Origin of the sequence: Actinocatenispora rupis, from assembly GCF_016861975.1 — a bacterium.
GTDB lineage: Bacteria > Actinomycetota > Actinomycetes > Mycobacteriales > Micromonosporaceae > Actinocatenispora > Actinocatenispora rupis.
The window spans coordinates 1-55,451 of record NZ_BOMB01000051.1; the positions used below are offsets into that span (position 1 = coordinate 1).

The window sequence follows — 55,451 nt, forward strand, 5'->3', positions numbered from 1 at the left end:
AACAAGCCTTGGACAAGGTCATCATCACCGTCACCGTCGACAGCTCCATGTCGTACCCGGGGTTCGCGGGGATGCCGCCGATCGACCAGGTCGACGCCGTCGCCGACGAGTACGTGCGGGCCATCGACTCGGGCGCGAGCCTTGTCCACCACCACGGTGTGCACTACCTGGAGGACACGATCCAGGAGGACGGGCGGCAGCTGTCCCGTACCGACTTCCAGGGGTGGGCGGACCTGACGAACCTGATCCGGTCGCAGCGCGACGCGATCATCCAGTTCGGGATCGCCAGCGCCCGGCTGGAGGAGAAGGTCGAGCTGATGAAGCTCGACCCGGAGATGATGTCGTTCGCGTTCAACGTGCACGACGAGTACTTCCGGCCCGACCCGGCGTACCCGGCGAACGAGCAGTACGCGATCCACCCGCGGTCGGAGCTGGAGGCGTTCTCCGCCGCCGCGCTGGAGCACGGCGTCAAGCCGGAGATCGAGTGCTTACAGCGGCGCGTTCTGGAACCTGGAGTACATCCGGGACAAGGGGCTGCTGGAGAACCCGGTGTGGGCGACGCTGTTCCTCGGCTGGCCGGGCGGGGCGTGGACCCCGCCGACCCCGGATTCGTTGCTGCACCTGACGAAGCACGTACCGGAGAACGTGAACTGGAACGTCAGCGTGATGAACTCCCGGCAGCAGTGGCGGCTGCTCGCGCTCGCCCTGGCCACCGGCGGGCACGTCCGCGTCGGCTGGGAGGACAACCCGTACCTGCCGGACGGCCGGCCGTCGCGGTCCAACGCCGAACTCGTCGACGAGGTCGTGAAGCTGGCGCACCTGATGGGGCGCGAGCCGGCGACCGCCGCCGAGGCCCGGGAGATCATCGGCCTGCCGGCGCGGCAGCCGAAGTGACGACGAGGAACGGGCCCGGGCGGACCACGGCCCCGAACTGACGGAGTGATCGCGTGACTGTCGCAGCGGCCGAGACGAGGCCGGCACCGGCCGGGACGGCGACCCGGCGGACGGGCCGGAAGCGGTACGACGGCGCCATGCCGTACCTGCTGGTCCTGCCCGGGCTGGCGTGCTACGCGCTGTTCGTGCTGAGCCCGATCGTGCAGACGGTCGAGCTGTCGTTCCAGCGGACCGACGGCCTGACGACGCCGGTGTGGGTGGGGCTGCGCAACTTCACCGACATCCTGACCGACCCTCAGCAGCTGGCGTCCTTCGCGGTGTCGCTGGCGATGGTGTTCTTCACCTGCCTGCTGCCGGTGGCGGTCGCGCTGGCGCTCGTCGGCCTCATCGCCCGCACCCGGGTCCGCGGCCTGAGCGTCCTGCGCTTCCTGTACTTCCTGCCGTACACGGTGGCGTTGGCGGTCGTAGCGATCGCCTGGCGCTGGCTGTACGCGACGGACGGGTCGATCAACGAGATCGTCGGCGCCGTGTTCGGGCACGGCGCGGTGACCGACTACCTCGGCAACTTCGACCTCGCGCTGCCGGCGCTCGGCGTCGTCGGCTTCTGGGCCACCTTCGGGTACGTCACGGTGCTGCTGCTGTCCGGCACGCAGCACGTGTCCCGCGAACTGTACGAGGCGGCCCGGATGGACGGCGCCGGGCCGCTGCGGGAGTTCTTCGTGGTGACGCTGCCCGGCGTACGGCAGGAACTGCGGGTCGCGCTGGTGATGACGTTCATCATGGCGATGCGGACGTTCGACCTGCCGCTGATGACGACCTCCGGCGGCCCCGGGTACACGACGACCACGCCGTCGCTGCTGATGTACCAGGACGTGTTCGAGAACGGGAAGGTCGGCTCCGGTGCCGCGATCGCGGTGCTGCTCACGCTGGTGATGGTCGTCGGCGTCGTGCTGATCAACCGCACCATGTCAGCGAAGGACTGAACCGATGGTCTCCCGGCACGAGAAGCTGCTCACGTACGTGGTGCTCTACCTGTTCGCGCTGTTCGCCGCGTACCCGTTCATCTCGACGATCCTGGTGGCGTTCAACGCGCCGGACTCGTCGGCGAGCGGGCTGGGCATCCCGTCCCCGTGGTCGGTGCGCAGCTTCGTCGAGACGTGGACGAACGCGAACGCCGGCATCGGCCGGTCGCTGCTCAACAGCCTGATCCTGGCCGGCGTGGTCGTCCCCGTCTCGGTGCTGCTGTCGATCTTCACCGGGTACGCGTTCGGCTCGATGCGGTTCCGCTTCTCGAAGGCGCTGTACGGGCTGATCATCTTCGGCCTGATGGTGCCGTACGAGGCGACGATCATCCCGCTGTACTACGAGTTCCGGCAGTACGGGCTGCTCGACACGTACTGGGCGATGATCCTGCCGGACATCGCCGGGTCGTTGCCGTTCGGCACGTTCTGGATGACGGCGTTCTTCCGGTCGTTCCCGCGGCCGCTGCTGGAGTCGGCGCGGATGGACGGGGCGTCGCGCTGGACGGTGCTGTGGCGCGTCGTGGTGCCCACCGCGGGCGCGCCGATCTTCACGCTGGCCACGATCCTGTTCATCTGGACCTGGAACAACCTGCTGCTGGCGATCGTGATGATCTCCAACCCGAAGCTGCAGATGGCCCCGGCCGCGCTGAACTTCTTCGTCGGCCTCCAGTACGGCAGCAACTACCAGTTCACCTGCGCCGCGGCGATCATCGTCGCCCTGCCGGTGATGATCATCTACTACCTGCTCCAGCGCCGGTACGGCTCCGACGTACTCGCCGGCGCCGTCAAGGGCTGACCCGCACCAGCGCCGAACTCCGACCAACCACGAGGTACCCATGGACAACCGCAAGCCCCGGATCGGCATCGCCGGCCTCGGCCTCATCGCCCGCACACACGCCACCGCGTACCGGAACCTGGCGGGCTCGGTGGAACTCGCGACGGTCTGCGACACGAACGCGGAGACCGCGGCGGCGTTCGCGGCGGAGTTCGGCGGGCGGCCGACGACCGACCTCGACGCGATGCTCGCCGACCCCGACATCGACGTCGTCGACCTGATCCTGCCGCACTTCCTGCACCACGACGCCGCGACGAAGGCCCTGCGCGCCGGCAAGCACCTGCTGCTGGAGAAGCCCGTCGCCCCCACGTACGAGGCGGCGGTGGACATCTACCGCACCGCGCAGGACGCCGGCACGCACTTCATGGTCGCGGAGAACACCCGTTACATCGCCGCGTACCAGGCGGTGCACGAGCTGCTGCGCGACGGCGCCATCGGCGAGGTGCTGCACGTACGCACCGAACTGCGGTCCAACGAGAAGCAGCACCTGTCCGAGCCCGGCAACTGGCGCACGAAGTACGAGCTGGGTGGCGGCCTGGTGCTCGACACGGGCGCGCACTCGTTCTACCTGATCTCGTGGCTGCTCGGGGAGTTCGCCGAGCTGCGCGGCGTCGGCCGGAAGCTGTTCGGGCTGCCCAACGAGATCGAGGACACCGCCGACGTGTACGGCAGCCTGAAGAGCGGCGCGCACTTCGCCTGCACGTTCACGTCGATCTCGGAGATCCCGCACAGCGAACGGCTCGAACTGTTCGGTACCAAGGGCGGCATCGTCCTCGACCAGATGTCCGACCCGGTCGTCAAGCTCTACCAGGGCGACCACGACTTCTCCGGTACCGTCGTCGACTCCGTACCGTTCGGGCCGGACGCCTGGCGGCCCGGCGGGTGGCACTTCGAGTCCGTCCTGACCGAGGTCACCGACTACGTGACCGCGCTGCTCGCAGGCCACCCGCCGCTCATCGACTCCCGCGACACCGTGTACGCGCTGCGCATCGTGGACGCCGCGTACGAGTCGATCCGGAGCGGTGCGCAGGTGTCGCTGGCCGACGTGACGCGCGCGGACATCGCGCCGGCCGGGCGGTGACGGCGTGCGGCTGATGCGGATCGGCGCGGCCGGCCGGGAACGCCCGGTCGTGCGCGTCGACGCCGACCACTACGTCGACGTGTCCGACCGGTTCGGCGACTACGACGCAGCGTTCTTCGCGTCCGGCGGGATCGCCGAAGCCCGCGCACTGGCCGCCGAACGCGTCGCGGCCGGTGCCGTGTCGGCGTTCGGCGGCGTACGGATCGGGGCGCCGATCGCGCGGCCGCACCAGATCCTGTGCGTCGGACTCAACTACGCCGACCACGCCGCCGAGACCGGCCAGGCCGTACCGGCCGAGCCGATCCTGTTCACCAAGGCGCCCAACACCCTCATCGGCCCGTACGACGACGTCCGGATCCCGCGCGGCAGCAGCCGTACCGACTGGGAGGTCGAACTCGGCATCGTCGTCGGCACCCGCGCCTCCTACCTCGACAGCGACGAGCAGGCGCGCGCCGCGATCGCCGGGTACGTGCTCGTCAACGACGTCAGCGAACGCGAGTTCCAGAACGACCGCGGCGGCCAGTGGGTCAAGGGGAAGTCGGCCGAGACGTTCAACCCGGCCGGCCCGTGGCTCGCCACCCCGGACGAGATCGGCGACGTGCGCGCGCTGTCGCTGTGGCTCGACGTCGACGGCGTACGCCGGCAGGACGGCACCACCGCCACCATGATCTTCGACCCGGTGTACCTGGTGCGCTACATCAGCCAGTTCATGGTGCTCGAACCGGGCGACCTCATCAACACCGGCACCCCACCCGGCGTGGGGCTCGGCATGACCCCACCGACGTACCTGGTGCCGGGCAACGTGCTGCGGCTCGGCATCAGCGGGCTGGGGGAGCAGCGCCAGACCGTCGTCGGCCCCCGCTGAGCCGTGCCGGTCTCGTTGCGGCGCAACCGATCCGACCCTGGGTCAGGGGAACCGGAGGTCGGCGATCGCGTGCAGGTCGATGCCGTACCGGTGGTAGACCTTCGTGGTGTTGACCGACGTGAGGCGGGCCCGGTCGTACCCGAGCGCCTCAGCGGCGGCCCACACCTGCGGCTCGTCGTCCGCCTCGATCTCCAGGTACGGCGGGATCAGCGGCCACTCGTCCACCTCCAGGCGCACCCCGCCGAGCACGTACGAGGTGCGCCGGTTCTCCTGGTAGCCGCGCGGCGTCAACCCGACGAGGCCGAGCAGGGCGTGCGTCTCCGCGAAGTCGTCGACCACCACCTCCGTCTCGTACGTGCCGTCGACCGCGTCGGTGGAGATCTGCTTGACGCACAGCGTCGTCACGGTGCCGGTGTCCCGCAGGCGTACCCACCGGCCGGGGACCACCGGGACGGTGTCGTAGACGTACCGGCGCATCAGCCGCGGTCCGGACCGGCGCACCCCGCCCGCCGCGAGGATGCGCCGCTCCGTCTCCGCCGGGTCGACGTCCAGGACCTTCGCCTCGAACTCGATGCCTGCCATACGTCTCCGTCCGGGTGGGTGCCGCTCGCCGCGACATGATCGCGCATCACCCGGACCGCCGTCCGGGCCGGTGCCCGGTCGTCCGCGCGGAGGTCTTGCGTGCCACGCGCGTCCGCGCCGCGGTCGTCGGTGCCCCGGTCGTCCGCGCGGCGGTGAGCCCGCTCGTCCGCGCCGCGGTCGTCGGTACCACGGTCGTCCGCGCCGCGGTGGGCCCGATCGGCGCCGCCACCGTCGGCCCGGTGGTACGAGGTGGCTCGACGCCGTCGGCCCGGCCGCGCGTGCTGCGGACGGCCTTTGACCGGCGCGTTCGACCCGCGCACCCGTGACGTGCGGGGGACCGGGAGTCCACCGAAGCGACGGCTCACCGGCCCCGGCGACCGGGCTGGCCTGGCCTGGTGCGGACAGGTGGGCATCGATGTCGGTAGCCTCCTTCCGGAACGCGCCGCCGACGGTGTCGTGGGGACGAATGCCCCGTCCCGCGGCGGCGCGGGGTCGGATGTCCGGAGCCCGTCGCCCGGGAAACGTTGGAGGAGCACCGTGTCGTTGCTGCACAAGGTGAACAGGCGCGTCGCGGCGATCGCCACCGTGGTCGCCGTGGCCACCGCCGTACTGCTGGTCGTGGCGCTGACCGTACCGAGGACGGCGGACGCGAAGCCACGGCGCGACGACACCGGCGGTCACGGCGCCGGCAACCCGGGCTGGGTGGCGACGTGGGCGGCGAGCCCGCTGAGCGGTGCAACCACGTCGTTCGCCGACCAGACGGTCCGCAACGTCATCTACACCAGCGTCGGTGGCAGCCAGGCCCGCATCCGGCTGAGCAACCGGTACGGCACCCAGCCGGTGACCATCGACGCCACCACCGTCGGCGAGGTACTCAACGGGGCGCACCTGCTTCCCGGTTCGACGCGCGCCGCGACGTTCGCCGGCCGTACGTCGGTCACCATCCCGGTCGGCGGCGAGGTCGTCAGCGACCCGGTACGCATGCAGGTGTCGGCACTCACCGAACTCGCCGTCGACGTCTACCTGCCGGCCCCGACCGGACCCGCCAACTACCACGCGCTCGCCTGGCAGACCAACTACGTCGCGGCCGGCGACCACGCGGGCGACGTTGCCGGCGATCCCTTCACCACCAAGGTCTCCTCCTGGTACTACGTCGACGGCGTCGACGTGCGCAACCCGCCGACGCCCGGTACGGTCGTGGCGTTCGGCGACTCGATCACCGACGTCGGGCACACCCAGGTCGACGCGGAGGCCCGGTGGCCCAACTACCTCGCGCGTCGCCTGACCGCCGCGTACGGGAAGAAGGCGCCTGCGGTGGTGGACGCGGGCATCAGCGCCAACCGGGTCCTGCACGACACGGCGGGCGGCGGAGCGAGTGCCCTGACGCGGTTCCAGCGCGACGCGCTGGACCAGCCGGGTGTCCGGGCCGTGATCCTGCTCGAAGGCATCAACGACATCGGCCGGACGGACCCGACCGCGACCGCGGCCGAGATCGAGGCCGGATACCTCCGGCTGGTACGGGCCGCGCACGCCGCCGGGGTCAAGATCTACGTCGGTACCCTGACGCCGTTCTCCGGCGCCAACTGCGTCTACCACAACAACTACGGCACCGCCGCGGGCGAGGCGGAGCGGGTGCGCGTCAACCGCTGGATCCGGTCCAGCCACGCGTTCGACGGTGTCGTGGACTTCGACACGGTCACCGCGAACCCGAAGGCACCCGAGTACTTCCGCCCGTCGTACAACGCGACGGGCGGTGCCACGTGCTCCGTCGGCGACAGCCTGCACCCGAACGACCTCGGCTCGGAGGCGATGGCCGACGCGATCCCCCTCGCCTGGTTCACCCGCTGACGCTTTCCCTTGGTACCAAAGGAAAGCGTCACGGTCGGTCCGGGGTGCGGCGGAACCCGCGCCAGGAGGCCGGACCGCCGATCGCGAGGGCGGTCGCCACGAGCGCCAGGCCGGCCACCGCCGCCGCCCACGTCCCGGCACCCAGCGACACCCGCGTGTACTCGGCCCGGCACCACAGCGCGACGAAGCCGGTGCCCAGCAGGCCGAGTACGGCACCGGCGCCTCGTACGATGCGCTGCGCGCGGGGCGGCAGCACCACGGCCGGCGCGAGCACGAGTACGGAGAGGAGCGCCGTGGCCAGGTAGGCGGTGACGACGTGGCTTCCCCGGTCCACGCCCGGCCACGTGACCCACTGCCAGCCTGGCAGCCCGATCCACCCGCCGAACACCGAGACGAGGTACGCGACGAGCGCCGTCGTACCGAGGATCGCGGCGGCCACTGGGCGGGCGGCCGACGTGATCGGAGAAGGCTGGGGCAGTGGAGGAAGCGGCGCGGGGCCGGGATCCGGCTCGGTGGGGCCGGACACGACCACCGTGGTCGGGGCCGGCGGCGCGGCGAGGGCGCCGTCGGCGACGACGAGTTCGGGCTGCTCGGTGAGGATCGGCGCCACGCCGAGGTGCCGGTGCAGCATCGTGGCGACCAGCGGCATCCGGCTCGCGCCGCCCACCAGGTAGAGCGGGCCGGGCGGCGGGACCGGCAGGCCGGCCGCGGCGATCGTGGCGCGGGTGAGCCGGACCGTGCGGGCGATCAGCGGTTCGGCCACGGCGTCGAGCTGTTCCCGGCTGATCGGCGCGTCCACGTCGAGCCACGGCAGGTGCACGAACGTCTGCGCGGTGCGCGACAGCATCTCCTTCGCACCGCGGACGTCCTCGGTGAACCTGCGCCGCTCGCGCCGTCCCGCGGCGTCGGTGGGATGCCGAAACCGTTGCCACGCACCAGGATCCCGCTGGCCGTACTGCGCCGCCAGGTACGCCACGATCGCCGCGTCGACGTCCAGCCCGCCGGCGTCGACCAGGCCGTCGGTGGCGAGGACCCGCCCGTCCTGCACCACGGACACGTCGGCGGTACCGGCGCCCAGGTCGTACACGACGGCCGGGCCGGCCGCCACCGCACCGTCCGTACCGAAGAAGCGCGCCGCGGCGACCGGCTCGGGGACCAGCTCGACCGTCGGGAACCCGGCGGCCGCCGCGGCCCGCGTCACCAGCCCGCGCCGGTGCGCGCCCCACCCCGCCGGGTACGTGAGGACCACCCGGTCCGGCTCGCCGGCGACGACGCGCCGTACCTCCTGCGCCACCCGGCCGAGTACGGCGGCGAACAGGTCGGCCACCGGCACCTCGGCGCCGAGCAGTACGGTGCCGTCGTCGACCCGCAGCTTCGGGTTGGGCTCGAACCGCTCCGGCGCCAGCTGCGCCGCATGCAGCGCGTCGCGGCCGGTCAGCAGCGCGCCGCCGGCGTCCGCGCACACCGCGGACGGCAGCAGCGGCGACCCGTCGAACAGCACCGCGGTGACCCGCCCGTCGGGCCGGCGCAACGCCGCCACCGTGCTCGACGTACCGAAGTCGACCGCCAGCGTCCAACCCGTCATGGCCCCACCCTATGGACCACCGCCAAGCCGGCACCGGCGCCGCGGCAGCGGGTCAACGCTCGGCGGTACGCCGGGCCTGTTCGGTCATCTCCAGGTCGACGAACGCCCCGATCATCGCGCGCCAGACCGCCTCGGCGACGGTGGGGTCCAGGCCGGCGGCCGCGGCCCGTTCCCGGGCCAGCGCGACGACCCGGGCGACCCGGTCCGGGGCACGCACCGCCTGCGCATCCGCCTTGAACGCCGCCGCGGCCCGGACCAGGGACTGGCGGTCCGCCAGCAGCCGGATCAGGTCGGCGTCGATCGCGTCGATCCGCGTACGGACCTCGGTCAGCGTCGTCGGGTCGGCCATCCGCCGATGATCGCAAGCAACCGTGCCGTCCCGCCAGCGACGATGATCACAGGTGGTCGCGCCGGGCGGGGTCAGGACGCGGGGACCGGCCACAGGCGACCTCCGCGAGTTGGTCGCCCCGTAGCCACGCCGACCGGGTACCCCGGCGGGTTTCGACGCGCGGAGGTCGGGGGTCGGCTCCAGCCGTACGACGGTCTGGCCGCGGACCCGGCTGCTGTCGCGGAACCCGGGCGGTGCCGGTGCCTGGCGTCGGCGACGGGGCCCGCCCGGTGCGCCACCGCCGAACGGGTGGGCGGCGACTTTCGGCGCCACAGCAGGGAAACAGCCGCGTGGACCGACCCGCCCGTACCACCGGCCGAGGGCGGGACGCTACTGGCGCGGGAACGTGATCTCGTAGTAGCGGACCTTCTCGTCGGAGCGGACGTGGCGCATCCCGGCGCCGTGCATGACCCGCTGGGAGGCCACGTTGTCGTGGTCGGCGTCGCCGCGGACCGTACGGGCGCCCGCCGACCTGGCGACGGCGAGCAGCGCGTGCAACGCCTCCGTCGCGTACCCGTGGCCGCGCGCGGACCCGACCACCCCGTACCCGATGGTGACGGCGCCGTGTTCGTCCGGCGGTCGGTGGAAGCAGAGGCCGCCGATCGCCGTACCGTCGTCACGGAGCCGGATCTCGTAGCCGCCGAACGGGGTGGGATCGCCGGCCGTGGCGCAGAGTTCGAGGAGGTCGCGGGCGTCCTTGCGGTCACCGTCGGTCGGGTAGTCGGCGGCCCACCGGTCCGCGGTGGTGGGCTCGGCGGCGGCCACACGTTCGGCCTCGGCGACCGTGAGCGGGTGCAGGACCAGCCGCTCGGTGCGTACGTCGGTCACGACCGTGTGCCTACCACCGCCCAGGCCGGGCGGCATCCGTTTTCCGCCGCGCGGAGGCGTTTCCCGGTGGCGGCGGCCGGCGCCGGACGGCAGGCTCGACACCATGACGGTCGTCGTACCCGGTGGGCTCGGTCGTGCGGTCCGGCTGCGGGAGGGGGAGCGCGGGCGGCGCTGGCTGGACGGCCTGCCGGCGCTGGTCGAGCGCGTCCTGCGGGCCTGGCGGTGCCGGCCCGACGGCGCGGTCGGCCACGGTCAGGTCGCGATCGTCGTTCCGGTACGGTCCGTCCGGCACGGCCCCGCGGTACTGAAGATCTCGTACCCGTCCGCGCGGACTCGGCACGAGGTCCGCGCCCTGCGCAGCCTCGACGGTCGCGGCGCCGTCCGGGTGTACGCCGTGGACGAGGCGTCGCACGCGGTGCTGCTCGAACGGGCCGGCCCGGCGACGCTGGCCTCGGTGCCGTCGGCCGACCACGCGATCGAACTCGCCGGCGCGCTCGCGCGTACGCTCGCCGTGCCCGCGCCGCCGGGCGTACCCACGCTGGCCGGTACTACGGACGGGTGGGCGGACCAGCTCGACCGGCAGGTGGCGGCCGCGCCGGGGCTGGTACCGCCGGCGGTGGTCGACCGGGCGCGCGCCACGATTCGCCTGCTGCGCAACGACAGTACGGCCACGCTGATGCACGGCGACCTGCACTTCGGCAACGTACTGCGGGCCCGGCGCGAACCGTGGCTTGCCATCGATCCGTTGGGGTGGCGGGGAACCGCCGCGTACGACGCCTTCACCGTCGCCGCCGAACGCCCGGGGCAGCGGGACCTACGGGCCCGGATCCACCGGTACGCGGCGGCCGCCGGTGTCGACGCCGACCTCGCCCTTGCGTGCTGCCAGGCCCGCGCCACCAGCTCGTACCTGCACCAGCGCCGGACCGGTGGGCGCTGGTTCGACGACGACCTGCTGTACCGGCTGATGACCCTCGACCACCCGGCCTGACCGGCCACTTCCGCGCGCCGGCACCCGGCACCGCGTACCGGCGGCACGGCGCGTCCGGCCCGGACCGCGCCGCGCACAGCCTTGCCGACGGCTGGATCCGTCAGCCGAGCTGCTCGGCCAGCGCGACGATGATGCCCGCCGGACCGCGGACGTAGCAGAGCCGGTAGGCGTCGCCGTAGCGTACGACCTCGCCGATGAGTTCCGCGCCGTGTGCGCGCAGGCTGGCGACGGTCGCGTCGATGTCGTCGACGGTGAACATGACGCTGCGCAGGCCCAGTACGTTGCCCAGGGCGTTCGCCGGCTCGGGGCGGATCACCTCGGGGGCGTGGAACCTCGTCAGTTCGAGCCGGCCGGTACCGTCCGGGGTCCGCATCATCGCGATGGTGATGCGGACGCCGTCGAGCGCGTTGATCCGGTCCACCTCCGGCCCCTCGACCGGCGCCTCGCCCTCCAGTTCCATCCCGAGTACGACGAAGAACGCCTTGGCGGCGTCGAGGTCCTCGACGACGACGCTCACGTGGTCCATCCGCTGGATCGGCACGGTGCTGCTCCCTCCGGTGCGCGGCCTGTCGTGGCCACTGGTACACCCGGGACGACGCCGGCGCCGCGTTCTCGACACGTGGCCGGGTGGATTCGGCGAACGTCGCCGGGTCGGGCATCGCGGCCGTACCGGGCCGGAACGGCGCAGACGGCCGCCACGAGCGGGGCCCGCCGTTCGGGCGAGCGGCCGCGTTTCCGATCTCCTCGGCGGTACCGGTCTGGTGCAGTTGCTGACGGGCGGTGCCGTGCCGGTGGCGTCCGACGGGTGTGGGGAGAGTGCGATGAGCGACATCGGGTCGGCCGGCGGTCTCGTCCTGTCGACGGGGGCGCGGATCCCGCGGCTGGGGCTGGGCGTCTGGCAGGTACCGGACGGCGCGCGGTGCGAGCGGGCGGTGCGGTGGGCGCTGGAGGCGGGGTACCGACTGATCGACACCGCGCAGGCGTACGGGAACGAGACGAGTGTGGGGCGGGCGATCCGGGACAGCGGGGTGCCGCGCGAGGAGATCTTCCTGACCACGAAGTTCTACCCCGGGCGCCGGAACCCGTTGCGGGAGGCCGAAGCGAGCCTCCGCCGGCTCGGTACCGACCACGTCGACCTGTACCTGGTGCACTGGCCGCAGGGCGGGCCGACCCGGGCCTGGCCGGGCATGGAGGCCGCCCAGCGCGAGGGGCTGGCCCGCGCGATCGGGGTGTCCAACTTCGACCCGGCCGACCTCGCCGCGCTGAAGGCGGTGGCGCAGGTGCCGCCCGCGGTGAACCAGGTGCAGCTCAGCCCGTTCGAGTACCGGCGGGAGTTGATCGACGCGTGCGCGGCGGACGGGATCGTGGTGCAGTCGTACAGCCCGCTGGGGACCGGCCGGCACCTGTCCGACCGTACCGTCGGCGCCGTCGCGGCCCGGTGCGGCCGCAGCCCCGCGCAGGTGCTGATCCGCTGGGCCATCCAGAAGGGCCTGTCGGTACTGCCCAAGTCGGTGCACCGGGAGCGGATCGTCGACAACGCGGCGGTGTTCGACTTCGCCCTCGACGACGCCTCGATGGCCGAACTCGACGCCCTCGACCGGACCGGTACGACGTCGGAGGCACTGGCCGCGGAGCGGAAGTGGTGGCACTGAGCCAGCTCCGGCACCGGCTCGGCGCGGTCACGGCCGGGCGGACTGCCGCCACCGCGCGGGCGGCACGCCGTACCGGTTCTTGAACGCGCGGCTGAACGCCGCCTCCGACGTGTACCCGACGTTGCGCGCGATGAGCGCGACGGGCAGCGACGTGGTGCGGAGCAGGTCCGCGGCGGTGTCCAGCCGTACCAGCGCCAGGTACGTCGCCGGCGGCGTCCCGACCTGCGCGGCGAACCGTTCGGCGAACGCCGATCGGGACAGGTTGCACGCCCGGGCGAGGTCCTCGACCGCCCAGTCGCGGCCGGGGTGCCGGTGGATGGCGCTCAGGGCCGGGCCGGTCTGCGGGTCGAGCGCGCCGGCCAGCCAGTTCGGTTCGGCGTCCGGGCCGGCCGCCCACAGCCGCAGGATCTGGATGAACACCAGGTCGAGGATGCGGGCCACCATCACGGCCGAGCCCTGCGAGGGCGACCGCATCTCGACGACGAGCATCTTCCGGGCCACCTCCAGCCCTTCGAGCGCCGGGCCGCTGACGTCGCGCAGGACGATCACGGCCGGGAGGCTGCGGAGCAGGTGACTGGCCTGCGGGTCGCCGATCGCGAACGTTCCGCACAGCCAGCGCGCCGGAGCGCCGGCGGTACGGCCGGTGTCGCAGAGACGGTGCCCGTCGCCGCGCGGCAGCAGTACGACATCGCCGCGGGTCAGGTGCCTGGGATCCGGGTCGTTGTCGACGCGGAGCACCAGCTCACCCTCCTCGACGATGTGCAGGCTGCCCACCCCGGCGAACCCGATCGAGAACGCCGCCGGCGGCGCGTACGCGACGATCCGTTCCCCGCTCAGCCGTGCGCTGCGGAGCAGTTCCGAGAGCAGGTCGTCGGTCCGGCCACCGAGGTCGAGACCGAGCGCGGCCGGATCCGCGCTCTCGTCCCGGGTGCCGGCCGGTGACCCCGGACGATCGGCAAAGTCTCCCGGCGGTGCTGTCATGGTCACTGCCCACTCCTCTGCGTACGGTCGACAGGCAGTGAGCGGAGCCGCCGGCCGGACGGGTTTCCGTTGGTACGCGCCAGGTTTGCCGCGTGTCCACCGGTGGGCGGCGCGCCGCGCGGACGTTCGTGGAGATCGTCCGGCGGGATCCGCTCGCTCAAGTCGGACAAGGCTAGCAACCAGGAGAACCCAGCGTGACCGAGCACAACCCGACCAAGATCAGCTTCGTGTACTCCAACCCCACCGACCCCGACGCCTTCGAGGCCGCGTACCCCGACCAGCTCGCGCTGGCGCGTACGCTTCCCGGCCTGACCCGCCTGCAGGCGTCGAAGGTCTGGCCGAAGGAGGACGGCAGCCCGACCCCGGCGTACCGGCTGCTCGACCTGTACTTCGCCGACTACGCCGCGGCCAGCGCCGCCGCCGCGGAGGCCGGCCCCCTCGTCGCCGCGACCACGGAGCACGCGACCGGCGGCGTGGCGATCGCGTTCGCGGAGGTCGTCGAGGACGCGTGACCTCCGCGCGGGTCCGGGGGGCGCCCGGACCCGCGCCGGGTTCCCCGTCGTACCAACCGATCCCGGTTCGGTGGGCGGGGCGTCGGTGGAGCGACGCGCGTTGACGGTGGTCGTGGTGGCTGCGACCATCCGGAAGTCCCGACCGCGTACGACATCGCGAGGGGTTGCCTGGTGGACGCGCCCGATCTGCCGATCCACCGGTGGCTCGGCCGTACCGACGCGGAACGCCGCTGGCTGGCCGGTCTCCCGCGTCTGGTGGCCGAACTGGCAGACCGCTGGCAGGTGCGCACCGGTCCGCCGTTCACCACCGGTACGTCGTCGTGGGCGGCGCCCGGGGTGACGCCCGACGGCCAGCGGGTCGTACTCAAGGTCGCGTGGCCGCACCGCGAGGCCCGGTACGAGTCGGCGGCGCTGCGCGTGTGGGACGGTGCCGGGGCCGTCCGCGTCCTGCGCGCAGACGAGCCCCGGTACGCGATGCTCGTCGAACGGTGCCTGCCCGGGACGCCGCTGTCGCGTGCGGATCTGGGCTGGCAGCAGCGGCTGGCGGCGGCCGCGACGGTGCTCCGCCGGCTGTGGTCGGTTCCGGTACCGGCGGACGCGCCGTTCGAACACGTCGGTACGGTGACCGCCGAGTGGGCGGGGCTGGTACGGCAGCGGATGCGCCGGCACCGGCCGCCCTTCGACCCGGGGCTGGTGGAGCTGGGCGCCGAACTGCTGGAGTCGTTGCCGCGTACGGCGACGCGCACGGTGCTCGTGCACGGCGACGCCAACCCCGACAACCTGCTTGCCGCGCACCGCAGTCCGTGGCTGGCCATCGACGCCAAGCCGATGCTCGGCGACCCCGCCTACGACGCCCATCCGCTGCTCGCCCAACTGGCGCCGGCCCCGGCCGACTCGCCGGCCACGCTCGCCGGCCGGTACCGGATGTTCGCGGAGCTGGTGGGTGAGCCCGCCGAGCGGCTGCTGTGCTGGGCGCTGGCCCGTACGGTGGAGGGCGCCCTGTGGTCGGTGTCCCGCGACGACCGCCCCGCCGCCCGGGACGCGATGGCCCGGGCCGCGGCGCTCGCCCGCGCGACATCCTGAGTACTCCACCGCCCACTGTCCACAGTGGAGTCAGCCGTACACCTCGGCGCGGTCGATCTCGACGAGCGTGCCGGTGGACGACGCGTTGCGCTGGCCGGTGTTGCGTACCCGCAGGGTGTGGGTGCCGGGGGAGAGCGCCGGGCTGAGGTAGTTGAGCTGTTCGCCGGTGCGGTTGGCGGAGTACAGGTCGATGGTGGTCTCGGCGCCGCCGTCGACGGAGACCGCGGCGAGGCCGTAGTTGGTGTCGCGTACCGACAGCAGCGCGATCCGGGTGCCGGTGAACGTGAACGTGGCGGTGTCGCCGGCGTTCCCGGTCCAGTGGTCGTCGCCCCAGAAGCACTGGGTGCCGCACCCGGACCCGCTGGACCACGCCCCGGCGTACGTCACGGATCCGGTGCCGCTGCTGCGGTTGTCGTCGTTGATCCAGTACTGGGTGCTGCCGGGGTCGCCGGACGGCAGCGCCTGGGTGGCACCGGCCGCGAGCGGTACGCCGAAGTCGGGGCTGCCGTCGGCGCGGAACGTGATCCGCTGCGCCCGCGTCGTGCGGCCCTCGTACGTGTAGTTGGCGGTGTTCTTGGCGCCGTACACGATCCAGGTCTGGCTGCCGTCGGGCGAGGTGAAGAATCCGTTGTGGCCCGGGCCGTACACGCCGGTGGAGTCGTTGCGGCCGAACACCGGGCCGTCGTGCTGCACCCAGTTCGACGCGACCATCGGGTCCTTGCCGTCCGACAACGACTTCATCCACAGCTGGTAGTCGGGTTTGCCGGTGTCGCAGGAGGAGTACACCAGGTAGGTCGTCGAGCCGTGGTGCAGGAACTCGGGCGCCTCGCGTACCGTGTCGCTCGCACAGCCGGCCGCCGGCAGGTACACGGCGGGGCCGCTGACCGTCCACGGGTCGGACATCGGCGCGAGGTAGAGCGAGTTGTGCCCGGCCGCCGCGATGCTGGAGAAGCCGAGGTACAGCCGGCCGCCGAGCCGGAGCAGCGACGGGTCGATGGCCCACTGGTCCAGTCCGGGCGGCACCAGCTTCGCCTTCAGGTGGTACGGGCCGAGCGGGTCGGTGCCGGACGACTCCAGCACGTACAGCCGGTGGTGGTCGTCCACGCCGTCGTCGGCCGTGTAGTACACGTACCAGTGGCCGTCGACCAGGGAGAACTCGGGCGCCCAGAGCTGCTTGTTCCGGGACGGGTCGGTGTCGGTCCAGACCGTGGTGGCCGGCGCGGCGAGCAACTGGTTGAGCGAGCGCGCCTTCCAGATCCGGATCGCGTCGCCCTGCGTCGTCGACAGGTAGTAGTAGCCCTGGTACCAGGTCATGAACGGGTCGGGGCCGGGGTTGAGCGGGTTCCGGAACGTGGTCGACACCGCGGCGTGCCGGTGGACCGGCCGGGTCGTCATGGTGTGCCGCCTTTCCGGGCCGGTGGGCGTGGCGGTCGCGATGCCGGTGCTCGCGGCGGCCACCGCCACCGTCGCGGCCACCACCAGCGCCACCCGAAGCCGAAGCGACACGGCGCCTCCCCAGATCGGTTCGATGAGCCCGTTTACAACGTTGTACTAGAACCGCGACGGACTTGTACAGACCTTCGTCGGTTCGCCGGTGCGCGGGGTCAGTCGCGTACCGCGTCGCGCAGGGCGGCGAGCGCGGCGCGGATGGTGGGATGGCGTGCGGCGCCGGAACGCCAGACGGCGAACACCCGGCGGACCGGCGCCGGATGCACCGCCGCGAACCGTACGCCGTCGGGCACCGGGTCGCGGCCGAGCCGGGGTGTCAGCGCGATGCCGAGCCCGGCCGCGACCAGGGCCAGCTGGGTGCCGTGTTCGCCAGCGGTGTGCGCGATCGGCGCCCCCGGTACGGTCCGGCGCAACCAGTCGTGGCAGCGTTGCCCGTCGGCCCAGCTGATCCAGTCCTCCCCGGCGAGGTCGTCGAGTTCCACGGTGGCGTTGCCGGCGAACCGGTGCGTGGCCGGCAACGCCACGTCGAACACGTCGTCCAACAACCCGGTACGCCGCAACCCGGTCGGTACGGCCAGCGGAGCCTCCGGCCAGTCCTGTACGACGGCGAGGTCGACGTCGCCGCTGGCCACGCCCGGCACCGCGACGTCCGGCTCCTGCTCGGCGGTCCGTACGACGAGGCCGGGGTGCCGGGTGCGCAGGGCGCTCAGCGCGGTCGGCAGCAGGCCGCGGGCCGCGGTGGCGAACGCGGCGACCCGCAGCTCCCCGGCGACCGTGTACCGGTGGCGGGCCAGGTCGGCCTCGATCTCCTCCATGCGGGCGAGCAGGTCGCCGGCGTGCTCGGCCAGCAGTACCGCCGTGTCGGTGAGCCGTACGCCGCGGCCGTTGCGTTCCAGCAGGCGCTGCCCTACCTCCCGTTCGAGCCGGGCCATCTGCTGGGACACCGCCGAGGTGGTCACGTGCAGGTGGGCGGCGGCGCCGCGGACGGAGCCGGCGGTGGCGAGGGCGCGCAGGACGCGCAGCCGTTCGAGGCTGATCACGTAGCGATGCTACACGGTCAGGGGAAGAAGGTCTCGCTTGTCTTAACGATTCGCGGGCCGCAGGCTGGGGGCACGACGAAGGGAAGCACGATGACAGACACGTTCCTGCTCGGCGGCGACCTGCCCGTACGGCGGCTCGGGTTCGGCGCGCTGCGGCTGACCGGTCGGCCGGACGCCCGGCGTACCGCCTCGATCGCGGTGGCCCGGCGCGCCGTCGAGCTCGGCGTCACGCTGATCGACACCGCCGACTCGTACGACCTCGGCGACAACGAGACGCTGCTCGCCGAGGCGCTGCACCCGTACCCGGACGGTCTGGTGGTGGCGACCAAGGCCGGCCGCATCAACCTGGGCAGCGAGTGGTTCGACTGCGGGCGCCCCGAGTACCTGCGGCAGCAGGCGGAGCTGAGCCTGCGCCGGCTGCGGCTGCCGCGCATCGACCTGTTCCAGCTGCACCGGATCGACCCGGTGGTACCGCTGGCGGACCAGGCCGGCGCGCTGCGGCTGCTGCGCGACGAGGGCACGGTCCGGCACGTCGGGCTGTCGGAGGTGACGGTGGGACAGATCGAGGCGGTACGCCGGATCGTTCCGGTCGTCGCCGTGCAGAACCGGTACAACCTCGCCGACCGGCGCCACGACGACGTCCTCGCGTACTGCGAACGGCACGGCATCGCGTTCCTGCCGTGGCTGCCCGTCGCGCCCCGCACGCTCACGCCCGCCGCGTACGAGGTGGCCAAGCGGCACGGCGCCACGCCCGCGCAGGTGGCGCTCGCCTGGCTGCTGCACCGATCGCCGGTCGTGCTGCCGATCCCCGGTACGGGCAGCCTCGACCACCTGGCGGAGAACGTGGCCGCCGCCGGGTTGCGGCTGTCCGCCGACGACCTCGCGCTGCTCGACACCGGCCTCGGCTGAGCCGCAGCCGGCCGTCCGACTGTGTGCAATGCCGTGCAACGCCTGGAACTCCGCCCAGCGGCATTGCCACACATGCACCTCTCGGGCAGTTCCGACATGGCCGAGTGCGCCGCGCAACTCGTCCGGTGGCCGCGGGCGCCGCACGACACTCCGGTCGATGCGCCCGGCGACGCGGACGGACCGGACCCGAACCGGCCGGACCCGGTGGTCGCGATGCGCCTCGACCTGACCAGGATCCGGGACTGGACCGAGGCGGTCATGTCGTGGGACGACATGGAACCGAGGGTGCGCCGGATGCTGACCGTACCCGGGGCGGGTTCGGTTGCCGCGCAACGGATCGCCGCGGTCGCCCGGCGCGCCGGTGACGGCGGGTCACGTCGGCGGCGGCACGCTTCCCAACGACTGCCCGCTGTTCTAGTGTGGCGACGTCGAGTGGCGTGCACGTCGTCTCGGAGGTGTCCGGATGAAGATCGGTCTCCTGGTGTGGGACTACTCGGGTGACGACACCGACGGCCCCGGCCTGCTGGAGTTCGGGCGGCGGCGCGGCCACGACATGTCGGCGTTCGCGCTGGAGGACGTGCGATACCGGCGGACGGCCGGCGCCGCGACGGTACTGCTGGGCGGCGTCGACGCCAACCGGTACGACGCGGTCATCTCGCGCGCGAACCTGCTCGGCGCCGGCTGGAAGGAGGCGCTGCCGCGGACCGCCGGCGCCTGGCGTTCGCGGGCGGAGCGGCTGAGCATGGTGAGCGCCGCGCTCGGGCCGAGGATGTTCGATCCGGCCGAGGTCTGGTTCCGCGGGTGCAGCAAGTTCCTGATGGCGCAGAGCCTTGCCGCGGGCGGGTTCCCGGTGCCGCCGTTCCGGTCGGCGTCCACAGTGGACGACGTGTCCGCGGCGCTGACCGAGTGGGGCGACGTCGTCGTCAAGCCCTCGTACGGTCTGCAGGGCATCGACGTCGAGCGCGTCACCGACCTGCCCGCGCAGCGCGACCTGGTACACGACCTGCTGGTCCGGTACGGAACGCTGATCTGCCAACCGTTCCACCCCACGCAGTACGGCGAGTACCGGATCACGGTCGCCGGCGAGACGACGCCGATCAACATGCTGAAACTCCCGCCCGCCGACACGTGGCGCTGCAAGACCACCCAGGGCGCCAGCTTCGAACGGTTCGACGCGCCGGACGACCTGATCGACCTGGCGGTCCGCGCCGCGCGGCACATGGGCGCCACGTACGCCGGCCTCGACATTCTGCCGACCTCCGACGGATACACGATCCTGGAGGTCAACCCGGTGCCCGGGTTCCTGGGCATGTTCGGCGAGCCCAGCCGCTCGGAGGGATACGCCGGCATCTTCGACTGGATCGACACCCAGCTCGCCACCTTGAACTGACCGACGGACGCGGCCCGGCCCACGCCGTACGAGCGGTGCCCCGGCGCCAGGCAGGGCGGCCGGCGTCGGATGTGTGGCCGGGATGCTGGCCTGGATCGGCGCTGGGGCAAGGCAACCAGGCCGCGGATCGTCCGCACTCGACCGGGCGCCGGCGTGACCAATTTCTCCTTTTCGTTAGGTATCGGACGGTTTATTGTCGGTGGCATCCCGACGCCGCACGGGGAGGGGCGCACACCATGCCGCACGACGAGGAACGCATCGACCGTACGACCCTGCGTCGGCTCGCGGCGGCGTGGCCGACGCGCGCGGTCGTACGAGGAGATCTGGCGGTCCTCGACCACGACGCGGAGTTCGACGCGACCGTCCCGGACTACCCGTTGTCCGTCGTGCCGTTCGCCGACCACCCGGGCTTCGCCGCCGCGACCCCCCGCCCAACGCGACCAGGTACTGACCGGGCTGTGGCTCGGGTACAACGAGCGGGTGATCGCCGCCGAGCAACTGCTCGTCGAGCCGGCGTTCGACCTGATCGCCCGCGGTGTCTTCCCCGGCAGCGACGACCCGCTGGTACGGCAGGCCATCCAGCAGTCGCTGGTCGACGAGTCGTTCCACACGTACATGCACATGATGGCGATCTCGCGGACGCGCGAGCTGCGCGGCGTCACCACCCGCCCGGCGATGCCCACGATGGTCACCCGCCGCCGACTCGACCGCCTGCTGGCCGAGCTGCCCGAGGCGTGGCAGCGCGACCTCGCCGTACTCGTCTGGGGCGCGGTGTCGGAGACGGCGATCAGTACGCTGCTGGCGCTGATCGCCCGGGACCGCACCATCCAACCGATGCACTCGCTGATCGCCACGCTGCACCTGCGGGACGAGTCCGCGCACGGCGCCATCGTCGTCGAAGTCGTGAAGCTGTTGTACCGCAGGATGAACCCGGCGCAGCAGCGGATGCTTGCGAAACTGTTGCCGCTGGCCCTGCACGCCTTCACCGAGCAGGACATGTCCGCGCTCCGGGTGGAACTCGCGCACGCGAACGTCCGCGGCGCCGAGCGGATCCTCGACGACCTGCGGGCATCGACGCCGTCCGGCCGGCCCAAGCTCGTCCGCGACTACTCGGGCACCCGGCGCATCGTCCGCGAGCTGGGCCTGACCGACCAGATCGACTTCACGTTCCCGGAACCGCCCGCGGAACTCACCGGCCGCGCCGACGAGTTCGCGTGACGGCCGTGCGCGGGAGCCGTCAGTCCGTTGCGGCGCCGGCGTTTCCGCGCCGCGCGATGCGCGCCCGGTCCGCCGCCGAACCGTACCGCCGGTCCAGCTGGCGGGTCGCCCGAGCCCACTCGGACAGGCTGGTGACCGAGCCCGTCTGCGCCAGTACGAACGGGTCCTGGCGCCACGCCAGCGCACGCTGCCACAGCTCGGCGATCGGCTCCTCCAGTACGTTGCCGACCTTGGCTTCGTAGATGGCGAACGCCCGCAGCGCGCCGTCCGGCTCGATCTGCGCGATGGTCGCCGTCTCACCGCTCATCTCCGACGACGGCAGGAAGCACCGTACGTCCTCGACCGTCACCTCGACCTCGTTGCGCGCCCGCCGTTGCAGGCCCGGCCCCGACGCGAGCAGCCGGTCCAGTTCCCGGTCGTCGAGCAGCTCGTCGCGGACGAACCGCTCCTCCTGCGCGAGCCCGACCGGCATCGCCGCGCCGATCCGGATGTAGTCGAGCGAACCGAAGCGCGACGACACACGCTCCACGAAGTCGCCGAGGTCGCGCTGACCGGTACGCGTCATCGTGTAGTCCATCCCGAGCTCGAAGCAGGGGCCGTCGGCGCGCCCGCGTTCCCGCTTGACCCGGTCGAGCTGGTCGAGCGCCCGCATCGCCCGCGCGAACGAACCACGACGACCGCGTACCGCGTCGTGCGTCGCCGCGTCCGGGCCGTCGACACTGACCGTCACGGCGGTCACCGAGTCCGCCAGCTTCCCGGCCAGCGTCTCGTTCATCAACCAGCCGCTGACGAAGACCGTCACCGGGATGCCGTGCGAGGTCAGGATCCGCGCCGCCTCGTCCCACCAGCGCACCAGCAACGGTTCGCCGCCCGCGAAGGAGATCCGCTCCGGGTGGCAGCCGACGATCGTGTCGACCACCCGGAGCATGTCCGCGCGGTCGAGCGTGCGGGCCGGTCGCCGGCCCGACTCGGAGTAGCAGTGGACGCAGCGCAGCGGGCACGCGTACGTCAGGTCCCAGATGATCCGGGAGATCGGGGTCGTGGCGGCGTCGGACTGCATTGTTCTCCTCTCGGGCCGGCAGACGTCAGCCGGCCGTACGGTCGAAGAAGGTGCCGAGTCGATGCGCGTGCTGATCTCGTGCCGACAACGCAATGCGGTCGATCCCTGAGCCCCACCAATGTACGAGTCGCCCCGCCCGCGCTCAAGCGGCCGTGGTCGCCGCGACCACCATGCGGCACAACAGCTCCGGCGAGGCGAGTACGCCGGGGCGCCGGCGCGCGCGCGTCGCCGCACGATGCCGGGGCGGGTACCCGGAATCGTTGTGGGGCAACGGGTTGCGGGGGCCTGCGAGGATCGTCGTCATGCGGATGCTGCGGCGGGTGCGGTGGTTTCTGTTCGTCGTCGGGATGTGCGTCGGCGCGGTGCTCACGGTGCTCTGCCTGGTGGAGCGGCTGCGCGGAGGGGACACCCTCGGTCTCGGCCGGGCGCTGGGGATCCTGCTGGGCGTGCTGGTGCTGCTGTCGTGGCCGACGACCCGCGCACCGGTCCAACCGCCGCCCCGCGGTGCGGTCGTCGCGCTGGGCCGGCTCGTGATCGGCCTGGGGTGGCTGGCGCGTTCGGTACTGTGCGGCTTCCTGGCGTACCGCGTCGCCGGGCGGGTCGATCCGGCGACGTTCCAGCCGGTACTGGCGGTGGGAGCCGCGGCGTTCTGGGCGCTGGACCTGACGTACCGGGCGGGTCTGGTGCTGGCGGGCTTCCCCCGTGGCCGGCGCGGATCGCGGCCGGCGGCGGTGCTGCGGTCACTGGCGACGCTCGCTGCCGACGTCCTCGTCACCGGCTTCGCCAACCCGCTGACCACGGTCGCGGCGGTGGTCTCGCTGTGGATCCCGGAGCGCGCGTACCACGTGGTCCTGGGGTGGACCGGCACCGCCTGGGTGGCGCTGCCGGCGGCGATCCTGGTCGGCGGCCTGTGGTGGCTGCTGCTGGCGGTGGTCGGGTTCGCGCTGCGCTGGGTGCTCAACCGGCTGCTCGGCGAGGGGAACGCGGTCGGTGACTGGCTCGACGAGAGCCTGCCGTTCCGGATCCGGTACGACAGGGGATCGGCGGACCCCGTGCCGCTGCCGGATCCGCCGACGCCACCGGGACCGGTCGGCTACCACTGAGAGCGGCACGGCCGGGTCGCGGATCAGGACGGGAACAGTTCGGCCACGACCGGGTGGGCGAGGTCGAGGTACCGGCCGGCCCAGTCCGTGAAGGTCCACGTCTCCGGCCAGTACCGGAGGTGGTGGCGTTGCAGGAACGACCAGACCAGGGCGCGGTCGGCGAGCAGGTACGCGGGGAACCGTGCCAGCGCGCCGGGACGTGCCGGCCGGGCGGCGACGTACGAGCCGAGGTAGACCCGGGCGAGCGCGGGATCGGCGTCGAGGTAGCTGCACAGCATCCGGGGCAGGTCGGCCTCGGCGTCGCCGAAGTACGCGTCGGTGAGGTCGAACAGCCCGCTGACCGACCAGCGCCCCGCAGTACCGGTGATGTGCACGTTTCCCGGCTTGAAGTCCTCCAGTACGACGGTGGGGGTGAACGGGGCGTCGAGCGCCGGCCCGGCGGCGTCGAGGATCCGGCCGGCCCAGGCGAGATCGCCCGGCGTGGTCGCGGGGCCGAACCGGGTGGCGCCGTGCAGCGTGCCGAGGCAGCGCCGGATCACCCGCTCCCGCCACGTGATCGCCGGCCCGGCGCCTGGTTGCCGGGACGGCCAGTCGAGTTCCCCGGCGAGCGTGAACGGCAGGACGTCGTCGGCCTCGGGGCGCCAGCGGCCGGGCCGCGGACCGGTGACCGTGTGGGCGCGGGCGAGCACCCGGCCGAGCTCGCCGGCGACCTCGCGCTGTCCGCTGTCGTTCAGCCCGCCGCGTACGTCCGAGTCCGGCAGCGGCTCGCCGGGCAGGCGCGGCAGGATCGCGTAGCTCCAGCCGAAGACGTCGGTGCCCGGATCGATCCGGTACGGCACCGGCGCGGGCAGCGCGGCGCGCCGCGCGAGCAGGTCGGCGAAGTACCGCTCGGTCGGCAGTTGCCACGGGTACGCCGGGTTGCCGCGGAGCAGGTGGTCGCCGGTGTCGGTGGAGAGCACCAGGTTCTGGCCGGAGTGGCCGCCGCTGGCCGGGGTGGCCGACCGCAGCGCACCGAGCCCGAACCGGTCGAGTGCCCGGCGCAGCTGGTCCTCGGTCAACCTGCCCAGTCGTGGTCCGGCGTCGATCGTCATGGGTTCCTCACGTCGGCGGGTCGGCCCCGGGTGGTCAGTCCGTACCAGGACCGGCGGACGAATCCGAGCAGTACCAGGCTGTAGAACAGGACCCAGAACATCGACCCGTAGTCCACTGTGGACAGTGTCGGGCGGCGGGCGAGATGGTACGCCAGCGAGCAGAGCAGCAGCGCCAGCGCCGCGAGGTGCGGCGCCACCCGACCCAGGTACAGCCCCGGTTGCCGGTTCTTGCGGGTGATCCGGTACGCGGGCTTGCGGTGCGGCCCGCCGACCAGCGCCCGCACCACGGCCAGCGCGTACGTGAAGGTCATGCCGACCCAGATCTGCTTGGCGCGGGTCATCTCCCGCCACGGCGTGCCGTTGCCGAGTACGAACGTGAACGCGGTGACCAGCGTCGTGTAGCAGACCGACACGACGGCGTGCCGGACCGGATCGACCCGCAGCGCGTGCGTGCCGGTGAGCAGGCACAGTGCCGGCACCATGATGAGCGCGAGCGTGGGCACCGCGGACAGGTAGAACAGGCCCATCTCGGCGAAGTGCAGTCGCTGCCGCAGCCGCAGTCCGGGCACCCGCCACGGCGGTCGCCAGAGGAAGATGCGCATGGTGTCCAGCGCCCACGTGCCGAGCTGCTGGGACATGTTGGGCAGGTCCTCGGGCGCGCTCTGCGCGAGCGCACCCAGCACCGGCAGGTAGCGACCGCGGTAGCCGCGTTGCAGTGCAAGGTAACCGGAGTAGAGGTCCTCGACGATGTTCCAGCTGGGGAAGCCGCCGATGTCGAGCAGGGCGGACATCCGCCACACCAGCCCGCTGCCGCACGGGAACGCCGCACCGGCCGCGTCCCGGGACAGCATGATGCCGCGGTAGAAGAACGTCCGCCGGTTGCCGAACGGATCGCCGCGGCTGACCGTCGCGTCCTTGATCGTCTGGACGTACGCCACGTCGGGCTCCGCGCGCAGCAGCCCCACCGTGTGCCGCAGGAACCCCGGGTTCCCCACCAGGTCGTCGGCGTCGCGCGTCTCCACGAACTCGACCCCCGGGTACCGGTCGCGCACCAGCGCCAGCATCGCGTTCAGGTTGCCGTCCTTGGCGCGCCCCCGGCGGCGCGGATCGGTCTGGTCCGGCGGCCGCACGTAGCTCAGCGCCACCTCCCGGTACTCCCGGCCCAGCTCGCCGACCATCGCGGCGATCGCCGGCCGGTGCCCGTCGTCGCCCACCACGACGACCAGCGACTCGTGCGGCCACCGCTGCTCCAGCACGCTGCGGAGCGTACGTTCGACCATCGCCGGTGGTTCGTTGGCCGTCGGTATCAGGACCGCCACCAGCGGGGCCGGGCCCGTCGGCGGTGGGGGAGCGGCCGGCCGGAGCGGCGAGCGCGACCAGTTGTTGACCAGCGACACGAGCAGCAGCACCACCAGGTACCCGTTCGCCGCCACGAACGGCACCGACAGCCACCAGGCCGCCAGGTTCAGCCCGGCCACCAGCCAGCCGACGTACCCGATCGAGGCGACAACCAGCACGGCACCGAGCAACCGCCGCACCGGGGCACCCGACAGCGCCAGTGCCCACGACGCCCGCGTACCCCCGGCTCCGTCGACCAGCTCCAGCTCCGCGGACGCGTCCTTCTCGTCAACCTCAACCGTGGCCATCGCGCACCAAACTAGCCAACGGCCACAAAGTACCGATCGCGCCCCGAGTCCCGCGTCACGCGCCCAACGGCGAGGCGCCGACGGAGTTTCACATCCGTACGGGCGCGCCCGTGCGCGGTCGATGCGTCCGTCCTCCGGCGACGTCGGCGGCAGGGTTCGAGTCGCCGAGAAGGCGGCGACCCCGGTCATCGCGCGGGCACAGGCCGAGGTGATGCCGGACCTTGGTCCCGGCCGGCTCCGTCGACGCGATCGTCCCCCGCGACGCCACGGGCAGACGCGGTCGGCGTCCACGACGCGGCACCACCCGGTTCGGCGGCCCGGTGGATCGGCTACCCGGATTCCCTTGCCTCCGAACGGATCCGGCGCATCGGGTACGACCGCGGCGAATACTCGGTTCGCCGGGGTCGCCGCTCGCGCGGACGCCGACGCCATCGCACGGCTGACCCGAACCGCGGTCGCGCCGGTCAGACCGAGGCGAGGAAGGCACGTACCCGCTTCAGCAGCAGCGCTGCCGCCTCCGGGTCGTACGCGTCGAGCGAGGAGTCGGCGAAGAGGTGCTGGCCGCCGGGGTACACGAACAGCTCGGCGTCCTTGGTGGACTCGACGAGTTCGCGCGCGGCCGGCAGGTCCTCGGCGAAGTACTCGTCGTCCACCTTGCCGTGGATCTGCACCGGCACCCCGTCCGGCCAGGACTTCCCGTACTCGGAGACCGGGATGCAGGCGTCCATCAGGAGCGCGCCGCGGGCGCCGGGCCGGGTCTGCGCGAGTCGTTGGGCGGTCCGCACGCCGAAGGAGAAGCCCGCGTAGACGAGCCCGGGTCCGAGCTGGTCGGCCACGGCCGCGCCCCGCTCCCGGATCGCGTCGACCCCGGCGCCGCGCGCGTATCCGAAGCCCTCCTCGATGCTGCCGAACGTGCGGCCGTCGAACAGGTCGGGCGTGTGCACCGTGTGCCCGGCCCGCCGAAGCTCGTCGGCGAACGCCCGTACTCCGTCGGTCAGGCCCTGGATGTGGTGGTACAGCAGCACGTCGGCCATGTCGGCGGTGCCCCCCGTTTATTGATCGAATAATGTGGAACGTTCGATGATGCTAATCTGTTCTACCGTGACCGACAACCCCCCGGGCTACGAGCTGGCCGACCGGATGGCGCTGACCAGGCCGGCCCAGGTGAAGGCCATCGGGCACCCGCTCCGGACGACGATCCTGCAGCTCCTCCACGAGCGGGCCGCGACCGTCACCGAGCTCGCGGCCGCGGTCGACCGGCCCAAGAGCACCGTCGCGCACCACGTCGACGTACTCGCCCGCAACGGCCTGCTCCAGGTCGTCGGGACGCGCAAGGTACGCGCGATCGAGGAGCGCTTCTACGGGCGCACCGCGCGCATGTTCTACGTGGCGGCCGAGTCGTCGTCCGCCGGCGAGGAGATGCCGCGCGACTTCAACGACTTCGAGGTGGCCGCCCGCGAGTCCGCGCCGGCGTACGAGCAGGGGAAGCTGTGGGGGTTCCTCCGCCACGCGCGCGTCTCGGAGGACCAGGTCTCCCGGTTCTGGGAACGGATGGCCGAGCTGGTCGACGAGTTCGACCGGATGCCGCGGTCCGGCGACACCATGTACGGCTTCGCGATCGGTGTCTATCCCACCGACCACCCCGTCCTGCCGACCGCGGAGTGACCCGCGTCGGACCACGGCGGCCCCGCTTCGTCGCCGGATCTGGCTGGTGCCGGGCCCTCGTCGGGTAGCGCCGTCGGCACGGTGGCCGTTCCGGCGGCCACCACACCTCCGTCGGTCCGGATGCCGTCGCGGGTGTCGGTTGGCCGGCCGTACCGAAGAAGGCGCTGTGCCGGTCGAGCACGTCGGTCGGCGGTGACGGCGCGGTCGGCCACAGGTCGTTCCAGCCCCGCCGGCGCGGCGCCGATCTCCGTGACATGGCTCCACGCGGCCGAATCCGCCGCCGCGCGGTCGGTTGTCGCTGCCGCCGATTCCACCTGTGCCGCTTGACGTATTCGTCTAGGGGAATGTATTGTTCGGGCATGGCTGAGATCATCGAACGAGTCGTCGCCGCAACGCCCGCACGCGTCTGGGAGCTCTGGACCACCGCCGAGGGCATCTCCCGCTGGTGGGCACCCGAAGGGTTCCGCACCGACGTCACCCGGCTGGACCTGCGGCCCGGCGGCGAGCTGGTGTACACCATGACCGCCGTGGCCCCGGAACAGGTCGCGTTCATGGAGCAGCACGGCATGCCGCTCGCGACCGAGTCCCGCAAGTACTTCACCGAGCTCGCCCGGCCGGAGCGGCTCGGCTACCGGTCGGTGATCGACTTCGTACCGGACCACGAGCCGTACGAGCAGCTCACCGAGGTCGAGCTGACGCCGGTCAAGGGCGGCACCCGGATCGTGATGCGGGTCGAGCCGCTGCACGACGAGGTCTGGACCGGGCGCCTGCTGGCCGGCCGTGCGAACGAGCTGGACAACCTCGCCGCCCTCGTCGACGCCGAGTGACCGACGAGGTCCGCCGCGACGACGTGCAGCGCGCCCTCGCGGCGATCGGCGAGCCGACCCGGTTCCGCATCCTCGAACTGCTGGCTGCCCGGCCGTACACCGTGGGCGAGGTCGCCGAGGCCATCGGCGCGCTGCAGCCGCAGACCACCAAACACCTCCAGGTACTCGCGGCCGCCGGTGTCGTCCGGGTGCACAAGCTCGGCCGCCGCCGGGTCGCCCGACTCGACCGGACCGCGCTCGCGCGGCTGGGCACGTACTTCGCCCGTCTCGCCGAGAGCGACCCCGACGACGCGGTACTGGACGCGTACGAGAACGCGATCGGTGCGGAGGTGGCCGGTGCCGGCCGCCGCGTCCTGCGGTTCAGCCGTACGGTGCCGGCGTCGGCCGAGGCGGTCTGGGCGGCGTGGACCGACCCGGCGCGGGCCGTACGGTGGTGGGCGCCCCGGCACTTCACCGTCGGCGCGTTCGAGATCGCGCCGACGGCACTGGCCCCGATCCGGGTCGTACTGCGGGAAGGCGACGCGGCCGAGTACGAGTCCCGCGGGCGGGTCGAGGAGGCCGAGCCTGGTCGCCGGCTGGTGTTCACGCTGGCGCCGGTCGACCCGGCCGGTACGCCGCTGTTCTCGGCCAGGCACACGCTCACCATCCACGGCGGGCGGCAGACGACCGTCGACCTGGTCATCGAGGTGTCGGACGTACGCCCCGAGACCGCCCCCGCCGTCGCCGGACTCGAACCGGGCTGGGTCCAGCTGCTCGACGCGCTGGACGCGTTCCTGCGCTCCTGACGTACGACACGTGCCGCGCCGGCGTCGACCGTTCCGTCCACACTGGAGTGTCTACTGTGGACGGAACGGCGGTCGGCCGATCGGATGGTCGTGGTCGCGTCCCGGGCCGGACTGGCGGACGTCCGGCTGTCGGTCAGGGCGCCGGACCGCTAGACGGAGGTGCTGTGGTTTCGACTGCGGCGTCGGGTCGCCATGACTGCGTGTGGCAAACCACGGGCGACCGTTCGCTGCCTTTCGGGCTGTTCGTGACCTGTCATTACGATGACCGCGAACCACCTCGGCGGCAGGTGTCGCCGCCCCACGCGAGGAGTGCGGATGCAGCCGAACCCACCACGGCCCGGGCCCGCCCAGCACGACCAACCGCCGATGGCGGGCGGGCCTGCGCGACGTGGCGGGCCGAGCCGGTCGCAGGCGCCGCGCAGGCCGAGGGCGCACGCCGCCGCGGCCGTGGCCGCGAGCATCCTGGCGCTGCTCACCGTCGCCATGTACGCCCTGTTCGCGCTGTGGAACGTCGTCTACGCGACCACCGGCTCGGTCAGCCTGCTGCTGGAGAACGTACTCGGCGGCGCGGTCGGCGCCGGTGCGCTGTTGGTCGCGGCGGGCTTCACGTTCGCCCGCAGGATCGCCGGCGCGTGGACGCTGTGCGGGCTGTGCGTCCTGTACGTCGTGACAGGCGTCTTCCTGGCGCCGGTACTGCGGGGCACGCCCCTCACCGACCAGTTCGGCTGGATCTTCGGCTTCCACAAGGTGAACGGCGTGGCCATCGGGCTGGCCGTCATCTTCGGCGTACTGACGGCGGTCACGGCGGCGATCGCCGGCATCGTCCGGTCGTACGGGCCGACCGCCGCGACGCCACGCCGTCCGTGATGCCCCGGCGGTACGGCGATGGCCACCACTCCCGGTCGCGTGCCCTGACGTTCCGGCAGCTCGGGGCTGGTCTGCGCAACGACATGACCCCGGATGGGCTGCCTTGCCTGCCGTGGCGGCGGCCAGTTCGGGACCACCGCACTCGACGCCTGGGAACGCGGACCGTACCGCGGAACTGGTCTCGATCGGGATGCCTTGATTCGCAACGGATTCGCTGCCGGCCGGGCCCGCTCGGCGCGCCGGCTCGGCCGCGGTCGTCGCGGAGTACGGCCTGGAGCACCCTGACCGGTAGGTGAACGGTGTGCTGGTCACGATGCCGTTCGTGGCGCAACGCGACGGCTGGCCGGCGTCGACGGGCAGCCGCAGCGTGCCCTGGCCGAGCCGGGCGCGGAATCCCTTCCGGCTGCTCCACCGCGGCGACACGATGGTCGTACTTGATCCGGCGACGCTGCCGGATCGCTTGCTGTGGGCCGGTTTCGACTCCTGGTCGGTCGATCACCGGCCCCGCCGGAAGATCTCCGCCCGCCCGCTCTCGAACCACTGACCCCCACGCACCGCCCGGCCGTACGGGCGGCCGGCCGACCCCGCCGGGTACGCGTAGCCGAACGGATGTGGCGCACCCGCGGTCGAGAGCGAGCGGCGGCGTCAACGGGTGGACACCTCGTTCGGGGTGGTGACGGCGTCGGGATCGGCGGAACGGTGCGGCACGGCCGATTCCACGGCGGACTTCGACCGCGACAGCCACAGTCCGGTGAACGCGGCGGCGGCCACGGTGACGGTTCCGGCGGCGAGGAAGGCGGTGTCGAGGCCGGTCTCGAAGCTGGCGCCGCCGGCCTGCCGGGTACGGACGATGGCGCCGAGTACCGCCACGCCGAGTACTGCGCCGATCTGGCGGGTGGTACTGCTGATGCCCGAGGCGAGGCCGCCTTCCTGCGGGCGTACCGCGTGGATGGCGGCGCCGGTGAGCGGGGACAGGGTCAGGGCGAAGCCGGTGCCGACGACGGTCAGCCGCCACCACACGTTGCCGTATCCGGTGTCGGCGTGCACCGTGCCGAGGGCCAGCAGCCCCAGTCCGGCGACGGCGAGACCGACGGTGACCACGATCCGGAAGCCGTACCGGGCGGCGAGCCGTCCCGCGTACGGGCTGACGACGACCATGGCCAACGAGACGGGCAGGGTCTGAAGGGCGGCGCGGAGGATGGAGCTGCCCTGGACGTACACGAAGAACTGGGAGAAGAAGAACGACGAACCCATGAGCGCGAAGCCCACGACGACCATGGCGGTGTTGGACACGGTGAACAGCCGCTGCCGGAACAGCCGCAGCGGCAGCATCGGAGCGGCGCGCCGCGCCTCGACGGCGAGGAACGCGGCGAGGAGGACCACCGCTGCGGCGAAGCTGCCCAGGATCGTCGGCGCGGTCCAGCCGCGGGCGCCGCCCTCGATCAGCCCGTACGTCAGCGCCCCGACCGCGAGTACGGACAGCACGGTTCCCGGTACGTCGATCGCGGGGGAGTCGGGGTTGCGGGACTCGCGCAGGTGGCGCAGCCCGACGGCCAGCAGGACCACGCCGACGGGCAGGTTCACGAGGAAGATGGCGGGCCAGCCGAAGGCGTCCGCCAGTACGCCGCCGGCAACGGGTCCGGCGGCCAGCCCGATCCCGCTGAGGCCGGCCCACAGCCCGATCGCCCGCACCCGCTCCTGCGGCACCGGGTAGGCGGCCGCGAGCAGGGCCAGCGAGGCGGGGCTCAGCGCCGCGGCCCCGATGCCCTGGAGTACGCGGCCGGCGACCAGCCAGCCGAGCGTGGGCGCGAGGCTGCACAGTACCGAGGCGGCGGTGAAGACCGCGACGCCCGCCAGGTACAGCCGCTTGCGGCCGAACCGGTCGGCGAACACGCCGCCGGACAGCAGCAGCATGGCGACGAGCAGCACGTACGCGTCGACGATCCACTGCAGGCCGGTCAGTTGGGTGTGCAGCCGGTGCTGCATGTCGGGCAGTGCCGCGCCGACGATCGTGTTGTCGAGCAGCACCATGAACTGTCCCAGGCAGGTCACCGTGAGCAGCACGGCCCGGTTCGGTCGTACGCCTGCCACGGCACGCGATGCAGAAATGGGGATTCCTCTCGATCGGTGGTTGCGCCTCGCCTCGGCCGACGAGCCGTGGGCGCACTAACGCAGTCGATGACTGCGTTAGGCAACAGTAGGAGGTGTCGCCCGCAAACGCAAGTCGTTCCTGCGTTAAGGTGTGGCATGGGCGAGCGAGAGCGGGCAAAGCGACCCGGCGGGCGAGGTGCCCGGGTCGCCGCGGCGGTGCACCAGGCCGTCACGGACCTCATCCGCGAGCGCGGGTACGGCACGTTCTCCGTCGGCGACGTCGCGGCCCGGGCGGGCGTGGCCGACAGCAGCATCTACCGCCGGTGGGGCAGCCTGGAGAAGCTGCTCACCGACGTGGCGCTCGCCAGTCTCAACGCGCGGTCGCCGATGCCCGACACCGGGAGCCTGGCCGGCGACCTGCACACGTACGCGGACCAGGTGGCACGCGAGATCACCGGGCCCGACGGTCCCGCGATGCTGCACCTGGCCGTCGCCCTGTCGCGCAGCCAGCAGGGTGCGCAGGCACACGACGACCTCCTCGCCGAACGCACCCGGCAACTGGAGTCCATGCTCGATCGCGCCCGCGCACGCGGCGAGGACGCACCGGACGCGTACGGGGTGCTCGACCATCTGCTGGCCCCGATGTACATCCGCGTCATGCTGGGCCGGGGCACGCTGACGAAGGAGTACGTCGACGGGCTGGTCGAGCGGTTGCTGTGAGCTCGACGCGGTGCGCGCGAACGCTCCGCCGGGAGCCGTGACCGGGCCGATTCCCTTGCGCGGAGCCGTACTCGGGCGGGTCGGCTTGCGGGGTTTTGCCGGAAACCGGTAGCCTCGCGGGCTCCGACGCCCGCAGCCGCCGACGCCTGGAGCCACCGACATGCCGATCCCGGGCGCCCCCGAGTCCGACACCCCGGCCACCTCCCCGGTACGGGCGCCGCGCCGGCCGCTCGGTCACGTACCGGCGCTCGACGGTGTGCGCGCGATCGCGATCGGCTCGGTGGTGCTGTTCCACACGCCGGGCTGGGGTTCGTTCCCGCGGATCCTGCCCGGCGGGCACATGGGCGTGACCGTCTTCTTCGTCCTGTCCGGCTTCCTGATCACCACGCTGCTGCTCGCCGAACACCACCGGTACGGCCGGATCGACCTGCGGGCGTTCTGGCTGCGGCGGGCCGCCCGGCTGCTCCCGGGCCTGCTGCTGGTGGCGGTGGTGCACACCGCGTTCTGGTCGACCCAGGACGGGCTGGTGAAGACGCTGCTGCCGGTACTCGCGGCGCTGGCGTACGCGGGGAGCATCTTCGCGGGCTTCTGGCGCCTGATGGGCAAGATCACGTGGAGCTGGTCGCTGTCGGTGGAGGAACACTTCTACCTGCTCTGGCCACCGGTACTGATCCGGTTGCTGCGCCGCGGCCGCCGCCGCCCGATGCTCGCGCTCGCCCTCGCCGCCGCGGCCATCGTCGCGGTCGCCACCGGGCTCCGGGTGTGGTTCGTCGACTCGGTCCGCTGGCACGACATGCTCTACTACTCGACCGTCACCCGGATGGACGCGCTCGCGGTCGGCTGCCTCGCCGCGTTGTTCGCCTGGCGGTACGCGCTGCCCGCGCCGCGGCTGCTCGGCTGGCTGGCCGCGGCCACCCTGGCGTACTGCTTCGTCAGCCCGGAACTGTCCATCGGGCACGCCAGCCTGAACCTGTGGGGCCTTCCCCTCGGTACGGTCGCCACCGCGGTGCTCGTCATCGCCGTCACCCAGCGCCGCGACGCGCTGCTGGCGCGGACGCTGTCGGTCCGGCCGCTGGTACACGTCGGTGTCGTCTCGTACGGGCTGTACCTGTGGAACCTGCTGCCCGGCCGCGCGCTGATGCAACTGCTCGGCCACCACCCCGGCCACGTCCTCACCGTACTGTCCTGGCTCGCCATCCTCGCCTGCGTGGAACTGTCGTACCGGCTGGTCGAGCGGCCGGTGCTGGACTGGGCCCGGGCCCGGCTGCGCGGCGAACGTCGCCCGCTGTGGCCGCGCCGCGAGCCCGACATCGTACGGGTGTCCGCCACGGAGCGCGCCAACCGGTGCATCGGCCGTACCGCGGCCTGGCGGGTACCGGCAGTCATCCGGTAGCGGCCCGACACCCCACCCGCAGGCACGCACCCACGTTGCCAACCGATTCCCGCCGGCCGCCAACCTTGTCGGATCGGCGCGCTGCCACCACGTTCCTGCCTCCCTCGGAAGGGTCCACTGTGGACGGTGTACCGGGGGAGGGATCGTCAGGTGGCGGGCTCCGGGTCGCCGGACCGTTCGCGCGCGGCGAGGATGTCCGGGACGTGCGCCTCGGCCCACTGCCGTACGGCGCGCAGCGGGACGAGCAGGGAGCGGCCGAGGTCGGTCAGCGCGTACTCGACGTGCGGGGGATTGCCGCCGAGGTCGGTACGGACGAGCAGGCCGTCGGCCTCCATGGCGCGCAGTGTCTCGGTGAGGGCCTTGGGGGTGATCCCGCGGATGTGCGCCTTCAGCTCGGTGAACCGCATCGGTCCGTGCTCCAGCGCGTTGACGGCGAACACCGTCCACCGCGCCCCGATGCGGTGCAGGACGACGCGACTCGGGCACGTCGCCGCCATCACGTTGTACGCCTTGCCCATGCGGGTCCTCCCGGTAGCGTTGAAGATACCGGTATCGAATGTATACCGTCGCAGCCATGAGCGAGAACCTGACAGGTACACGGATCCTGGTCGTCGGCGGGGGACGCGGCATCGGGGCCGAGCTGGCCCGGCGTACCGGAGCGGAAGGGGCCGAGGTCGTCGTCGCCACCCGGTCCGGCCCCGGGCCACGGATCGACGTCACCGACGAGACCACCATCGCGCGGGCCGCGGAGTCGCTCGGGGCTTTCGACCACGTGATCTCCACCGCGTCGGCGCACCACGACGTACCGGTGGCCGAACTGGAACACGACCGGATCCGGGCCGCGTTCGCCGCGAAGGTCGTCGGTCCGCTGCTGCTGGCCAAGCACTTCGCGCCACTGATGCCCGCCGGCGGATCCTTCCTGTACTTCTCCGGCATCGTGGGCTGGCGGCCCAAGCCCGGCACGGTCGTCAAGGGTACGGCGAACGCCGCGCTGGCCGCGCTCGTCACCCACCTGGCCGTCGAGCTCGCGCCGCTGCGCGTCAACGCCATCGCCCCCGGCATCACCGACTCCGGCGCCTGGGACGCGCTTCCGGACGAGCGTCGCCGCGCCCTGTACGACGGTGCCACCGCGGCCTCGCTCGCCGGCCGGATCGGCACGCTCGACGACGTCACCGACGCCGCCCTGTGGCTGCTGGGAGCGGGGTGGGTGACCGGAGAGACGGTCCATGTCGACGGCGGCGGCCGGCACCGCTGACACCGGCGCGAGCGCGGTGGCGACCACCACCGCGACGCGTTCGCCGCCCTTCTGCGCGCCATCGGCGGCCCCCCGGGTACGGCCGTGGACGCGCTCGTACCTGTCTGCTGCCCTTCCTCCAGCGGTACGGCGTGACGGTGCTCCGGCCGTCCGGCCCGGCCACCGGTACCGCAATGACGGTCGGCGTCGTCGCGGGTCTGATGTGCACGGCCGATGGCTCGACCGCGTACTGCCGCGCCTCGACGACGCGCCGACGGCCGCCCGCTCCCGCCGGGCCTCGGACGACCCACGACACTGTCACCAGCGCCGGAACGCGTACCGGCCCGCGGCGGACGACATCGTCCGCCAGCGGCACGGGCACGCCGTCGGCGGGCAACGAAGCGACAGCGACCAGCTCAGGTGGAGGCACCATGGAGGCATCTGACGGGGCTTTCCTCGGCGCGGCGCGGACGGCGCTCGCACTGCTCGGACACGACCGGGTGCGTACCCGGTGGGACGCGCCGAGCGTACTTCCGCGGATGACCGTGGGGATGCTCGCCTGCCATCTCGGCCGCCAACTGGAACGCGCGCACGAGATCCTGCCGACCGCCGGTACGGGCGCGCCGATCGGTACGGCGGCCGAACACTACGAACGCGCCGCGTGGGTGACCGCGGTGTCGCTGGACGACCCGAGCATGGACCGGACGACCGACGAACGGCAGGCCGCCGCCGGCGTCGACGCGATGCTCGCCCGGTGCGCCGCCGCGTACCGGTCCGTCGACGGGCTGCTGACCGCGGGCGGGGCCGCCGCGGTGGTCACGATTCCCTGGCAGGGCTGGAGCCTGCGCCGCGCCGACTTCCTGCTCACCCGGCTGGTGGAGATCGTGGTGCACAGCGACGACCTCGCTCGCTCGATCGACATCGACACGCCGGAGTTCGCGTCCGACGCGATCCGGCCGGTACTCCACCTGCTGGTCGACCTGGCCGCCGCACGTCACGGGCAGTCCGCGCTGATCAGTGCGCTGACCCGCCGCGAACGTCAACCCGACACCGTCAGCGCGTTCTGACGAAGCCGACTCCGTCGGCGTCGCGCCTCCCGACGTACGGCCGGACGCGGCACGATCGCGCCGGGAGCCGCCGTCGCGTGCACCGACCACCGGGCCCAGCCCCCGGCCGGACGACCCTTCGCCGCCGGCGGGGGAGTACGCCCGCGGCGGACACGTCGGTACCTGGGAACGACCGGGCCCGTTCGTCGCCGAGGCCGGTGCGGCCCGCCGCGCTTGCCTGGCCGCGCAGCCCCGGACCGAGGCGGTGGGTTTCCCCGTGCGTCACCCGGTCGGCCTGGCGACGCACGCCTCCGCTCCCGACGAGGCGCGGGTTGCGGGCCACGGCGCGGAAAGCCGGTCGCCGCACGGCAAACGCCCTGCCACACTCACCCGATGGAACCTGCCGGGTCGCCGCCCTGCCTGATCGTCACCGGGATGCCGGGAGCCGGGAAGTCGACCGTCACCAGGCTCGTCGCCGAACGGCTGCCGCGTGCCGCCCGGCTCGACGGCGACGTACTCAACCGCATGATCGTCAGCGGGTTCGTCTGGGCGCTGGGCGAGCCCGCCGACGAGGCGGCCCGCCAGGTGGATCTGTTGCACCGCAACCTGTGCGCGCTGGCGAACAACTTCGCCGATGCCGGCTTCACGCCGCTGATCGACGCGATGATCGCCTCCCGCGGCCGGCTCGACCGCTTCCTCGACCTTCTGGCACCCCGACGGATACTGCTCGTCGTACTCGCGCCGGGCATCGGGGTCTGCCGGTACCGGAACAGCATCAGGGATCCGCGCGACCGGTTCGACTTCGACGGTTACGAAGCCCTGGAGCGGGACATGGCGCGCGAGTTCGGTGATGTCGGTTGGTGGTTCGACACCGCGGGGCTCGGCCCGGACGAGACCGCCGACCGGATCGTCCGCGACGCCCACCACCGGGCACTGGTGCACCGGCCCCGCCCGCCGGCCGCCGCTTCTCCACTGCCGTAGCCCTTCTCGCTGGCCGTACCACCGGCTGTGTCCGAAGTGGACGGTGGCACGTCCACCGCCGCGGCTGGCGTTGTCGGGGCGGCGATCACGTCTGGACTTCGCGGGCCGGTTCGGCGAAGGGCAGCGGGCAGCGCGGGCTCCGCGCGCAGGCGGCGAGGTCGTCGCAGCCGGCCGCGACCGCCTCGCGCAGGGTGTCCCGGATGGCCGTCAGGTCGGCGATCCGCTGCTCCACGTCGGCCAGCTTGGTCTCGGCGTGGCGGCGCAGGCCACCGGCGGTACCGCGGTTCGAGGCGCTCAGCGCGAGCAGGGCGGCGACCTCGTCCAGGGTGAACCCGAGCCGCTGCGCGGTCTTGATGGTCCGCAGCAGGCGCACCGTCCCGGGCGGGTACAGCCGGTGCCCGCCGAGCGTACGGTCCGGTTCGGCGACGAGGCCGCGGCGCTCGTAGTACCGGAGGGTCTGCGGGTTGACGCCGGCCGCGGCCGCGACCTGGCCGGAGCGAAGTCCCCCGGTCATGCCCGCATCACCGCCGTGGCGCGGGACGCGAGGGCGTCCAGCACCGGGACGTACCCGTCGGGTACCTGGATGGTCAGGGCCAGGTCGCCGCCCGTCGCCGTGACCGTGAAGGTGAAGAAGGAGCAGCAGGAACTCTCCCGCGTCGCGAGGTCCGCGGCCCGCGCCGCCACCTGCGCGTCCGCGTCGAGCGCGATGCGTACCGTGTGCTCGTCCACCCGGTCGACGGTCCGCGCGCACGCGCCGAGGAACCCGTCGAACTCCGCCAGCCGCAGCGGCACCTGCACCGTCGGCAGCGTGCACGAGTCCGGTACCCAGGACGCCGTGCCGCCGTTCGTCGTCTGCCCCACCCTCCGACCGTAGACCCGTACCCGGGTACCGGATGCAAGCCGGCGACCGCCGCAACGCGACACGGTACCGGTGCGATTCGGCCCTGTTGCGCCAAACGGGGGCGGAGCCGGGCGAGTCGCACCGGATCCGCGTGGCGCCCGGTCGCGTCGTGGGTGCCTCCTAGACTGGCGGGCGTGGCGTTCGCACTGACCCTTCTCGACGGCGTTCGGTGGCGCGGGGAGCCGGTGGTGGGCGAGCGTCCGCAGGCCCTGCTCGCCGCGCTGGCGGCGGCGCACTGCCGTGCCGTGCCGACCGACCGGCTGATCGAGGACGTGTGGGGCGACGACGCGCCCGCCAACGCCAACAAGGCCCTCCAGGTACTCGTGTCCCGGGTGCGGGCCGCGTACGGCGCCGACGCGATCGTCCGGGAGGACGCCGGCTACCGGCTCGGCGTACCGGCCGGCGAGGTCGACGCGCTCCGGCTCGCCGACCTGGCCCAGCGCGTACGGCGGGCGGTCGAGGCCGGGGACGCGCTCCCCGCGCGGGAGCTGGCCGCCGAGATCACCGCGCTGACCCGGGCGCTGGTGTCGCCCGCGGACGCCGACGGTGGCGCCCTCAACGTGGTACGCCGGACGGCCGCGGTGCACTCGGCGGAGCTGGCCGGGCCGCTGGGTCGGGCGCTGAGCGCCACCGGCGACCACGAGGCCGCGCTGACCTGGTTGGCGGAGGCCGCCGCCCGCGCGCCGTCCGACGAGGCCGTACTCGCCAGCCTGTTGCGCAGCGAGGCCGCCGTCCGGGGCACCGCCGCGGCCCTCGACCGGTACGAGCGCCACCGGACGCGGCTGCGCGAGCAGCTCGGCGTCGACCCGGGCGCCGCCCTGCAACGGGTGCACCGCGACCTGCTGGCGCTCGACCGCCCCGTACGGGAGGGCCTGCGCTACGACGCGACGCCGCTGCTCGGTCGCGCCGAGGACGTGCGCCGGCTGCGCGCGCTGACGCGTACCGCGCGGGTGGTGTCGATCGTGGGTGCGGGCGGGCTGGGCAAGACCCGGCTGGCGCACGTCATCGGGCGCGACGCCGAGCAGCCGGTGGTCCACGTCGTCGAGCTGGTCGGCTGTACGGATCCGGCGGACCTGGTGGCCGAGGTCGCGTCCGCGCTCGGCGTACGTGACCCGGTCGGTGCCCGGCGCCCCCGCTCGGCGCGCTCGGACGTCCGGGCGCGGATCGCGCAGCATCTCGCGTCCGGCCCGAGCCTGCTGATCCTCGACAACTGCGAGCACCTGGTCGACCCGGTCGCCGACCTGGTCGCGTTCCTCGTGGCCACCGTCGACGACCTCCGTGTCCTCACCACCACGCGGGCACCGCTGGCGATCGCGCCGGAACGCGCCTACCAGCTCGGCGAGCTGGACCGCACGGACGCCGTCGAACTGTTCCGCCAGCGCGCGGTCGCGGCGCGGGCCAGCGTGGCGCTCGATGCGGCCGTGGTGGACGACATCGTCACCCGCCTCGACGGGCTGCCCCTGGCGATCGAACTGGCCGCGGCGAAGGTACGGGTGATGTCCGTCGAGGACATCCGGCGGCGGCTGGCCGACCGGTTCGCGCTGCTGCGCGGCGGCGTACGCAACGCGCCCGACCGGCACCAGACGCTGCTTGCGGTCATCGACTGGTCGTGGAACCTGCTCGACGAGCCGGAACGCCGGGCCCTGCGCTGGCTGTCGGTGTTCGGCGACGGCGTCACCCTCGACACCGCCGAGTCGGTACTCGGCGATGGCGCGCTCGACGCCGTCCAGGCGCTGGTGGACCAGTCGCTGCTGGTGGTCACCGAGACCACCGCCGGCGTCCGGTACCGGATGCTGGAGACCGTGCGGGAGTACGGCCGGGTGCGCCTGGCGGAGGCCGGCGAGGACGCCGCGGCGCACGACGCGCGCCGTACCTGGGCCACCCGGTACGCGATCGCCGCGTACGACGACGTGTTCGGCCCGCGCCAGTTCGCGGCGATGGACGCGCTCGCCGCGGAGAACGTCAACCTCACCGACGCCCTCCGGCACGCCCTGGCCACCACCGACCCGGCGGCCGCCGTCCAGCTACTCGCGGGACTCGGCGCGTACTGGTCGGTCCGCGGCGACCACGCCCGGGTCGTCGCGCTGATCGACGCCGTGTCCGTGGCCGTGACCGGGTGGCGGCCACCGCCCGAGCTGGCCGACGCCACCCGGGCGGCCCTGACCGTCCTGCTGTACAACGCGATGATCTCGGTCGACGCGCGGACCACACCGATCCGCGACCTGCTCGTGGAGCTCGGGCCCGACGGCGCCGCCGAGCCGAGGATCCGGGCGATGATGACGATCCTGCTCGCCTGCAGTACCACCGATCCGGCGAGGACCACCGCCCGGCTCGCCGACCTGGCCGACAGCCCCGACCGGCTCGTCGCCGCGGGCGCGCTCCAGTGGATCTGCCACGCGCTGGAGAACGACGGTGATCCGGAGGGGTCGATCGATGCCGCCGAGCGCGCGCTGGCCCTGACCCGGGACGAGGACGGCCCCTGGTCGAGCGCGATCCTGCACGCCCAACTGTCCGGGCTGCACCTCCAGCTCGGGCGACACGACGAGGCCGTCGCGCACGCCCGGGCGTCGCTGCCCGTACTCGAACGTCTCGGCGCCGGGGACGACCTGCTCCAGCTCCGGTCGAGCGTGGCGATCTGCGCGCTGGCCGCCGGGCAGCTCGACGCCGCGGCCGACGAACTGGACCGCGCCCGCGCCGTCAGCGAGTCGGACGGCGTACTCGGCGGCGCCGGCTCGCTGCGGATGTGCGCGGCCGAGCTGGACTTCGCCCGCGGAGCCCGTGCGGCGGGGCTGGCGGGATACCGGGAGGCGGTCGAACGGATGCGCGCCATCCGGGTACCGGCCGGCCGGGCGCTGGGCATGAGCCCGTGGATCGTCCACGCCGAGGCGAGCGCGCTGGCCGCGTACGCGGTGCACGGGGACGCCGGTGAGGGCGACGACCTGTACGCCGACTGTCTGCGCCGCGCCCCCGAGGCGCTGAGCGGCCAGCCGCTCACGGACTTCCCGGTTGCCGGGACGCTGCTGTTCGGCCTCGGCGCCTGGGGGTTGTTGCGCGACGCGCTGCCCGCACCAGACGCCGTACGCCTGCTGGCGCTCGCCGAACGCTTCCGGTACATCCGGGCGATCCCGACGATGTCCTGGCGGAACGTGGAGCCCTGCGCGGAGCGGCGGGCACCCGGGCTGATCGACGCGCTGCGCGCCGAGTACGGCGACCGCCGCGGGCCGGAGCTGCTCGGCGAGGCGCGTGACCTCGTCGAGCGGCTCGGCTGAACGGCGCCGCCGCAGCGGCGACAACTCCGGCGGCCCGCCGCCTACAGGTGGCGCTTGTAGGACCAGACCGACAGCGGCGCGAACACCACGATCACCGCGACGCCGGCGATCAGCGTCCAGCCCACCTCGGCGGTCAGCTCGGCGTGGTTGGCGAGGTCGCGCGCCGCCGACACCAGGTGCGACACCGGGTTGACCTTGACGAACCCGGCCAGCCAGCCCGGCAGCGTGTCCACCGGTACGAACGCGTTGGACAGGAACGTCAGCGGGAACAGGATCATCATCGACAGTCCCTGCACGCTCTGCGCGCTGCGGGCGACCGTACCGAGCCAGGTGAAGACCCAGGCCAGCGACCAGCCGACGAAGATCGACAGCAGGATGGCGCCGAGCACGCCGACCACGCCCCCGCCCGGCCGGTACCCGACGGCGATGCCCATCAGGAACGTCAGCGTCGAGGCGATCGTGTACCGCAGCAGGTCGGCCACCATCGGCCCGGCCAGCGGCGCGATCCGTGCCATGGACAGCGACTTGAACCGGTCGAACACGCCCTTGTCCATGTCCTCACGCAGCTGTACGCCGGTGGCCATGGAGGTCGTCAGTACGGTCTGGGCGAGGATGCCGGGGATCATCAGCGGCAGGTAGCTCTCGACGTCACCGGAGATCGCGCCGCCGAAGATGTACGCGAACATGACGGTGAACAGGATCGGCTGCACCGTCACGTCGATGAACTGTTCCGGGTTGCGGCGCATCTTCTTCGTGGCCCGCCAGGCCATCGCGAGGGTCTGGGCGATCGTCTCGCCCAGCGTGTTGCGGGGCCTGGTCCGCGCCACGGCCTCCATCGGGTCGAGCGTGGTCGTGGTCATCGGGCTGCCTCTCGCTGCGCGTCGGGGGTACTGGTGTGCTCGTCGGACGCCGGCTCCGGTTCACCGGTGTCGTGGCCGGTCAGGGCGATGAAGACCTCGTCGAGGGTGGGCTTGTCGACGCTCACCGACGCGATGCCGATGCCCGCCTGCCGCAACCCGATGAGCACGTCGGCCGCGCGGTCGGCGCTGTCCAGGGCGACCGTGATCCGGCCCGGCTGCGGCGTCGCCACGGGCGTGCCGTCCAGCAGCTTGCGTACGACGTCGACGGCGAGTTCGCCGTCGGCGCCGTCGGTGAGCCGCAGCTGGAGCGTCGAGTCGCCGACGGACGCCTTCAGCTCGTCGGGCGTACCCTCGGCGACCTTGCGGCCGTGGTCGATGACCGCGATCCGGTCGGCGAGCTGGTCCGCCTCGTCCAGGTACTGCGTGGTCAGCAGTACCGTGCAGCCGTCGGTGACCAGTCCGCGGACGGTGTCCCACATCTGCGCCCGGGTACGCGGGTCGAGGCCGGTGGTCGGCTCGTCCAGGAAGATCAGCGGGGGACGGGTGATGAGGCTGGCGGCCAGATCCAGCCGCCGCCGCATCCCGCCGGAGAACTGCGACACCCGCTTGCGCGCCGCGTCCTCCAGCCCGAACTGGGCCAGCAGCCGCTGCGCCGTCGCCTTCGACTCCCGCGAGCCGATGCCCTGGAGCCGGCCGAACAGCCACAGGTTCTCCGTGGCCGTCAGCCCCTCGTCGACCGACGCGTACTGGCCGGTCACGCCGAGAAGCTGGCGTACCCGGTGGGGTTCGTGCCGGACGTCCACGCCGAAGATCCGGGCCTCGCCGGCCTCCGTCGGCAGCAGCGTGGCGAGCATCCGCAGCATCGTGGTCTTGCCGGCACCGTTCGGCCCGAGTACGCCGAAGATCTCGCCGGGGCGGACCTCCAGGTCGATCCCGTCGACCGCCCGGACGTCGCCGAATGTCTTGACCAGGCCGCTCGCTGTGACAGCGGTCGTCATCGTGTCGCTCCTTCGTCACCGGTACGGGGCACGCCCGTCCTCGACTCCCAGCCTGCGTCAGCCCGGTTTCACGCCACCCTCACACCGGTAACACCGACCGCTCCGGTACCGGAGGGCGCCGTCACCCGCGTCCGCTTCGTCCCCCGTCGGTACGGTCCGTCCCGCCTGGCATGAGCCGGCGCACCGTGTCGTACGCCCGAGGCGCCACGGACAAGGACGTGGTCCACTCCCCGCGTGGGCACCGACCGCGACGGTCAGCGACGCCGTCCCGCGCCGGTACGGCTCCGGAGCCGGACGTTCCGCCGCTCCGCGCTCCGCCGTCCGAGTACGTCCGCCGCCATGGCGTACGCGGCGCCGAGGACGAGGACGCAGCCGAGCAGTTGCAGTACCGTCGGCGTTTCGGCGAGCGCCAGGGCCGACAGGGCGAGCGCGCCGACCGGGGTGAGCATCAGCAGCGACGCGCCCACCGCGCTGGGCAGGCGCGGCCCCGCCACGACGACCAGCAACCAGCCCAGCACCTGGCCGCACAGCGCGGTGAGCGCCAACCAGCCCAGCGGTACCCAGCCGGGGGTGAGCGTCACGCCCTGCCACGCGGCACCGACGGCCCACGACACCAGCGCCGCCGACGCCACCACGTCCCGGTACGACTGCGCGACCTGGCCACCGGCGCCGCCACGCCGCAACAGGAACAGGAATCCCGAGTAGCAGAGCGCCGCGCCGAGCGCGTGCAGGGTGCCCCAGGCCGGCCGGGCGCCAGGCGTACCGGTCTCCAGTACGCCACCGGTGAGCACGATGCCGACGACCATGACCGGCAGTACCGGCCAGAAGCTCCGCGGCACCCGCTCGCGGTCGACCACCCGGGCCACCAGCGGCACGATCACGACCTGCGCGTTGACCAGTACGGTCGACAGCCCGGCGCCCACCTCCTGGATGGCCTGCGTCCACAGCAGCGCGTCGCCCGCGAACAGCACGCCCGCCGCGACCGCGCGGGCGTGACCGCGCCGGCTCAGCGGGCCGCGACGGCGGCGTTCCGCCCGCCACAACGGAACCAGCAACGGGAGCGCCAGCAGGCAGCGGAAGACCGAGGCCGTGCCCGGTGTCGTACCGGACAGCTCGATGAACACCGCCGACGACGACACACCGAGCGCGCCGACCGCCATGGCCCACCGCGGCGACAGCCGCCCGACCGTTCCGAACGCCGCAACCCAGCCGCGCACACGATTCAGCACACCTTCCGCGTTTCCCCAGAACGCCGCCGCCATGCACAACCCGTCGGGTACGCCAGCGGCAGGTCCGGTCGTCACCGGGAACTGATGCGGCGCAAGGGATCCACGCTGCGTCGGCCCGGGGCCCCGGTCATCCCACGGTGGGCGATCGGGTGGCGGCGGTGAGCCCGGTGACGATCACCGCGGTCAACGTGTCCAGGTACGTTGCGTCGACCGGCGGTGCGCCGGGGTTGAGCAGCCGCGGCAGGAGCGGCGCGAACAGCAGGTCCGTACCCAGGTCGCGGTCGAGTGCGGCGGGCAGTTCGCCGCGGTCCACGGCTCGCCGCAGGATGGCCTCGCCGGCCTCCCGGCGCGGTGCCAGGACGGCGACGCGCAGCGACTCGGCGAGCGCCGGGTTGCGTACCGACTCGCCCAGAAGGTCGGCGGCGATCCGGACCACCCGGGGATCGCTGGTCTGGGCGACGGTCAGGTCCAGGAAGCCGCGTACGTCGCCGGGCAGGGTGCCGGTGTCGGGCACGTCGGGCAGCGCCCGGCGTACCAGGCGGGCCACCAGGTCGAGCAGCATGGCCTCCTTGGACGTCCACCGACGGTAGAGCGCGGCCTTGCCGACGCCGGCCCGCCTCGCGACGGCGTCCATGGCGAGGCGACGCCAGCCGGCGGCCGCGAGTTCGTCGAACGCCGCGGTCTCGATCGCCGCGGACACGCCCCCGTCGAGGGTCGGGCCGCGGGTGCCTCGGCGGCGACCGGGGGCGAGCGCGTCGTCATCCCTGTCCGGCATGCGCACACCGTACCTGAAACGCGGAACACTTGCGTTCCGGGTTTCGCCGACCTAGGGTTGACTCCAACGCGGAACGGTCCAGTTCCGTGTTTCTTGTCAGTGGGGGACGATGGACGGTTCCACCGCGGTGCCGGCGGTACTGCCGCGGCCCGGCCGCACGAAGGCCCGCCGCCGTCAGGTTCTCGACGCGCTGCGTTCCCCGCTGATCGCCCCGCGAGGGCGGCGACCACGGACGGCGCCAGCAGCCGCCACGTGCCGCAACGAACGTCACCGGCAAACCGGCCTGACGGACGTCACCGAATCACGAACGAGAGGACGCACCACGCATGGCCACCATGGCGAACCTGGACCCGACCACGCCGATCTTCGCGCAGTTCGGGGAGAAGACCGGGCCCATCGTCCTGACCAACACCTTCGTCGTACCGAGGGAGCGGGCCGAGTCGTTCCTGGCGCACTGGACGAAGCAGGCCGAGTTCATGAAGGCACAGCCGGGATTCGTCTCGCTGCAGATGCACCAGGGCACGGCCGGGAGCCAGTTGTTCCTGAACGTCGCGGTCTGGGAATCGACCGAGGCGCTCGCCAGGGCGCTCGGCAACCCGCAGTTCCAGAGCATGTCCGCCGAGGTCCCCGACGACATCGTGTCGTACGCGCACATCTTCCGGAAGATCGCGGTCGAGGGCCTCTGCGAGGCATGACCACGGCACCGGCACTCCCGGGCCCGCCGCGTCCGCCAACCCCGACCCAGCGGATTCCCTTGTACGCCACCGCATCGGTACCCGGCAGCGCGGCATCACCGGGAGGCGCCGGCCGCTCAGGGGAAGTTCGCCGTGATGCCGTCGGGGCTGTCGGGGGGCCACTCCACCAGCTCGATGCGGTAGCCGTCCGGGTCGGTGAGCCACGAGGTCCTCGGCCCGTCCGGGCCACCCGGGTACTCGACCGGCCCCGGTGCCAGGCCGGCGTCGGTCAGTCGTACGAGGGTGGTGGCCAGGGTGTCCGCCTGGATCGCCAGGTGGTCGATACCGCTTCCCACGTCGACGGGTCCGGCGGCGGGGCGGTGGACGAGTTCGAGCGAGGCGGCCGGTTCGTCGGGGAACCTGAGGATCACGAGCCGGCTTCCGCCACCGAGGTCGACCCGGCCCATCTCGACGTATCCCAGGGCGGTGTAGAACGCGAGCGAACGGTCCAGGTCGGTGACGCGGTACGAGACGAAGAGCGTCTTCACGCGGTCTCCTCGGGTCGGCGTACGCGGTGGCGGAGGTGTGTCAGGTCCCGGTCGTCGGGCCGTCGGACCTCCGGTCGTCGAGCCAGGTGCGAAGCCGCCGGCCGCCGCATCCGAGCCCCTGGCCCAGTCGATCGGCCGGGCCGGCGACGTCGCCGTCGAGCGACATCGACAGGTACCGCCGGTGGCGTCGATGTCACGTCCGTGGCGGGCGCTTCTCGCCCAGCGGCGAGTGTCAGAGGGGACACCGGCGGGTCAGCGGAAGAAGTCGGTGAGGATCGGGATCAGCGCGTCGTCGGCGATGCCGTGATCCTGGTCCGGTACGACCCGCGCGGTGGCGTCGGGTACCGCGCCCGCGACGGCGGTGGCCGCCGTCGACGCCCACGGCGCGCTGTTGCCGCCGGCCAGTACGAGTGTCGGTGTCGCGATGCGGGCCAACCGCTCGGCGGGGACGAGCCCGTCGTCGCACAGCCGTACGTCGTAGGCGAGCGTGTGCGCGATCGCCTCCATGGCCGGCCAGCCGGGGCTGGAGCTGATGTGCTCCAGCGCGGCGTCCGGCATCCCCGTCAGCGCCAGGAACTCCTTCGCGGCGCGGCCCCGGTCGCCGGCCGCGACCAGCCCGGCCAGCCGGGTCGCGAACGGTTCGGCCGGCTCGCCGCCACCCGTGTACGGCGGTTCGTACACCGCGAGCCGGTGCATCGGCACCCCGGCCGCCGCCGCTTCGAGGGCCAGTACGGCGCCGGAGGAGTGGCCGAACACGTACGCCGGGCCGCCGGTGGCGGTGAGTACGGCGGCCAGGTCCTCGACCTCGCGCTCCGTCGCGTACGGCGCGGTGTCGCCGGAGTCGCCGCGGCCGCGCCGGTCGTACCGGACGACCGTGAACCCGTCGAGCCCGGCCGCGAGCGAGGCGCTGGACCGCCGGTCGCAGAACGCGCCGGTCACGACCACCAGCGCCGGCCCGGCACCCGTCCGCTCGTACGCGATGGGCGTGCCGTCGGCCGAATCCACCTTCTCCACGTGGGCCTCCCGTCCGCAGAAACCTTCTCCGTCCGAACGGTAGACGGCCGCTGCGCTGGAAACTCATCGCTCGGCGGCCGGTCAGTCGGACCGCATCACACGGCGGTAGTGGGCGCGCGCCGCGTCCGTGCGGCCCGTGCCGTACGCCCGGAGCAGCTCGGCGAGCTCGGGCAGGTCGGGGTCGAGGCGGGTCGCGGCGGTCTCGATCTCGGCCGCCGAGGCGACCGCCCGCAGCAGCGCCTGGACCGCGCCGACGGTGTCGCTGTTGGCCTGCGGTGGCGGTTCCGGGAGCCGGAGGTTGCGCGCCGTGGTCGGCGCCTCGGCCCGGATCGCGGTGAGCCGCGCGCGCACCGCGTCGGGCGGCATCCGGTCGAAGCCGGGGTCGTCGACGAGCGCCTGGACGGCGAGCAACCGGGCCAGTACCGCCGGGTTGCTGATCTTCGCCCGCTGCCCGGACATGAGCTGCGAGAGCATCGGCGCGGACAGCCCGAGGGTCTCGGCCAGGCCGGCCTGCGTGATGCCGAGCCGGGCGAGCAGCGCGCCGAGCAGCTCGCCCAGTGGCCGCCCGTACCACTCGGTCTGGTGCGCGCGGTTGCGGCTGACCGGATCCATCCCCGTCCTCGTGTTTGCAGATGCGACTGGCTGGTTTGCACTCGGCTGCAACACTAGCGCAGAACTCGCCGGGAACACCGGGCGCGACACGATTTGCATCTGCAATGAAGGGGACTGGGATGCGTACTCTCAGGCGGCTGTTCGCCGTACTGGCGGCGACCGCGCTCGGCGTGCCGCTGGCGCCGCTGGTGGCGTCCGCGGCGCCGAGCGGCACCGGGCTCGCGCCGATGATGCTGGTGGTCGACGCCTCCGGCTCGATGGCCGACCGCGACCCGTCCGGCGGTACGCGGATCGCGGCGGCCCGTACGGCGGTGCACGAGCTGGTCCGGCAGCTGCCGGACGGCGCGCGGGTCGGACTGACGACGTACGGCACGCACACCGGGTCGTCGGACGCGGAGAAGGCGCGCGGTTGCCGGGACGTGACGGTGCTGCGCAAGATCGGGCCGCTGGACCGGGGCGCGCTGACCGGCGCGGTCGACTCGCTCACGCCACGCGGGTACACGCCGATCGGGCGGTCGCTGCGTACCGCGGTCGCGGCGCTGCCGGCGGACGGTCCGCGCTCGGTGGTGCTGGTGTCCGACGGCATCGACACGTGCGCCCCGCCGGACCCGTGCGCGGTCGCTGCCGAGTTGCACCGGAGCGCTCCCGACCTGCGCGTGCACACCGTCGGGTACGGGGTGGACGGCGCGGCGCGCAAGCAGCTGGCGTGCCTCGCGCAGGCCACCGGCGGCACGTACGCGGACGCGCCGGACGCCGCGGCGCTGCGCCAGGTGCTGCCGCGGGTGTCGGCGGGCGCGCTGCGCAACTACGAGCCGACCGGCACCCGCGTGACGGGGACGGAGGACCAGGACGACGCGCCGGTACTGGCCCCGGGCCGGTTCCTGGACGTCGCCGTACTCGGTCGCGAGCGCTACTACCGCGTCGCCGCCTCCGCCCGGGACACGCTGTACTTCACCGCGTCGGTTCCGTTGCAGCGCAGCCGTTCCGCGGGCGACGGCGACGTCGCGCTCGACGTCCGGATGTACTCCGCGGGCGGGCGCAACTGCCAGGTGCACGAGCGCGGCCACACGACGGCGGGGATGGACGGCGGTGCGGTCATCGCCACCGTCGTGTTCAGCCCGAAGGAGTCCACTGTGGACAGTTGCCGGTCCGGCGGCCGGTACGGCTTCCGCGTCACGTACGGTCGCTCGACCGGGCAGCCGGCCGAGCTGCCGCTGGAGATGCAGGTCGGCATCGAACCGGCCCTCGCCGGGGCCGCCGGGCCCGGACCGGCCACCGGGCCGGTCGCGTACACCGCCCCGACCGGCTCGCCGACCGCGGTGACCGGCGGCGGCTCGTTCTCCGCGGCGGCCGTCCTGCCCGGCTCCGGCAGCTACACCGACGTGCTGCAGAACACCGAGTACGTTTACTACCGGGTACGGCTCGGCTGGGGCCAGGGCCTCGCGTACCGGGTGCGGATCGGCGCGGCGACCGGCTGGGAGTCCGGCGACGACGCGAACGTCGGCACCGCCACGTACTCGCCGTTCCGGGCCGACGTGGCCGGCGCGACCGCCAGCTACCGTGGCACCGAACGCGAGCTGCCCGCCGACGCCGGCGCGGTGCGTACGCTGCCGATCCGGTACCGGAACAGGGAACTGGACGACGACCGGCAGCGGCGGCAGAGCGTCGCCGGCTGGTACTACGTCTCCGTCAAGCTCGGCCGGCAGCAGGCGCATCCGGCCGCCGAGCACGCGGTACCGGTGCGCATCGACCTGACCGTCGTCGGCCGTACCGAGCCGGGCCCGACGTACGCGAGCGCGACGGCGGCGCCCGCCACGGGATCGGACCACCGGGCTGCCGGGAAGGCGGCCGCCACTCCGACGGGGTTCGCTTCGGTGGTGGCCGGCGCCGGCGGGCTCGTCGCGGTCGGTGCGCTCGTCGGGATCGCCGTCGCGGTCCTGCGCCGCCGTACCTGACCGCTCAGCGCCACGAGTACCGCCCGCCCCGGTACGTGCAGTGCAGGGTGCCGCCGCCCGGGGCGGGCGTGGCGATCCCGACGTCCTGCCAGTCGCACGGCACGCCGGCCCGGACGCCGCTCGCCGACGGCGCCGCCGGCGACCCGGACGGCCCCGGCGATCCGCCGGACCAGCCGGCGGCGGTGAGCGCCACCCCGCCCGCCGCGACGGCGACGGCGGCGAGCACCACCAGCAGCACCACCCGCCGGTACCTGGGTGGTGCCGGTACCGACGGGGGACCGGCACCACCCGGATCCGTTGCGGGCCAAGCGATCCGGGCAGTCGGCGGGGCAGGCGCGGCGGACTGGTCGAAGACCTCGACCGGGTCGCCGTCCGCGGTGTACGCGGGGGTGACGAGCGTCGTGGCGGCGCACAGCGCGGCGAGTTCGGCGGCGGCCCGCGCCGCGTCCGGGCGTACCAGGGGATCCGGTGCGGTGAGCGCGTCGAGCAGCGCGGAGAGCGGGGTGTCGGGGCAGTCGGTCGTGTCCTCGGGCAGCTCCGCGCCGGTCAGCAGCTGCCGGCCGAGCAGCCCGACCGCGTACATGTCCTGCGGTGGGGCGGGCGGTGCACCGGCGAGCACCTCGGGCGCCACGTACCCGGGGGTGCCGACGACGAAGCCGGTCTCCGTCACCCGCGGCCCGCCTGCTGGGTACGCGATGCCGAAGTCGCCGAGCCGCGCGTACGGCGGGCCGGTGCCGGTCGCGGCGAGCAGCACGTTGGCCGGCTTGACGTCGCGGTGCACCAGCCCGGCGGCGTGCACCGCGGCCAGCCCCGACACGACCTGGGCGAGGATCTCCGCCGCGTACCGCCAGGGCAGCGGACCGTTGTCGCGCAGCATGGTGTCGAGCGAGCCGCCGGCCATCAGGTCGGTCGCGAGCAGCGTGCCGTCGTCGTCGGCCTGCCACGCGTACGGGCACAGCAGGTGCGGGTGGTCCAGCCGGACGGCCTGCTCCAACACCAGCCGTACCAGCGTCCGCGGGTCCGGACCGCGCACCAGCTTCACCGCGCACGGCCGCCCCGACCGCCGGTCGTACGCCCGCCAGACGGTGCCGGTGGCGCCCGCGCCGATCCGCGCGACCCGCTCGAACCGTTCGCCGTCGGACATGCCGCAGAGGCTAGCGCCTCCCGTCGCGGCCGGACCGCACCGAGGTGGCCGACAGCGCCTGCACCCCCGCGTACGACAGCGTCGGCGGATCGGTCGGGCGGCCGTCGCGGATCGCGGCCGCGGTGGTCGCCGCGGCCGCCAGGGCGGTGCGGTACAGCAGCGAGCCGAGGCTGACCCGCCGTACTCCCCACCCGGCCAGCTCGGCGACGGTGGGCCCGGCCGGCGCGTACAGGATGTTCAGCGGGACGCCGGCGTTCCCGGCCAGCGTGGCGATCGTGCCCGGCTCCGACAGCCCCGGCACGAACACCCCGTTCGCGCCGGCCCGTTCGTACTCGGCGAGGCGCGCCCCGGTCTCCGCCACCCGGCAGCCGAGCCAGTACGTGTCGGTGCGGGCGTTGACGAACAGGGCGGGTGCGGCGGCCCTGACCGCGGCGATCTTCGCGGCGTGCAGGTCGACGGGGGCGAGAGTGCCGTCCGGGCGCCCGTCCTCCAGGTTGATCCCCGCGGCGCCCGCGGCGTGCAGCGTCGCGGCCAGCTCGGCGACCTCCGCCGGGTCGTCGCTGAACCCGCCCTCGACGTCGACGCTGAACAGGAAGCCGTCCCGGCCGAGCCGCCGGGTCAGCGCCACCGTCTCCACGACTGCCGCTGCCGCACCGTCGGGTACCCCGGCGGCCGCGGCCACCCCGAGGCTCGTCGTACCGATCGCCCGGAATCCCTGCGCCACCAGCATCGCCGCGGAGGCGTGGTCCCAGGCGTTGGGCAGCAACAGCGGAGCGCCCCGGTCGTGCAGGCGCGCGAACTCGGTACCCGCTGCCGTGCCCCCCGCGGGGCGATCCACCTCATACGTCATGCCCGCACGCTAGAGCCGGAACGTTTCGGCGCCGCGCGAAGCGTCCCGCGAGTACGTGCGCGTTGCGGGGCGGTCGGCCTCATGCGTCATGCCCGCACAGCTGGAGGCGGAACGTTTCGGCGCCGCGCGAAGCGTCCCGCGTCCGTGCCGCGCCGCGGGCGGTCGGAGGCGACCGCGTGCCGTGGCGCTGGTGCCCAGTCGGAACCGCGTGGTCACGCCGGCGGACGGCACTCGCGCACGTTCGAGGCGCACGTTCGAGGGCTTCGCGCGCCTCGGCCGGCGGAGGCCACCTGCCCACGTCGCGATCGTCGTGCGGCGGGCCGGGCCGGGCGGGCGTCAGCGTACGGAGGGGGCGAGGGCACGCCACTCGCGGAGGGGGAGGTGGCCGTCGGCGGTGAGTACCTGGAGGGCGACGTGGTCGGCGCCGGCCGCGCGGTGTTCGGCGACGCGGGCGGCGATCGCGTCGGCGTCGCCCCACGCGACGAGCGCGTCGACCAGCCGGTCGCTGCCTCCGTCGGCGAAGTCCTCGTCGCCGAAACCGAGGCGGCGCAGGCTGTTCAGGTAGTTCGGCAGCGTCAGGTATCCCGCGAGCCGCCGCCGGCCCGTCGCGCGGGCGTCGTCCGGGTCGGTGGACAGGACGACCTTCTGCTCGGGCGCCAGCAGCGGCCCGTCGCCGAGGATCTCGCGGGCCTGCCGGGTGTGCTCCGGCGTCACCAGGTACGGATGCGAGCCGGCCGCCCGCGTCGCCGACAACGCCAGCATCTTCGGCCCGAGCGCGGCCAGCACCCGCGCCGCCGCCGGCACGCCCGCGGCGTCCAGCCCGTCGAGGAAACGCACCATGGCACTGAACGGTTTCGCGTACGCCGGCGCAAGCGCGCTGTGGCTCGCGCCCAGCCCGAGTACGAAACGGTCGGGGTGGCGGGTGTTCAGCTCGTGGTACCGGGTGGCGAGCGCGTCGGCGGGACCGTCCCAGATCGTCGCGACGCCGGTGGCGACGGTCAGCCTGCGTGTCGCGTCGAGCGCGGCGGCCGGCAGGGCGAGGTCGTGGCTCGGGGAACCGCCGATCCAGAGCGTGCCGTAGCCGAGGGCTTCGAGTTCGGCCGCGGCGTCCGGCACCGCGGCCGGATCGGGTACGTGGCCGGGGTTCAGCCAGATTCCGGTCCGTCCGCCGTCGATCATGTCCGCCCCCGCCGTAGGTTCGCTGCGTCGCACCCACCATAACCCAGAAGTTCGAGAATTATCGAACGAGCCGTGTGTCGTGTCCCGCACCGGCCCCGACGCGTGTCATCGGCCTACCGCGGTGCAGATGCAGGCGCGGTTGCCTTCGGGGTCGGCCAGTACGGTGCACGCGGGGGCGTGCGTGTCGTCGACCACGGTGCCGCCGGCGGCGAGTGCGGCGGCGATGCGTACGGGGGCGGTTTCGGGTGCGAGCCAGACGTCGAGGTGCCAGCGCTGGCGTGGTACGGGATGCGGTTCGGTTGTCTGGAACCAGATGTTGGGGCCGCGGTTGGTCGGGTCGAGCACGGAGTTGTGGGCCGTGTTGCCGGCGTCGCCGGTGAGCAACGCCGCCCAGAACGGGCCGGTCGTCGCGTGGTCCGGGGTGTCGAGGCCGAGCTCGACCTGCGTCACGTCCGCGGGTACGGGGGTGATTCCGGCGTCCCGGGCGCGCTCGGAGATGGTCGACGCGAGCGCGAGATCTGCCGCGGTGATCCAGCGGTAGCCGTCCGGATCGACGCTGTACAGGTGGATGTCGACGGTGTTCCGTGACAGGCGGATCTCCGGGATGTCGTGGCCCGCGGCGGTGGCCGCCTGCGTGATGCCGGCGGCGAAGGTGGCCGCCGCGCCCGCGTCGGCCGCCCGGAACCGCGCCGCGAGACGATCCGCCAGGTCCCGCCAGTCGGTCAGCCCGCCGTCGATGGCCGCGAGAATCTCCCGGTCGCTCCTGGTGTCCATCGTCGTTCGCCCTCCACCCGGGTACCCGCCGCCGCGAGCTTCCGGTACGAACACCGGCAGCGGGTGCGTTGGCCAGCGTACGCGCGGCGACGGGAAACACGCCGCAATGAACCGTTCCGGCGTCGTCCCGGCTCGTGGCGGGGCAGGTGTGCGCGACGGCGGTCAGCGTGCGGCGCGGCGCAGCGTGCCGTACGCGGTGCGCGCGAGCTGTTCCAGGTCGTCGTCGACGTGTCGGTCGCCCGGGGCGGCGAGGCCGACGGCGCCGACGTTGTCGCCGTACCGGAAGACTACCGCGTGGAGCGCGATCGACCGTGCGCCAAGCGTTGTCGTTGCGGCGACGGCGACACTCTCGTCGGCGGTCAGGTCGGCCGGAGGTGTCGCCACCGTCAGCGTGACGCCCACCGTACGGCCGTTGCCGAGGTCGGCGGTGACGTGCCGGCAGTGGCGTGCCGTGTCCGTCACCCCGGTCAGGACGGCGTGCCCACCGCCGGCCGCCGCGACCTGTACGGACGTGGTGACCCGGGTGTCGGTCGTGTCGTTCGTGAACGAGCGGTGCCGGGCGCCGCGGAACAACGCCTCCATCGACCGGTAGCAGTCGCCCGGGACGCGCGGTGCCGCACCGTGGTCCGGGACGTACCCGGTGGGGAGGTCGGGCAGCGACAGCAGGGCGGTGTCGAGCTGGTCGGCGGCGATCCGGGGTCGGCCGGGCGGGGGAGTGCTCGTCGTGGCGCTCGGGCTCGGGCCGTGGCCGGTGGGCCGCTCGGACCCGCGACCGTCCGAACTGGACGGTTGGCACCCGGTGACCGCGAGCGTCGCCGTCAACGCCACACCGACCAGGACCGCTCTGGTACGCATCGTCGAACTCCACATCGTCCCGAGTGATCGCCAGCAGCATGGTAGTGGCGCCACGCAACGCCCGGCACTGCTTGCGAACCTCCACAGTGGACAGACGCCAGACACTGGCCCGATGGTGGTAAAGTCTTGTGTCCCAACGGAATGCGCGGTTGGGT

General features: G+C 73.1%; 54 protein-coding genes and 2 pseudogenes. 28 read left to right on the plus strand and 28 right to left on the minus strand.

Annotated elements, in window-relative coordinates; genetic code table 11:
* Positions 1-71 precede the first annotated feature (71 nt).
* The 6 genes and pseudogenes from Aru02nite_RS37685 to Aru02nite_RS34290 form a co-directional block, all read left to right on the plus strand.
* Positions 72-431, plus strand: a pseudogene (locus tag Aru02nite_RS37685) (3-keto-5-aminohexanoate cleavage protein); the annotation flags it as partial.
* A 76-nt stretch (positions 432-507) separates the two neighbouring features.
* A pseudogene (locus Aru02nite_RS37390) lies at positions 508-894 on the plus strand (3-keto-5-aminohexanoate cleavage protein); the annotation flags it as partial.
* 53 nt (positions 895-947) lie between these two features.
* Positions 948-1,877: a carbohydrate ABC transporter permease gene (locus Aru02nite_RS34275; protein WP_203664565.1), complete on the plus strand. Its 930-nt coding sequence runs from the start codon at positions 948-950 to the stop codon at positions 1,875-1,877.
* A gap of 4 nt (positions 1,878-1,881) precedes the next feature.
* Positions 1,882-2,712 carry a carbohydrate ABC transporter permease gene (locus tag Aru02nite_RS34280; RefSeq protein WP_203664566.1) on the plus strand — a complete coding sequence of 277 codons (831 nt, stop codon included), beginning with the start codon at positions 1,882-1,884 and terminating at the stop codon, positions 2,710-2,712.
* 40 nt (positions 2,713-2,752) lie between these two features.
* Complete coding sequence (locus tag Aru02nite_RS34285) at positions 2,753-3,832, plus strand: Gfo/Idh/MocA family protein (protein WP_203664567.1); 1,080 nt, start codon at positions 2,753-2,755, stop codon at positions 3,830-3,832.
* 13 nt (positions 3,833-3,845) lie between these two features.
* Entirely contained in the window at positions 3,846-4,697 is an 852-nt protein-coding gene (locus Aru02nite_RS34290) for a fumarylacetoacetate hydrolase family protein (RefSeq protein ID WP_308446294.1), read from the plus strand.
* Positions 4,698-4,739: 42 nt separating this feature from the next.
* On the opposite strand, the gene Aru02nite_RS34295 is transcribed toward Aru02nite_RS34290, so the two are convergent.
* Positions 4,740-5,279 carry a class IV adenylate cyclase gene (locus Aru02nite_RS34295; RefSeq protein WP_203664570.1) on the minus strand — a complete coding sequence of 180 codons (540 nt, stop codon included), beginning with the start codon at positions 5,277-5,279 and terminating at the stop codon, positions 4,740-4,742.
* Between the two features lie 537 nt (positions 5,280-5,816).
* Here Aru02nite_RS34295 and Aru02nite_RS34300 point away from each other — a divergent pair.
* Positions 5,817-7,127 (plus strand): SGNH/GDSL hydrolase family protein, encoded by a 1,311-nt coding sequence (locus Aru02nite_RS34300; RefSeq protein WP_239077135.1) that lies wholly within the window; start codon positions 5,817-5,819, stop codon positions 7,125-7,127.
* A 28-nt stretch (positions 7,128-7,155) separates the two neighbouring features.
* Here Aru02nite_RS34300 and Aru02nite_RS34305 read toward each other — a convergent pair whose 3' ends face one another.
* The 3 genes from Aru02nite_RS34305 to Aru02nite_RS34315 form a co-directional block, all read right to left on the minus strand.
* Positions 7,156-8,712, minus strand: coding sequence for an Hsp70 family protein (locus Aru02nite_RS34305; RefSeq protein ID WP_203664571.1), 1,557 nt, complete (start codon positions 8,710-8,712; stop codon positions 7,156-7,158).
* Positions 8,713-8,764: 52 nt separating this feature from the next.
* Positions 8,765-9,061, minus strand: a complete 297-nt coding sequence (locus Aru02nite_RS34310) for a chorismate mutase (protein ID WP_203664572.1) — start codon at positions 9,059-9,061, stop codon at positions 8,765-8,767.
* 369 nt (positions 9,062-9,430) lie between these two features.
* The gene (locus Aru02nite_RS34315) at positions 9,431-9,928 is read right to left on the minus strand and encodes a GNAT family N-acetyltransferase (protein ID WP_203664573.1); all 498 of its coding nucleotides are present in this window, start codon (positions 9,926-9,928) and stop codon (positions 9,431-9,433) included.
* A gap of 103 nt (positions 9,929-10,031) precedes the next feature.
* Between Aru02nite_RS34315 and Aru02nite_RS34320 the strand changes: the two genes are divergently transcribed.
* Positions 10,032-10,916, plus strand: coding sequence for an aminoglycoside phosphotransferase family protein (locus Aru02nite_RS34320; protein ID WP_203664574.1), 885 nt, complete (start codon positions 10,032-10,034; stop codon positions 10,914-10,916).
* Between the two features lie 100 nt (positions 10,917-11,016).
* On the opposite strand, the gene Aru02nite_RS34325 is transcribed toward Aru02nite_RS34320, so the two are convergent.
* Complete coding sequence (locus Aru02nite_RS34325) at positions 11,017-11,457, minus strand: VOC family protein (RefSeq protein WP_239077136.1); 441 nt, start codon at positions 11,455-11,457, stop codon at positions 11,017-11,019.
* 280 nt (positions 11,458-11,737) lie between these two features.
* Here Aru02nite_RS34325 and Aru02nite_RS34330 point away from each other — a divergent pair, with 280 nt between their 5' ends.
* Positions 11,738-12,568, plus strand: a complete 831-nt coding sequence (locus tag Aru02nite_RS34330; protein WP_203664576.1) for an aldo/keto reductase — start codon at positions 11,738-11,740, stop codon at positions 12,566-12,568.
* A gap of 27 nt (positions 12,569-12,595) precedes the next feature.
* Here Aru02nite_RS34330 and Aru02nite_RS34335 read toward each other — a convergent pair whose 3' ends face one another.
* Positions 12,596-13,549 carry an AraC family transcriptional regulator gene (locus tag Aru02nite_RS34335; protein ID WP_239077144.1) on the minus strand — a complete coding sequence of 318 codons (954 nt, stop codon included), beginning with the start codon at positions 13,547-13,549 and terminating at the stop codon, positions 12,596-12,598.
* Positions 13,550-13,743: 194 nt separating this feature from the next.
* Between Aru02nite_RS34335 and Aru02nite_RS34340 the strand changes: the two genes are divergently transcribed.
* Together Aru02nite_RS34340 and Aru02nite_RS34345 are read left to right on the plus strand one after the other, a co-directional pair.
* Positions 13,744-14,061 carry an EthD family reductase gene (locus Aru02nite_RS34340; protein WP_203664578.1) on the plus strand — a complete coding sequence of 106 codons (318 nt, stop codon included), beginning with the start codon at positions 13,744-13,746 and terminating at the stop codon, positions 14,059-14,061.
* Between the two features lie 171 nt (positions 14,062-14,232).
* The gene (locus tag Aru02nite_RS34345; protein WP_203664579.1) at positions 14,233-15,144 is read left to right on the plus strand and encodes an aminoglycoside phosphotransferase family protein; all 912 of its coding nucleotides are present in this window, start codon (positions 14,233-14,235) and stop codon (positions 15,142-15,144) included.
* Between the two features lie 30 nt (positions 15,145-15,174).
* Here Aru02nite_RS34345 and Aru02nite_RS34350 read toward each other — a convergent pair whose 3' ends face one another.
* A complete protein-coding gene (locus tag Aru02nite_RS34350) occupies positions 15,175-16,650 on the minus strand; it encodes a family 43 glycosylhydrolase (protein ID WP_239077137.1) in 1,476 nt (491 codons plus the stop codon).
* Positions 16,651-16,748: 98 nt separating this feature from the next.
* On the minus strand, positions 16,749-17,633 hold the full coding sequence (locus Aru02nite_RS34355) for a LysR family transcriptional regulator (protein WP_203664580.1): 885 nt from the start codon (positions 17,631-17,633) through the stop codon (positions 16,749-16,751).
* 90 nt (positions 17,634-17,723) lie between these two features.
* Between Aru02nite_RS34355 and Aru02nite_RS34360 the strand changes: the two genes are divergently transcribed.
* From Aru02nite_RS34360 to Aru02nite_RS37395, 3 genes are all read left to right on the plus strand, one after another.
* Positions 17,724-18,542: an aldo/keto reductase gene (locus Aru02nite_RS34360; RefSeq protein ID WP_203664581.1), complete on the plus strand. Its 819-nt coding sequence runs from the start codon at positions 17,724-17,726 to the stop codon at positions 18,540-18,542.
* Positions 18,543-19,005: 463 nt separating this feature from the next.
* Positions 19,006-19,932 (plus strand): ATP-grasp domain-containing protein, encoded by a 927-nt coding sequence (locus Aru02nite_RS34365; RefSeq protein WP_203664582.1) that lies wholly within the window; start codon positions 19,006-19,008, stop codon positions 19,930-19,932.
* A gap of 69 nt (positions 19,933-20,001) precedes the next feature.
* On the plus strand, positions 20,002-21,150 hold the full coding sequence (locus Aru02nite_RS37395; RefSeq protein ID WP_275408786.1) for a diiron oxygenase: 1,149 nt from the start codon (positions 20,002-20,004) through the stop codon (positions 21,148-21,150).
* A 19-nt stretch (positions 21,151-21,169) separates the two neighbouring features.
* On the opposite strand, the gene Aru02nite_RS34375 is transcribed toward Aru02nite_RS37395, so the two are convergent.
* Positions 21,170-22,210, minus strand: coding sequence for a radical SAM protein (locus Aru02nite_RS34375; RefSeq protein WP_203664586.1), 1,041 nt, complete (start codon positions 22,208-22,210; stop codon positions 21,170-21,172).
* A gap of 302 nt (positions 22,211-22,512) precedes the next feature.
* Between Aru02nite_RS34375 and Aru02nite_RS34380 the strand changes: the two genes are divergently transcribed.
* A complete protein-coding gene (locus tag Aru02nite_RS34380; RefSeq protein ID WP_203664588.1) occupies positions 22,513-23,313 on the plus strand; it encodes a hypothetical protein in 801 nt (266 codons plus the stop codon).
* 23 nt (positions 23,314-23,336) lie between these two features.
* Here Aru02nite_RS34380 and Aru02nite_RS34385 read toward each other — a convergent pair whose 3' ends face one another.
* The 3 genes from Aru02nite_RS34385 to Aru02nite_RS34395 form a co-directional block, all read right to left on the minus strand.
* Positions 23,337-24,404: a phosphotransferase family protein gene (locus Aru02nite_RS34385; protein ID WP_203664590.1), complete on the minus strand. Its 1,068-nt coding sequence runs from the start codon at positions 24,402-24,404 to the stop codon at positions 23,337-23,339.
* Positions 24,401-26,050, minus strand: coding sequence for a glycosyltransferase (locus tag Aru02nite_RS34390; protein ID WP_203664592.1), 1,650 nt, complete (start codon positions 26,048-26,050; stop codon positions 24,401-24,403). The genes Aru02nite_RS34385 and Aru02nite_RS34390 overlap by 4 nt, the downstream gene beginning before the upstream one ends.
* 464 nt (positions 26,051-26,514) lie before the next feature.
* Positions 26,515-27,084: a dienelactone hydrolase family protein gene (locus Aru02nite_RS34395; RefSeq protein ID WP_203664594.1), complete on the minus strand. Its 570-nt coding sequence runs from the start codon at positions 27,082-27,084 to the stop codon at positions 26,515-26,517.
* Between the two features lie 67 nt (positions 27,085-27,151).
* Here Aru02nite_RS34395 and Aru02nite_RS34400 point away from each other — a divergent pair, with 67 nt between their 5' ends.
* From Aru02nite_RS34400 to Aru02nite_RS34420, 5 genes are all read left to right on the plus strand, one after another.
* Entirely contained in the window at positions 27,152-27,715 is a 564-nt protein-coding gene (locus Aru02nite_RS34400; protein WP_239077139.1) for an ArsR/SmtB family transcription factor, read from the plus strand.
* A 359-nt stretch (positions 27,716-28,074) separates the two neighbouring features.
* On the plus strand, positions 28,075-28,542 hold the full coding sequence (locus tag Aru02nite_RS34405; RefSeq protein WP_203664596.1) for an SRPBCC family protein: 468 nt from the start codon (positions 28,075-28,077) through the stop codon (positions 28,540-28,542).
* On the plus strand, positions 28,539-29,327 hold the full coding sequence (locus tag Aru02nite_RS34410) for a metalloregulator ArsR/SmtB family transcription factor (RefSeq protein WP_203664597.1): 789 nt from the start codon (positions 28,539-28,541) through the stop codon (positions 29,325-29,327). Before Aru02nite_RS34405 ends, Aru02nite_RS34410 begins: the two co-directional genes overlap by 4 nt.
* Positions 29,328-29,774: 447 nt before the next feature.
* Positions 29,775-30,194, plus strand: a complete 420-nt coding sequence (locus tag Aru02nite_RS34415; protein WP_203664598.1) for a hypothetical protein — start codon at positions 29,775-29,777, stop codon at positions 30,192-30,194.
* Between the two features lie 292 nt (positions 30,195-30,486).
* Entirely contained in the window at positions 30,487-30,738 is a 252-nt protein-coding gene (locus Aru02nite_RS34420; RefSeq protein ID WP_203664599.1) for a hypothetical protein, read from the plus strand.
* A gap of 101 nt (positions 30,739-30,839) precedes the next feature.
* Here Aru02nite_RS34420 and Aru02nite_RS34425 read toward each other — a convergent pair whose 3' ends face one another.
* Positions 30,840-32,285 carry an MFS transporter gene (locus Aru02nite_RS34425; protein WP_203664600.1) on the minus strand — a complete coding sequence of 482 codons (1,446 nt, stop codon included), beginning with the start codon at positions 32,283-32,285 and terminating at the stop codon, positions 30,840-30,842.
* Between the two features lie 156 nt (positions 32,286-32,441).
* Here Aru02nite_RS34425 and Aru02nite_RS34430 point away from each other — a divergent pair, with 156 nt between their 5' ends.
* Together Aru02nite_RS34430 and Aru02nite_RS34435 are read left to right on the plus strand one after the other, a co-directional pair.
* Positions 32,442-33,005 carry a TetR/AcrR family transcriptional regulator gene (locus Aru02nite_RS34430; protein ID WP_203664602.1) on the plus strand — a complete coding sequence of 188 codons (564 nt, stop codon included), beginning with the start codon at positions 32,442-32,444 and terminating at the stop codon, positions 33,003-33,005.
* 160 nt (positions 33,006-33,165) lie between these two features.
* Positions 33,166-34,398 (plus strand): acyltransferase family protein, encoded by a 1,233-nt coding sequence (locus Aru02nite_RS34435; RefSeq protein WP_203664604.1) that lies wholly within the window; start codon positions 33,166-33,168, stop codon positions 34,396-34,398.
* 146 nt (positions 34,399-34,544) lie between these two features.
* On the opposite strand, the gene Aru02nite_RS34440 is transcribed toward Aru02nite_RS34435, so the two are convergent.
* Complete coding sequence (locus Aru02nite_RS34440) at positions 34,545-34,916, minus strand: winged helix-turn-helix transcriptional regulator (protein WP_203664605.1); 372 nt, start codon at positions 34,914-34,916, stop codon at positions 34,545-34,547.
* Positions 34,917-34,972: 56 nt separating this feature from the next.
* Here Aru02nite_RS34440 and Aru02nite_RS34445 point away from each other — a divergent pair, with 56 nt between their 5' ends.
* From Aru02nite_RS34445 to Aru02nite_RS34455, 3 genes are all read left to right on the plus strand, one after another.
* Positions 34,973-35,653 carry an SDR family oxidoreductase gene (locus Aru02nite_RS34445; protein ID WP_203664606.1) on the plus strand — a complete coding sequence of 227 codons (681 nt, stop codon included), beginning with the start codon at positions 34,973-34,975 and terminating at the stop codon, positions 35,651-35,653.
* A gap of 410 nt (positions 35,654-36,063) precedes the next feature.
* Positions 36,064-36,699 (plus strand): maleylpyruvate isomerase N-terminal domain-containing protein, encoded by a 636-nt coding sequence (locus Aru02nite_RS34450; RefSeq protein ID WP_203664607.1) that lies wholly within the window; start codon positions 36,064-36,066, stop codon positions 36,697-36,699.
* Between the two features lie 372 nt (positions 36,700-37,071).
* Positions 37,072-37,659, plus strand: coding sequence for an AAA family ATPase (locus Aru02nite_RS34455; RefSeq protein WP_203664608.1), 588 nt, complete (start codon positions 37,072-37,074; stop codon positions 37,657-37,659).
* An 85-nt stretch (positions 37,660-37,744) separates the two neighbouring features.
* Here Aru02nite_RS34455 and Aru02nite_RS34460 read toward each other — a convergent pair whose 3' ends face one another.
* Positions 37,745-38,173 (minus strand): MerR family transcriptional regulator, encoded by a 429-nt coding sequence (locus Aru02nite_RS34460; RefSeq protein WP_203664609.1) that lies wholly within the window; start codon positions 38,171-38,173, stop codon positions 37,745-37,747.
* Entirely contained in the window at positions 38,170-38,520 is a 351-nt protein-coding gene (locus Aru02nite_RS34465) for a hypothetical protein (protein ID WP_203664610.1), read from the minus strand. Before Aru02nite_RS34465 ends, Aru02nite_RS34460 begins: the two co-directional genes overlap by 4 nt.
* Positions 38,521-38,694: 174 nt before the next feature.
* Here Aru02nite_RS34465 and Aru02nite_RS34470 point away from each other — a divergent pair, with 174 nt between their 5' ends.
* Positions 38,695-41,829, plus strand: coding sequence for an ATP-binding protein (locus tag Aru02nite_RS34470; RefSeq protein WP_203664612.1), 3,135 nt, complete (start codon positions 38,695-38,697; stop codon positions 41,827-41,829).
* Between the two features lie 41 nt (positions 41,830-41,870).
* Here Aru02nite_RS34470 and Aru02nite_RS34475 read toward each other — a convergent pair whose 3' ends face one another.
* The 4 genes from Aru02nite_RS34475 to Aru02nite_RS34490 all read right to left on the minus strand — a co-directional run bounded on the left by Aru02nite_RS34475 (position 41,871) and on the right by Aru02nite_RS34490 (position 45,691).
* Positions 41,871-42,689 carry an ABC transporter permease gene (locus tag Aru02nite_RS34475; protein ID WP_203664614.1) on the minus strand — a complete coding sequence of 273 codons (819 nt, stop codon included), beginning with the start codon at positions 42,687-42,689 and terminating at the stop codon, positions 41,871-41,873.
* The gene (locus Aru02nite_RS34480; RefSeq protein WP_203664616.1) at positions 42,686-43,687 is read right to left on the minus strand and encodes an ATP-binding cassette domain-containing protein; all 1,002 of its coding nucleotides are present in this window, start codon (positions 43,685-43,687) and stop codon (positions 42,686-42,688) included. Before Aru02nite_RS34480 ends, Aru02nite_RS34475 begins: the two co-directional genes overlap by 4 nt.
* A 254-nt stretch (positions 43,688-43,941) precedes the next feature.
* Positions 43,942-44,904 carry a DMT family transporter gene (locus Aru02nite_RS34485; RefSeq protein ID WP_203664618.1) on the minus strand — a complete coding sequence of 321 codons (963 nt, stop codon included), beginning with the start codon at positions 44,902-44,904 and terminating at the stop codon, positions 43,942-43,944.
* Positions 44,905-45,043: 139 nt separating this feature from the next.
* Positions 45,044-45,691, minus strand: coding sequence for a TetR/AcrR family transcriptional regulator (locus Aru02nite_RS34490; protein WP_203664620.1), 648 nt, complete (start codon positions 45,689-45,691; stop codon positions 45,044-45,046).
* A gap of 326 nt (positions 45,692-46,017) precedes the next feature.
* Between Aru02nite_RS34490 and Aru02nite_RS34495 the strand changes: the two genes are divergently transcribed.
* On the plus strand, positions 46,018-46,386 hold the full coding sequence (locus Aru02nite_RS34495; protein WP_203664622.1) for an antibiotic biosynthesis monooxygenase family protein: 369 nt from the start codon (positions 46,018-46,020) through the stop codon (positions 46,384-46,386).
* 116 nt (positions 46,387-46,502) lie between these two features.
* Here the strand turns inward: Aru02nite_RS34495 and Aru02nite_RS34500 are convergent, their stop codons facing one another.
* The 3 genes from Aru02nite_RS34500 to Aru02nite_RS34510 all read right to left on the minus strand — a co-directional run bounded on the left by Aru02nite_RS34500 (position 46,503) and on the right by Aru02nite_RS34510 (position 48,539).
* Complete coding sequence (locus tag Aru02nite_RS34500; protein WP_203664624.1) at positions 46,503-46,913, minus strand: VOC family protein; 411 nt, start codon at positions 46,911-46,913, stop codon at positions 46,503-46,505.
* 252 nt (positions 46,914-47,165) lie between these two features.
* A complete protein-coding gene (locus Aru02nite_RS34505; RefSeq protein ID WP_203664626.1) occupies positions 47,166-47,927 on the minus strand; it encodes an alpha/beta fold hydrolase in 762 nt (253 codons plus the stop codon).
* An 81-nt stretch (positions 47,928-48,008) separates the two neighbouring features.
* Positions 48,009-48,539, minus strand: coding sequence for a DNA-binding protein (locus Aru02nite_RS34510; protein ID WP_203664628.1), 531 nt, complete (start codon positions 48,537-48,539; stop codon positions 48,009-48,011).
* Between the two features lie 119 nt (positions 48,540-48,658).
* On the opposite strand from Aru02nite_RS34510, the gene Aru02nite_RS34515 reads away from it, so the two are divergent.
* Positions 48,659-50,494, plus strand: a complete 1,836-nt coding sequence (locus Aru02nite_RS34515) for a VWA domain-containing protein (RefSeq protein WP_203664630.1) — start codon at positions 48,659-48,661, stop codon at positions 50,492-50,494.
* Positions 50,495-50,498: 4 nt separating this feature from the next.
* Here the strand turns inward: Aru02nite_RS34515 and Aru02nite_RS34520 are convergent, their stop codons facing one another.
* The 5 genes from Aru02nite_RS34520 to Aru02nite_RS34540 form a co-directional block, all read right to left on the minus strand.
* Complete coding sequence (locus Aru02nite_RS34520; RefSeq protein WP_203664632.1) at positions 50,499-51,638, minus strand: serine/threonine-protein kinase; 1,140 nt, start codon at positions 51,636-51,638, stop codon at positions 50,499-50,501.
* Positions 51,639-51,648: 10 nt separating this feature from the next.
* Positions 51,649-52,488, minus strand: coding sequence for an isocitrate lyase/PEP mutase family protein (locus Aru02nite_RS34525; RefSeq protein ID WP_203664634.1), 840 nt, complete (start codon positions 52,486-52,488; stop codon positions 51,649-51,651).
* A gap of 336 nt (positions 52,489-52,824) precedes the next feature.
* Positions 52,825-53,667, minus strand: coding sequence for an LLM class F420-dependent oxidoreductase (locus Aru02nite_RS34530; protein WP_203664635.1), 843 nt, complete (start codon positions 53,665-53,667; stop codon positions 52,825-52,827).
* Positions 53,668-53,772: 105 nt separating this feature from the next.
* Positions 53,773-54,441: a VOC family protein gene (locus Aru02nite_RS34535; protein ID WP_203664636.1), complete on the minus strand. Its 669-nt coding sequence runs from the start codon at positions 54,439-54,441 to the stop codon at positions 53,773-53,775.
* 162 nt (positions 54,442-54,603) lie between these two features.
* Complete coding sequence (locus Aru02nite_RS34540) at positions 54,604-55,296, minus strand: hypothetical protein (protein ID WP_203664637.1); 693 nt, start codon at positions 55,294-55,296, stop codon at positions 54,604-54,606.
* Between the last annotated feature and the right edge of the window lie 155 nt (positions 55,297-55,451).

Coding starts and splice junctions, on each gene's coding strand:
- Aru02nite_RS34280 (WP_203664566.1), top strand. CDS start 1,882: ATGGTCTCCCGGCACGAGAAGCTGCTCACGTACGTGGTGCTCTACCTG.
- Aru02nite_RS34285 (WP_203664567.1), top strand. CDS start 2,753: ATGGACAACCGCAAGCCCCGGATCGGCATCGCCGGCCTCGGCCTCATC.
- Aru02nite_RS34290 (WP_308446294.1), top strand. CDS start 3,846: ATGCGGATCGGCGCGGCCGGCCGGGAACGCCCGGTCGTGCGCGTCGAC.
- Aru02nite_RS34295 (WP_203664570.1), bottom strand. CDS start 5,279: ATGGCAGGCATCGAGTTCGAGGCGAAGGTCCTGGACGTCGACCCGGCG.
- Aru02nite_RS34305 (WP_203664571.1), bottom strand. CDS start 8,712: ATGACGGGTTGGACGCTGGCGGTCGACTTCGGTACGTCGAGCACGGTG.
- Aru02nite_RS34310 (WP_203664572.1), bottom strand. CDS start 9,061: ATGGCCGACCCGACGACGCTGACCGAGGTCCGTACGCGGATCGACGCG.
- Aru02nite_RS34320 (WP_203664574.1), top strand. CDS start 10,032: ATGACGGTCGTCGTACCCGGTGGGCTCGGTCGTGCGGTCCGGCTGCGG.
- Aru02nite_RS34330 (WP_203664576.1), top strand. CDS start 11,738: ATGAGCGACATCGGGTCGGCCGGCGGTCTCGTCCTGTCGACGGGGGCG.
- Aru02nite_RS34335 (WP_239077144.1), bottom strand. CDS start 13,549: ATGACAGCACCGCCGGGAGACTTTGCCGATCGTCCGGGGTCACCGGCC.
- Aru02nite_RS34360 (WP_203664581.1), top strand. CDS start 17,724: ATGACAGACACGTTCCTGCTCGGCGGCGACCTGCCCGTACGGCGGCTC.
- Aru02nite_RS34365 (WP_203664582.1), top strand. CDS start 19,006: ATGAAGATCGGTCTCCTGGTGTGGGACTACTCGGGTGACGACACCGAC.
- Aru02nite_RS37395 (WP_275408786.1), top strand. CDS start 20,002: ATGTGTGGCCGGGATGCTGGCCTGGATCGGCGCTGGGGCAAGGCAACC.
- Aru02nite_RS34375 (WP_203664586.1), bottom strand. CDS start 22,210: ATGCAGTCCGACGCCGCCACGACCCCGATCTCCCGGATCATCTGGGAC.
- Aru02nite_RS34380 (WP_203664588.1), top strand. CDS start 22,513: ATGCGGATGCTGCGGCGGGTGCGGTGGTTTCTGTTCGTCGTCGGGATG.
- Aru02nite_RS34385 (WP_203664590.1), bottom strand. CDS start 24,404: ATGACGATCGACGCCGGACCACGACTGGGCAGGTTGACCGAGGACCAG.
- Aru02nite_RS34390 (WP_203664592.1), bottom strand. CDS start 26,050: ATGGCCACGGTTGAGGTTGACGAGAAGGACGCGTCCGCGGAGCTGGAG.
- Aru02nite_RS34395 (WP_203664594.1), bottom strand. CDS start 27,084: ATGGCCGACGTGCTGCTGTACCACCACATCCAGGGCCTGACCGACGGA.
- Aru02nite_RS34405 (WP_203664596.1), top strand. CDS start 28,075: ATGGCTGAGATCATCGAACGAGTCGTCGCCGCAACGCCCGCACGCGTC.
- Aru02nite_RS34430 (WP_203664602.1), top strand. CDS start 32,442: ATGGGCGAGCGAGAGCGGGCAAAGCGACCCGGCGGGCGAGGTGCCCGG.
- Aru02nite_RS34435 (WP_203664604.1), top strand. CDS start 33,166: ATGCCGATCCCGGGCGCCCCCGAGTCCGACACCCCGGCCACCTCCCCG.
- Aru02nite_RS34440 (WP_203664605.1), bottom strand. CDS start 34,916: ATGGGCAAGGCGTACAACGTGATGGCGGCGACGTGCCCGAGTCGCGTC.
- Aru02nite_RS34445 (WP_203664606.1), top strand. CDS start 34,973: ATGAGCGAGAACCTGACAGGTACACGGATCCTGGTCGTCGGCGGGGGA.
- Aru02nite_RS34450 (WP_203664607.1), top strand. CDS start 36,064: ATGGAGGCATCTGACGGGGCTTTCCTCGGCGCGGCGCGGACGGCGCTC.
- Aru02nite_RS34455 (WP_203664608.1), top strand. CDS start 37,072: ATGGAACCTGCCGGGTCGCCGCCCTGCCTGATCGTCACCGGGATGCCG.
- Aru02nite_RS34460 (WP_203664609.1), bottom strand. CDS start 38,173: ATGACCGGGGGACTTCGCTCCGGCCAGGTCGCGGCCGCGGCCGGCGTC.
- Aru02nite_RS34475 (WP_203664614.1), bottom strand. CDS start 42,689: ATGACCACGACCACGCTCGACCCGATGGAGGCCGTGGCGCGGACCAGG.
- Aru02nite_RS34480 (WP_203664616.1), bottom strand. CDS start 43,687: ATGACGACCGCTGTCACAGCGAGCGGCCTGGTCAAGACATTCGGCGAC.
- Aru02nite_RS34490 (WP_203664620.1), bottom strand. CDS start 45,691: ATGCCGGACAGGGATGACGACGCGCTCGCCCCCGGTCGCCGCCGAGGC.
- Aru02nite_RS34495 (WP_203664622.1), top strand. CDS start 46,018: ATGGCCACCATGGCGAACCTGGACCCGACCACGCCGATCTTCGCGCAG.
- Aru02nite_RS34510 (WP_203664628.1), bottom strand. CDS start 48,539: ATGGATCCGGTCAGCCGCAACCGCGCGCACCAGACCGAGTGGTACGGG.
- Aru02nite_RS34515 (WP_203664630.1), top strand. CDS start 48,659: ATGCGTACTCTCAGGCGGCTGTTCGCCGTACTGGCGGCGACCGCGCTC.
- Aru02nite_RS34520 (WP_203664632.1), bottom strand. CDS start 51,638: ATGTCCGACGGCGAACGGTTCGAGCGGGTCGCGCGGATCGGCGCGGGC.
- Aru02nite_RS34525 (WP_203664634.1), bottom strand. CDS start 52,488: ATGACGTATGAGGTGGATCGCCCCGCGGGGGGCACGGCAGCGGGTACC.
- Aru02nite_RS34530 (WP_203664635.1), bottom strand. CDS start 53,667: ATGATCGACGGCGGACGGACCGGAATCTGGCTGAACCCCGGCCACGTA.
- Aru02nite_RS34535 (WP_203664636.1), bottom strand. CDS start 54,441: ATGGACACCAGGAGCGACCGGGAGATTCTCGCGGCCATCGACGGCGGG.
- Aru02nite_RS34540 (WP_203664637.1), bottom strand. CDS start 55,296: ATGCGTACCAGAGCGGTCCTGGTCGGTGTGGCGTTGACGGCGACGCTC.